This window comes from Marinobacter gudaonensis (assembly GCF_900115175.1).
GTDB lineage: Bacteria > Pseudomonadota > Gammaproteobacteria > Pseudomonadales > Oleiphilaceae > Marinobacter > Marinobacter gudaonensis.
In genome coordinates this window covers 73,553-131,223 of sequence record NZ_FOYV01000003.1, presented here as the reverse complement: position 1 = coordinate 131,223, position 57,671 = coordinate 73,553, and the positions used below count along the sequence as shown (strand labels likewise).

46 protein-coding genes, 2 tRNA genes and 1 pseudogene (1 of these 49 cut by a window edge) are annotated in these 57,671 nt (G+C 59.2%); 12 read left to right on the top strand and 37 right to left on the bottom strand.

Translation table 11 applies throughout. The annotated features are described in order from the left end of the window. Positions 1 to 654: the start of a BCCT family transporter gene (locus tag BM344_RS15405; protein ID WP_091992079.1), read on the bottom strand. It extends 936 nt beyond the left edge of the window; 654 of the gene's 1,590 nt are visible here — the first part of the coding sequence; its start codon is at positions 652 to 654; the stop codon falls past the left edge of the window. Between the two features lie 264 nt (positions 655 to 918). Between BM344_RS15405 and BM344_RS15400 the strand changes: the two genes are divergently transcribed. Both BM344_RS15400 and BM344_RS15395 read left to right on the top strand, forming a co-directional pair. Then, positions 919 to 2,562, top strand: a complete 1,644-nt coding sequence (locus BM344_RS15400) for an FMN-binding glutamate synthase family protein (protein WP_091992177.1) — start codon at positions 919 to 921, stop codon at positions 2,560 to 2,562. Positions 2,563 to 2,684: 122 nt separating this feature from the next. Next, positions 2,685 to 2,761 (top strand) — tRNA-Pro (locus BM344_RS15395). Between the two features lie 132 nt (positions 2,762 to 2,893). On the opposite strand, the gene BM344_RS15390 is transcribed toward BM344_RS15395, so the two are convergent. The 21 genes from BM344_RS15390 to BM344_RS15290 all read right to left on the bottom strand — a co-directional run bounded on the left by BM344_RS15390 (position 2,894) and on the right by BM344_RS15290 (position 30,052). Next, positions 2,894 to 3,259 (bottom strand): MerR family transcriptional regulator, encoded by a 366-nt coding sequence (locus BM344_RS15390; protein WP_091992078.1) that lies wholly within the window; start codon positions 3,257 to 3,259, stop codon positions 2,894 to 2,896. Further along, positions 3,240 to 3,542: an integration host factor subunit alpha gene (gene ihfA / locus BM344_RS15385; protein ID WP_007151838.1), complete on the bottom strand. Its 303-nt coding sequence runs from the start codon at positions 3,540 to 3,542 to the stop codon at positions 3,240 to 3,242. The genes BM344_RS15390 and ihfA overlap by 20 nt, the downstream gene beginning before the upstream one ends. 3 nt (positions 3,543 to 3,545) lie before the next feature. After that, positions 3,546 to 5,918: a phenylalanine--tRNA ligase subunit beta gene (gene pheT, locus BM344_RS15380; protein WP_091992077.1), complete on the bottom strand. Its 2,373-nt coding sequence runs from the start codon at positions 5,916 to 5,918 to the stop codon at positions 3,546 to 3,548. 59 nt (positions 5,919 to 5,977) lie between these two features. After that, complete coding sequence (gene pheS / locus BM344_RS15375) at positions 5,978 to 6,976, bottom strand: phenylalanine--tRNA ligase subunit alpha (RefSeq protein WP_091992076.1); 999 nt, start codon at positions 6,974 to 6,976, stop codon at positions 5,978 to 5,980. 151 nt (positions 6,977 to 7,127) lie between these two features. Then, positions 7,128 to 7,481, bottom strand: a complete 354-nt coding sequence (rplT, locus tag BM344_RS15370) for a 50S ribosomal protein L20 (protein ID WP_008170485.1) — start codon at positions 7,479 to 7,481, stop codon at positions 7,128 to 7,130. A gap of 50 nt (positions 7,482 to 7,531) precedes the next feature. After that, the gene (gene rpmI, locus BM344_RS15365) at positions 7,532 to 7,723 is read right to left on the bottom strand and encodes a 50S ribosomal protein L35 (RefSeq protein WP_007151842.1); all 192 of its coding nucleotides are present in this window, start codon (positions 7,721 to 7,723) and stop codon (positions 7,532 to 7,534) included. A gap of 94 nt (positions 7,724 to 7,817) precedes the next feature. Next, positions 7,818 to 8,363, bottom strand: coding sequence for a translation initiation factor IF-3 (gene infC, locus BM344_RS15360; protein ID WP_091992075.1), 546 nt, complete (start codon positions 8,361 to 8,363; stop codon positions 7,818 to 7,820). Continuing rightward, on the bottom strand, positions 8,360 to 10,285 hold the full coding sequence (gene thrS / locus BM344_RS15355; protein WP_091992074.1) for a threonine--tRNA ligase: 1,926 nt from the start codon (positions 10,283 to 10,285) through the stop codon (positions 8,360 to 8,362). The genes infC and thrS overlap by 4 nt, the downstream gene beginning before the upstream one ends. A 163-nt stretch (positions 10,286 to 10,448) precedes the next feature. Beyond that, positions 10,449 to 13,049 (bottom strand): TRAP transporter permease, encoded by a 2,601-nt coding sequence (locus BM344_RS15350; protein ID WP_091992073.1) that lies wholly within the window; start codon positions 13,047 to 13,049, stop codon positions 10,449 to 10,451. 82 nt (positions 13,050 to 13,131) lie between these two features. Then, positions 13,132 to 14,115, bottom strand: a complete 984-nt coding sequence (locus tag BM344_RS15345) for a TAXI family TRAP transporter solute-binding subunit (protein ID WP_091992072.1) — start codon at positions 14,113 to 14,115, stop codon at positions 13,132 to 13,134. A gap of 196 nt (positions 14,116 to 14,311) precedes the next feature. Further along, entirely contained in the window at positions 14,312 to 16,696 is a 2,385-nt protein-coding gene (locus tag BM344_RS15340) for an efflux RND transporter permease subunit (RefSeq protein WP_091992071.1), read from the bottom strand. Between the two features lie 46 nt (positions 16,697 to 16,742). Continuing rightward, entirely contained in the window at positions 16,743 to 17,837 is a 1,095-nt protein-coding gene (locus BM344_RS15335) for a WD40/YVTN/BNR-like repeat-containing protein (RefSeq protein WP_228143659.1), read from the bottom strand. 199 nt (positions 17,838 to 18,036) lie between these two features. After that, positions 18,037 to 19,425, bottom strand: coding sequence for a DUF1329 domain-containing protein (locus BM344_RS15330; protein WP_091992069.1), 1,389 nt, complete (start codon positions 19,423 to 19,425; stop codon positions 18,037 to 18,039). Positions 19,426 to 19,559: 134 nt separating this feature from the next. Then, positions 19,560 to 22,202 carry an aminopeptidase N gene (gene pepN / locus BM344_RS15325; RefSeq protein WP_091992068.1) on the bottom strand — a complete coding sequence of 881 codons (2,643 nt, stop codon included), beginning with the start codon at positions 22,200 to 22,202 and terminating at the stop codon, positions 19,560 to 19,562. Positions 22,203 to 22,280: 78 nt separating this feature from the next. Then, complete coding sequence (locus BM344_RS15320; RefSeq protein ID WP_091992067.1) at positions 22,281 to 23,120, bottom strand: DUF2797 domain-containing protein; 840 nt, start codon at positions 23,118 to 23,120, stop codon at positions 22,281 to 22,283. After that, complete coding sequence (locus BM344_RS15315; RefSeq protein WP_091992066.1) at positions 23,117 to 23,407, bottom strand: YeaC family protein; 291 nt, start codon at positions 23,405 to 23,407, stop codon at positions 23,117 to 23,119. Before BM344_RS15315 ends, BM344_RS15320 begins: the two co-directional genes overlap by 4 nt. Positions 23,408 to 23,574: 167 nt before the next feature. Then, complete coding sequence (locus tag BM344_RS15310; RefSeq protein ID WP_091992065.1) at positions 23,575 to 24,435, bottom strand: rhomboid family intramembrane serine protease; 861 nt, start codon at positions 24,433 to 24,435, stop codon at positions 23,575 to 23,577. A gap of 39 nt (positions 24,436 to 24,474) precedes the next feature. After that, positions 24,475 to 25,488, bottom strand: coding sequence for a metallophosphoesterase (locus BM344_RS15305; protein ID WP_091992064.1), 1,014 nt, complete (start codon positions 25,486 to 25,488; stop codon positions 24,475 to 24,477). Positions 25,489 to 25,490: 2 nt separating this feature from the next. Beyond that, positions 25,491 to 26,375, bottom strand: coding sequence for an NAD(+) kinase (locus tag BM344_RS15300; RefSeq protein ID WP_091992063.1), 885 nt, complete (start codon positions 26,373 to 26,375; stop codon positions 25,491 to 25,493). Between the two features lie 129 nt (positions 26,376 to 26,504). Continuing rightward, a complete protein-coding gene (locus tag BM344_RS15295; RefSeq protein WP_091992062.1) occupies positions 26,505 to 27,752 on the bottom strand; it encodes a DNA repair protein in 1,248 nt (415 codons plus the stop codon). Positions 27,753 to 27,982: 230 nt separating this feature from the next. Next, entirely contained in the window at positions 27,983 to 30,052 is a 2,070-nt protein-coding gene (locus BM344_RS15290) for an NADPH-dependent 2,4-dienoyl-CoA reductase (RefSeq protein WP_091992061.1), read from the bottom strand. 160 nt (positions 30,053 to 30,212) lie between these two features. Between BM344_RS15290 and BM344_RS15285 the strand changes: the two are divergent. After that, positions 30,213 to 31,247, top strand: a pseudogene (locus tag BM344_RS15285) (AraC family transcriptional regulator); the annotation flags it as partial. A gap of 11 nt (positions 31,248 to 31,258) precedes the next feature. Here the strand turns inward: BM344_RS15285 and BM344_RS15280 are convergent. Both BM344_RS15280 and BM344_RS15275 read right to left on the bottom strand, forming a co-directional pair. Continuing rightward, positions 31,259 to 31,335: transfer RNA gene (locus tag BM344_RS15280), tRNA-Asp, on the bottom strand. A 136-nt stretch (positions 31,336 to 31,471) separates the two neighbouring features. Next, the gene (locus tag BM344_RS15275; RefSeq protein WP_091992060.1) at positions 31,472 to 32,503 is read right to left on the bottom strand and encodes an AraC family transcriptional regulator; all 1,032 of its coding nucleotides are present in this window, start codon (positions 32,501 to 32,503) and stop codon (positions 31,472 to 31,474) included. A 266-nt stretch (positions 32,504 to 32,769) separates the two neighbouring features. On the opposite strand from BM344_RS15275, the gene BM344_RS15270 reads away from it, so the two are divergent. Further along, positions 32,770 to 33,645 (top strand): MaoC family dehydratase, encoded by an 876-nt coding sequence (locus BM344_RS15270; protein ID WP_091992059.1) that lies wholly within the window; start codon positions 32,770 to 32,772, stop codon positions 33,643 to 33,645. Here BM344_RS15270 and BM344_RS15265 read toward each other — a convergent pair. The 3 genes from BM344_RS15265 to BM344_RS15255 are packed head-to-tail and all read right to left on the bottom strand — an operon-like array spanning position 33,642 to position 38,340. Beyond that, positions 33,642 to 35,219 carry an ATP-binding response regulator gene (locus tag BM344_RS15265; protein WP_091992058.1) on the bottom strand — a complete coding sequence of 526 codons (1,578 nt, stop codon included), beginning with the start codon at positions 35,217 to 35,219 and terminating at the stop codon, positions 33,642 to 33,644. The genes BM344_RS15270 and BM344_RS15265 overlap by 4 nt on opposite strands. A 45-nt stretch (positions 35,220 to 35,264) precedes the next feature. Further along, on the bottom strand, positions 35,265 to 35,891 hold the full coding sequence (gene fixJ / locus BM344_RS15260; RefSeq protein WP_091992057.1) for a response regulator FixJ: 627 nt from the start codon (positions 35,889 to 35,891) through the stop codon (positions 35,265 to 35,267). 40 nt (positions 35,892 to 35,931) lie between these two features. After that, on the bottom strand, positions 35,932 to 38,340 hold the full coding sequence (locus BM344_RS15255) for an ATP-binding protein (protein WP_091992056.1): 2,409 nt from the start codon (positions 38,338 to 38,340) through the stop codon (positions 35,932 to 35,934). A 219-nt stretch (positions 38,341 to 38,559) separates the two neighbouring features. On the opposite strand from BM344_RS15255, the gene BM344_RS15250 reads away from it, so the two are divergent. After that, positions 38,560 to 38,937, top strand: coding sequence for a PilZ domain-containing protein (locus BM344_RS15250; protein WP_091992055.1), 378 nt, complete (start codon positions 38,560 to 38,562; stop codon positions 38,935 to 38,937). 18 nt (positions 38,938 to 38,955) lie between these two features. Here the strand turns inward: BM344_RS15250 and BM344_RS15245 are convergent, their stop codons facing one another. The 3 genes from BM344_RS15245 to pncC form a co-directional block, all read right to left on the bottom strand. Further along, positions 38,956 to 39,426: a flavodoxin family protein gene (locus BM344_RS15245; protein WP_091992054.1), complete on the bottom strand. Its 471-nt coding sequence runs from the start codon at positions 39,424 to 39,426 to the stop codon at positions 38,956 to 38,958. Positions 39,427 to 39,891: 465 nt separating this feature from the next. Further along, complete coding sequence (gene recA, locus BM344_RS15235) at positions 39,892 to 40,938, bottom strand: recombinase RecA (RefSeq protein ID WP_091992052.1); 1,047 nt, start codon at positions 40,936 to 40,938, stop codon at positions 39,892 to 39,894. A 165-nt stretch (positions 40,939 to 41,103) separates the two neighbouring features. After that, the gene (gene pncC / locus BM344_RS15230; RefSeq protein WP_091992051.1) at positions 41,104 to 41,604 is read right to left on the bottom strand and encodes a nicotinamide-nucleotide amidase; all 501 of its coding nucleotides are present in this window, start codon (positions 41,602 to 41,604) and stop codon (positions 41,104 to 41,106) included. A gap of 82 nt (positions 41,605 to 41,686) precedes the next feature. Here pncC and mutS point away from each other — a divergent pair, with 82 nt between their 5' ends. Both mutS and fdxA read left to right on the top strand, forming a co-directional pair. Beyond that, positions 41,687 to 44,308, top strand: coding sequence for a DNA mismatch repair protein MutS (gene mutS, locus BM344_RS15225; RefSeq protein ID WP_091992050.1), 2,622 nt, complete (start codon positions 41,687 to 41,689; stop codon positions 44,306 to 44,308). Between the two features lie 152 nt (positions 44,309 to 44,460). Beyond that, positions 44,461 to 44,784 (top strand): ferredoxin FdxA, encoded by a 324-nt coding sequence (gene fdxA / locus BM344_RS15220; RefSeq protein ID WP_008170541.1) that lies wholly within the window; start codon positions 44,461 to 44,463, stop codon positions 44,782 to 44,784. A gap of 89 nt (positions 44,785 to 44,873) precedes the next feature. Here fdxA and BM344_RS15215 read toward each other — a convergent pair whose 3' ends face one another. The 5 genes from BM344_RS15215 to BM344_RS15195 form a co-directional block, all read right to left on the bottom strand. Beyond that, positions 44,874 to 45,521 carry a LysE family translocator gene (locus BM344_RS15215; protein WP_091992049.1) on the bottom strand — a complete coding sequence of 216 codons (648 nt, stop codon included), beginning with the start codon at positions 45,519 to 45,521 and terminating at the stop codon, positions 44,874 to 44,876. A 41-nt stretch (positions 45,522 to 45,562) separates the two neighbouring features. Continuing rightward, positions 45,563 to 46,597 (bottom strand): hypothetical protein, encoded by a 1,035-nt coding sequence (locus BM344_RS15210; protein WP_091992048.1) that lies wholly within the window; start codon positions 46,595 to 46,597, stop codon positions 45,563 to 45,565. A 148-nt stretch (positions 46,598 to 46,745) separates the two neighbouring features. After that, positions 46,746 to 47,696 (bottom strand): DegV family protein, encoded by a 951-nt coding sequence (locus BM344_RS15205; protein ID WP_091992047.1) that lies wholly within the window; start codon positions 47,694 to 47,696, stop codon positions 46,746 to 46,748. Between the two features lie 110 nt (positions 47,697 to 47,806). After that, positions 47,807 to 48,640: a metal-dependent hydrolase gene (locus BM344_RS15200; protein ID WP_091992046.1), complete on the bottom strand. Its 834-nt coding sequence runs from the start codon at positions 48,638 to 48,640 to the stop codon at positions 47,807 to 47,809. A 253-nt stretch (positions 48,641 to 48,893) separates the two neighbouring features. Beyond that, complete coding sequence (locus BM344_RS15195) at positions 48,894 to 50,522, bottom strand: acyl-CoA synthetase (RefSeq protein ID WP_091992045.1); 1,629 nt, start codon at positions 50,520 to 50,522, stop codon at positions 48,894 to 48,896. Positions 50,523 to 50,674: 152 nt separating this feature from the next. Between BM344_RS15195 and BM344_RS15190 the strand changes: the two genes are divergently transcribed. After that, complete coding sequence (locus BM344_RS15190; protein WP_091992044.1) at positions 50,675 to 52,177, top strand: sensor histidine kinase; 1,503 nt, start codon at positions 50,675 to 50,677, stop codon at positions 52,175 to 52,177. Next, positions 52,170 to 52,853, top strand: a complete 684-nt coding sequence (locus tag BM344_RS15185; RefSeq protein WP_208603450.1) for a response regulator transcription factor — start codon at positions 52,170 to 52,172, stop codon at positions 52,851 to 52,853. The genes BM344_RS15190 and BM344_RS15185 overlap by 8 nt, the downstream gene beginning before the upstream one ends. On the opposite strand, the gene BM344_RS15180 is transcribed toward BM344_RS15185, so the two are convergent. After that, the gene (locus BM344_RS15180) at positions 52,850 to 54,265 is read right to left on the bottom strand and encodes an aminotransferase-like domain-containing protein (RefSeq protein ID WP_091992043.1); all 1,416 of its coding nucleotides are present in this window, start codon (positions 54,263 to 54,265) and stop codon (positions 52,850 to 52,852) included. The genes BM344_RS15185 and BM344_RS15180 overlap by 4 nt on opposite strands. Before the next feature lie 245 nt (positions 54,266 to 54,510). On the opposite strand from BM344_RS15180, the gene BM344_RS15175 reads away from it, so the two are divergent. The 3 genes from BM344_RS15175 to BM344_RS15165 are packed head-to-tail and all read left to right on the top strand — an operon-like array spanning position 54,511 to position 56,835. After that, positions 54,511 to 54,795 (top strand): hypothetical protein, encoded by a 285-nt coding sequence (locus tag BM344_RS15175; RefSeq protein WP_091992042.1) that lies wholly within the window; start codon positions 54,511 to 54,513, stop codon positions 54,793 to 54,795. Continuing rightward, positions 54,792 to 55,598 (top strand): PhzF family phenazine biosynthesis protein, encoded by an 807-nt coding sequence (locus BM344_RS15170; RefSeq protein WP_091992041.1) that lies wholly within the window; start codon positions 54,792 to 54,794, stop codon positions 55,596 to 55,598. Before BM344_RS15175 ends, BM344_RS15170 begins: the two co-directional genes overlap by 4 nt. A gap of 43 nt (positions 55,599 to 55,641) precedes the next feature. Then, the gene (locus tag BM344_RS15165; protein WP_091992040.1) at positions 55,642 to 56,835 is read left to right on the top strand and encodes a BaiN/RdsA family NAD(P)/FAD-dependent oxidoreductase; all 1,194 of its coding nucleotides are present in this window, start codon (positions 55,642 to 55,644) and stop codon (positions 56,833 to 56,835) included. A gap of 457 nt (positions 56,836 to 57,292) precedes the next feature. Here BM344_RS15165 and BM344_RS17580 read toward each other — a convergent pair. Then, positions 57,293 to 57,671, bottom strand: a 379-nt coding sequence (locus tag BM344_RS17580) for a hypothetical protein (protein ID WP_167363254.1), incomplete at its 5' end; no start/stop codon positions are given.

The window sequence follows — 57,671 nt, the reverse complement described above, 5'->3', positions numbered from 1 at the left end:
CACAACGGCCAGGATGTCGATGACGTGACCCGGCCAGCCCCATACCTTGTCCTTCAGCAGCGGGAAGAAGGCAGAACGAATAGTCAGCGGCATGTTCTTGTTGAACGCAAAGAACGCCAGTGAAAGCGCCACCACCGCGTAGATGGCCCAGGGATGAAGACCCCAGTGGTACATGGTGGCACCCATGGCCAGATTGGCGGCCTGGGCCGTGTTCGCCTCAACGTTGAACGGGGTTTCGTACCACCCGGTATAGTAGGCAACCGGCTCGGCAACCGCCCAGAACATCAGGCCAATGCCCATGCCCGCCGCGAACAGCATCGCGAACCACGACATGGTGGAAAACTCGGGTTTGGCGTCCATCCCGCCCAAACGGATCTTACCGACGGGCATGAAGATGAGAGCCAGACACACCACTACGAAGATGTTGGCACTGATCAGGAAAAACCAGTCAAAGGTCGCAATGATGTCCCATTTTGCGCCATCGAGCAGCTCTTTCGCCTGCCCGGGGAACATCAGGGTACCAATTACGAACGCTATAACCAGTATGGCCGTTATCGGGAATACCGGCGCGTGGAGATCCAGCCCGAACGGTGTGATGTTGTCCTGGCCGGCCACGTAGTCCGTCTGATATTCGTCTTTCACTACTTCGCCCACGTTATGGCGCCTCCTGAGTTGATAAGCCGTTTTTTCAGAATCGGAATTCAATTATTACAAGCGGGTTAGTTTAATGCTTTGAGTTCAAAACATCAAAATGGCACTATTTTCGCTCTCCTTCACTCTTGAGATATATCAAGCATAGCCCAAGCCACGGGCCAGGCCAGCAAATCCGGCAACAATCTGACGTCGGTCCTCGCGCGTACCGGGCTACACTTCAAATAAACCCGGCGCTGCCGGATGGACGCCGCAACAGAGGAACCCATGGAAAGAACAAAGACATTTCCCCTCCGCTACACGGTTTACGTGCTGAGTGTTGTCGGTTTTCTGGCCTCACTGGCACTGTCTGTGTTTTACGGTGCAGGCTACCTCTTCCCTGTCGTTTTCGGCCTTTTCGCAGCCCTGGGAACCTATGACCTGCTTCAGCGGAGGCATACGGTTAGCCGGATGTACCCGATCACGGCGCATTTCCGGTACATGCTGGAGTCCATCGGGCCGGAAATCCGACAATACTTCATCCAGTCAGACACCGAGGAGCGCCCGTTCTCGCGCGAGCAGCGAAGCATTGTCTATCAGCGCGCCAAGAACGTGCTGGATAAACGACCTTTCGGTTCTCTTCTACACATGTATGAGGAAGGGTTTGAATGGATGAACCATTCACTGGCACCAACCCGCCTGACCGACAGCGATTTCCGGGTGGTGATCGGCAGGCGCTGCGAGAAGCCATACAGCGCGAGCGTCTTCAACATATCCGCCATGAGTTTCGGATCGCTTTCAGCAAACGCGATCCTCAGCCTGAATGCCGGCGCCAAAATGGGCGGTTTCTATCACGACACCGGAGAGGGCTCGATCTCCCGCTACCACCGACAGCCCGGTGGCGACCTGGTCTGGGAGATCGGCTCTGGCTATTTCGGGTGCCGCGACAAAAACGGCGCCTTTAATGAGGACATGTTCCGAAAGAACGCGACCCTGGACCAGGTCAAAATGATAGAACTCAAACTATCCCAGGGCGCCAAACCCGGCCACGGCGGCATCCTGCCTGGCGCCAAGGTTACCCGGGAAATCGCCGAAGCCAGAGGCGTGTCTGTGGGAGAAGACTGTGTCTCCCCGGCGAGCCACTCGGCTTTTTCCACACCACTGGAAATGCTCGAATTCATTGATCGCCTCAGAGAGCTTTCCGGTGGCAAGCCGGTGGGCTTCAAGCTGGCCATCGGGCATCCCTGGGAATGGTTCGGGATCGTCAAGGCGATGCTTGAGAGCGGACGGCGACCCGACTTCATTGTAGTGGACGGCGGCGAGGGCGGCACTGGCGCCGCGCCCCTGGAGTTCATTAACCGCCTAGGCATGCCCATGACCGAAGCCTTGCTTCTGGTTCACAACACACTTGTGGGCACCAACCTTCGGGAAGACATCGCGGTGGGCGCCGCCGGCAAAATCACCTCCGCGTTCAACATTGCCAGAACCCTGGCCCTGGGTGCCGACTGGTGCAACGCGGCCCGCGGGTACATGTTTGCCCTGGGCTGCATCCAGTCGCTCAGCTGCCACACCGGCAAATGCCCGAGCGGCGTCGCCACACAGGACCCCAGGCGCAGTAGCAAGCTGGACGTACAGGACAAAAGTGTACGGGTCTACAACTATCACAAGAACACCCTGGACGCGCTTCAGAACTTGCTGGAAGCCTCGGGGCTGCGCCATCCCTCAGAGCTCGGCCCGGAACACATCGTGCGACGCGAATCACGAGCCGAAGTGCACTCGTACATGGAGATCTTTCCGTTCCTGGAGCCTGGCGCACTGTTGGACGGCGAAACGGGCTTGACGATTTTCGACAAGTACTGGGAGACCGCGCGGGCGGATACATTCGAACCGCCGGAATTTATCCGCCAGTTGCGGGATACCAAGCTTCGCTGACAAGCTAGAAAAAAGGGGTAAATTCACTCCCGGATGTTTATTTTTGGTTTGCGCTCGTGTAGACTTCGCTCCCGCTAAGCCACTGAGATTACTCTCAAGTTTCCCGGTGGCAAGCGGCGAATCGGGGCGTAGCGCAGCCTGGTAGCGCATCTGCATGGGGTGCAGAGGGTCGCAGGTTCAAATCCTGCCGTCCCGACCAGATTCGAGAAAAAGCCCGGACCGAAAGGTCCGGGCTTTTTTATTGCGTGCTCGCCAATAAAAAACCGGAGCAGTCATGGGACTATTCCGGTTTCGCGGAACCTTCAAAGAATGCTTGAACCTTCTGGCTGCCCTATTTCACGGGGGCGTTCAGAGCCTCAAGCACCTCTTCCAGCTCGGTAATCATCTGACGGATGAGCTGTTTGTACTGGGAGGTATCGTCTTTGACCTCGTGACTGCTCAGCTTCTGCTTGGCGCCACCGATGGTGTAACCCTGATCGTACAGCAGGCTGCGGATCTGGCGGATGGTGATCACATCGGCCCGCTGGTAGTAGCGGCGGTTACCGCGGCGTTTGACCGGCGACAGCTGGGGGAACTCCTGCTCCCAGTACCGCAGCACGTGCGCTTTCACGGCACAGAGCTCGGCCACCTCACCGATCGTGAAATACCGTTTTCCCGGAATCGCGGGAAGTTCGTTGTTATGACTGGGTTCCAGCATACGCTTCAACTTTTTGCTTTAGTTTTTGTCCCGGGCGAAACGTAACAACACGCCGTGCACTGATCGGAATCTCTTCACCGGTCTTCGGGTTCCGTCCCGGCCGCTGTTTTTTGTCACGCAGGTCGAAATTGCCAAAACCGGACAATTTAACCTGCTCGTTGTGACTGAGTGCGCCTCTGATTTCGTCGAAAAAAGCTTCCACCATTTCCTTGGCTTCGCGTTTGTTCAGGCCCAATTCCTCGTACAACCGCTCCGCCATTTCCGCTTTCGTCAAAGCCGCCATCTCTCAACTCCTCAGTGTTGCCCCCAGCTCTTCTTTCAATGCGTCAATCACACCGTTGAAGAGCGAATGCACTTCGTCTTCGTTCAGCGTGCGCTCAGGATGCTGCCAGAACAGGCTCAGGGCCAGGCTACGGTTGCCCTCACCCAGGCTTTCACCTTCATAGACATCGAACGCCCGCAAGGCGGTCAGCCGCTCGCCGGCGTGCTTTCTGGCCACACGCTCAACGTCGGCAAACGCCACATCGCTCCCGATAATGATAGCCAAATCCCGCCGAACTTCCGGGAATTTTGAAATTTCTTTGAAATTAGGCACATAACCAGTGACGATCGAATTCAAGAATAGCTCAAACATCAGGATCGTGCCATTAAGTTCAAGATTTTTCTGCACTTGCGGATGCAGCGTCCCGAGCCAGCCCACATGCTCGCCGTCGCGCAGCAGTTCCGCGGTCTGGCCCGGGTGGAGTGCCGGATGCTGACTACCGATGAACTGTATTTCCACACCCAGCAGCCGGAACAGGCTTTCCAATTCTCCTTTTACATCAAAGAAATCCGCCGTTCTGCGACCGTTTGCCCAGTTTTCGGGATACTGGCTGCCAACCACAACACCCGCCAGCATCGGCTGCTGGTCAATACGCTCGCCTTCCTGCAGGAAGCGCAGACCGGTTTCGAACAGCCGGATTCTCGGTTGCTGCCGGTTCTGGTTATGGGCCACGGTTTTCAGCAGGCCGCTCCAGAGACTGGTACGCATCACGGACAGATCCGACGATATGGGATTGGCCAGAGCGATGCCTTCCCGGTCGGGATCCACCAGTTGCTGAACTTTCGGGTCCACAAAACTGTAGGTCACCGCCTCCTGATAGCCCTGATCCACAAAGAAATTGCGAATCGCCGAAACCGGCCGAACGGCTTCGGCTACCGGACGCAGCCCCAGAGAGCCCGTGGGTTCAGTCACAGGCAGGTTGTTGTAGCCAAAGATCCGGCCAACCTCTTCGATCAGATCTTCTTCGATAGAGATATCCGGCCGGAAGCTGGGCACGCTGACGCGCCAGCCGTCCTTGAGGAGCTTCTCCACATGCAGGCCAAGCCGGGTGAGGATTTCCTCAACCGTGGTGCGGTCAATCGCCATGCCCAGCACGTCGTTCAGTCGACCCGCCCTCAGGTCCACCAGACGGTCCCCGGGCAAATCCTCGTCGCTGGCCACCTCAACGATCTCACCCGGCTCGCCGCCGACAATGTCCATCAGCAGCTGGGTGGCGCGCTCCATGGCCTCTCGCGCAAGCTTGTAATCCACGCCTCGCTCAAAACGGTGTGAGGCGTCGGTGTGAAGGCCATAATGGCGAGCCTTCCCTGCCAGGGTAATCGGATCAAAGTAAGCCGCTTCCAGAACCAGATCGCGGGTTTTCGGGCTCACACCCGAGTGCTCGCCACCCATGACACCGGCAATGGCAATCGGCTTTTTATGGTCCGCAATGACCAGGGTTTCTGCATTCAGTTCGACTTCTTGGCCGTCCAGCAACACCAGCTTTTCGCCAGCCCGCGCCATGCGAACGACTATGCCACCCTGAATCTCGTCGCGATCAAAGGCGTGCATGGGCTGACCAAGCTCGAGCATCACGTAGTTGGTAACATCCACGGCGGCATCAATCGCACGAATACCGGAGCGGCGTAGCTTTTCCTGCATCCACAGGGGCGATTCCGCCTGCAAGTTCACGTTACGGAGAATGCGTCCGAGGTAGCGCGGGCAACCGGCAGGGGCTTCAATGCGGATATCCGGGACTTCCGAGTGAACGGCCTCCACCGGCTCGATTTCGGGGCTTTCAACCAGGAGACCGTTGAGCACACCCACTTCGCGGGCCAGGCCCTTGATGGAGAGACAATCGGCGCGGTTGGGCGTCAGATCGACATCGATGGTCACGTCGTTCAGCTTCAAATAATCCGCCACGTCCTTTCCGACGGGGGCGTCTGTCGGTAGCTCCATCAGGCCATCGTGATTCTCCGACAGCCCCAGTTCCGCCTCGGAGCACAGCATGCCTTCTGAAGGTTGGCCACGCAGCTTGGCTTTCTTGATCTTGAAATCGCCGGGCAACTGAGCACCAACCACCGCAAACGGCACTTTCAGGCCCTCGCGCACGTTGGGCGCACCGCACACGACCTGAACCTCGGAGCTGCCGTCGCTCACCTGGCAAACCCGCAGCTTGTCGGCGTCCGGATGGGGCTTTACCGAGATCACCTCACCCACGATCACGCCACTGAACTGGCCGGCAACCGGTTCGAACCCATCTACCTCCAGACCCGCCATGGTAATCTGGTCCATCAATTCCTGGGTTCCGATTTCCGGATTAACCCATTCACGCAGCCACTGTTCACTGAATTTCATGGTTCTTGCCTTGTCCTGATGCGGTTTTGCCTGATTGGTTGGATGCCTGACCCTGCGCGTTACCGGAATTGGCGCAAAAAGCGCAGATCGTTCTCAAAGAACATCCGCAGGTCGTTCACGCCGTAGCGGAGCATGGCCAGACGCTCAACGCCCAGACCAAAGGCAAAGCCACGGTATTGCTCGGCATCAATTCCGCAATATTCGAATACCTTGGGATGCACCATGCCGCACCCCATCACCTCCAGCCACTTGATGGAGCCGTCAGCCTCACGACCCCATTCAATGTCCACTTCCGCGGAGGGTTCGGTGAACGGGAAGTAGGATGGCCGGAAGCGCACCTGCAGGTCACGTTCGAAGAACACCCGCAGGAACTCCTCCACCGTGCTTTTCAGATCCGCGAAGCTCACATTCTCCTCAACCAGCAGCCCTTCCACCTGGTGGAACATGGGGGTGTGGGTCATGTCGGAATCACAACGGTACACCCGACCTGGACAGATCATCCGGAAGGGCGGCTTGCCGGCCTCCATGGTGCGAATCTGCACAGGAGAGGTATGGGTACGCAACAGCGTGCCTGGGTTGAAATAGAAGGTGTCGTGCATGGCACGGGCCGGATGATGCCCGGGAATATTCAACGCCTCGAAGTTATGATAATCGTCTTCGATCTCCGGCCCCTGCTCTACGGTATAGCCGGCCCGGGCGAAGAATTGCTCGATTCGCTGCAGTGTACGAGTCACCGGATGCAGTCCACCAAGATCCTGGCCACGCCCCGGCAGGGTTACGTCAATGGATTCGCTGGCGAGCTTTTTCTCGATGGCAACCCGCTCAAGATCGTGGCGCCGGGCATTGATCGCCTCTTCCACCCTGGCTTTGGCTTCGTTGATTTTCTGGCCCGCTGCCGGACGCTCCTCGGCGGAGAGCTTACCCAGGGTCTTTGCCTGCTGGGTTATCGAACCCTTCTTGCCGAGGTATTCCACTCGAATTTGATCAAGTGCCTGCAGGCTGTCTGCTTTTTCGACCGCCGCCAGACCGTCCTGAACCAGTTGCTCCAGGTTTTCCATTGACCCTGCTCCAAACCAGAAATGGGAGTGCTAAATCTGCAGTTTCACAAACAAAAATAGGGGAAGAGCGTGCCCTTCCCCTATCAGAAGGCGCCATCATGATCTCACGAGGCGCCCATATCGATCAGCAATCGATGAAAGAGCTAAGCGATCACAGGGACGCTTTGGCCTTCTCAACAACAGCGGCAAACGCCTGCTGCTCGTTCATGGCCAGATCGGCCAGAACCTTACGATCGATTTCAACGTTTGCCTTCTTCAGGCCAGCAATCAGACGGCTGTAAGACAGACCGTTCGCGCGGGCGCCAGCGTTGATACGGGCAATCCACAGGGCGCGGAATGCACGCTTGCGGTTACGACGGTCACGGTAAGCGTACTGACCGGCCTTGATAACCGCCTGCTTGGCTACGCGGAATACACGACTGCGCGCACCGTAGTAGCCTTTGGCCTGATTAAGAATCTTTTTGTGACGACGGCGTGCGACCACACCACGTTTTACACGAGCCATACTTTAATCCTTCTACCTTTACTTTCTAAGGAATGATTGGCGCGGCTGGATCAGCACGCGGTCATACGCTTGATAGATGCCACATCAGACTTGGCGATGAGCTTGGTGCCGCGCAGCTGACGCTTACGCTTCGGGCTCTTCTTGGTCAGGATGTGACTGGTGAAGGACTGCTTGTGCTTGAAGCCGGTGGCGGTTTTCTTGAACCGCTTGGTGGCTCCGCTTTTGGTTTTCATCTTAGGCATTTTTTAAAACTCCGCATTCTATTTTAAATAAACAATTGTGTGTTCCTGAACGACAAATCCCCCGCATGCGCGGGGGACAAGCACCCGATCAGGCTCACTTCTTCTTGCGGGGCGCCACAACCATGGTCATCTGCCGGCCTTCCATTTTCGGCCGCATCTCTACCTGGGCAAGCTCTTCCACGTCTGATTCAATGCGCTGCATGAGTTGCATACCAATTTCCTGGTGTGCCATCTCACGGCCACGGAAGCGGATCGTGATTTTGCCGCGGTCCCCGTTCTCAAGGAAACGTATCAGGTTGCGTAGTTTGACCTGATAATCCCCTTCTTCAGTTCCGGGACGGAACTTAAGCTCTTTAACCTGCGTCTGCTTCTGTTTTTTCTTGGCAGCCGCCTTGGCCTTCTTCTCTTCGAAGATCTTCTTGCCGTAATCCATTATCTTGCAGACGATCGGATCGGAATCCGTAACCTGCACCAGATCGAGAGAGGCCTCTTCGGCCTGTTTCAGTGCATCCTCAATCGGCACAATACCAACCTGATTGCCTTCGGCGTCGATCAGGCGGACTTCAGTTGCGTCAATGTTCTCATTGATAGGCGCTTTAGGAGTACGCCCACCCCGATTCGTTCGCTGTTTAATAATCAGATCTCCGTTTTGGTTCTGCCTTTGCGCTGAATGTCCTCTGCGAGCAACTGTTCAAACGCTTCAAGCGATAAGGTACCCAGATCTTCGCCCTTTCGGGTGCGTACGGCAACCGCGTTGTTTTCAATTTCCTTGTCGCCGACGACGACAAGATAGGGAACCTTGTTAAGAGTATGCTCGCGGATTTTAAAGCCGATCTTCTCGTTTCTCAAGTCAGCATTAACCCGATAGCCCAAAGAATCCCACTTTTTCGCCAGATTCTGGCAATAATCGCGCTGATTATCGGTAATATTGAGGACCGCCACCTGAGTGGGCGCCAGCCAAGTCGGGAACGCCCCCTCGTATTCCTCGATCAGAATACCGATGAAACGCTCGAACGAGCCCAGCACCGCACGGTGCAGCATCACCGGTGTGCGACGCTCGGAATTGTCGGCCACATACTGCGCCCCCAGCCGTCCCGGCATGGAGAAATCGACCTGAATAGTGCCACACTGCCATACCCGACCGATACAGTCTTTCAGGGAGAACTCGATCTTCGGGCCGTAGAAAGCACCCTCACCAGGCAACAATTCCCAGTCAACCCCTTCGCGGTTAAGCGCTTCTTCCAGGGCCGCTTCCGCCTTGTCCCAGACTTCGTCAGAGCCAACCCGCTTTTCCGGCCGTGTCGAGAGCTTGTAGAGGATCTCGGTAAAACCGAAGTCCGTGTAGATCTCGTGCAGCATTTCAATAAACGCGGACACCTCTTCCTGGATGGCATTTTCTTCACAGAAAATGTGGGCGTCATCCTGGGTAAAACCGCGCACCCGCATCAATCCGTGCAGAGCGCCGGAAGCCTCGTTGCGGTGACAGGAGCCGAACTCCGCCAGCCTCAACGGCAGATCCTTGTAGCTCTTGAGCCCCTGGTTGAACACCTGCACATGGCATGGGCAGTTCATCGGCTTGATGGCGTAGTCGTGCTTCTCCGACTCGGTGGTGAACATGTCATCCTTGAACTTGTCCCAGTGGCCCGACTTTTCCCAGAGGGTGCGGGACACCACCTGCGGTGTCTTGATCTCTTTGTAGCCATGCTCCTGCTGCTTGCGCCGCATGTACTGCTCGACTTCCTGGTACAGCGACCAGCCATCGGGATGCCAGAACACCATGCCCGGCGCCTCTTCCTGCATGTGGAACAGGTCGAGCTTCTTGCCGATCTTGCGGTGGTCCCGCTTTTCGGCCTCTTCCAGCCGGTGCAGATAGGCTTTCAGGTCTTTCTTGTTACCCCAGGCGGTGCCATAAACCCGTTGCAGCTGTTCGTTGCTGGTGTCGCCACGCCAGTAAGCGCCGGCCACCTTGGTGAGTTTGAATGCCTTGAGCTTGCCGGTGCTGGGCACATGCGGGCCTCGACACAGGTCAATGAAATCGCCCTGGCGATAGAACGAGAGATCCTCATCGCCGGGAATGTCCTGGATAATCCGGACCTTGTACTCTTCGCCCATCTCTTCAAAGAGCTTGATGGCCTCTTCGCGAGACATAACGGAACGGTGAACCGGAATATCCTGTTTGGCGAGTTCTTCCATGCGCTTCTCGATGCGCGCCAGATCTTCATTGGTGAAGGGGCGATCGTACTTGAAGTCGTAATAGAAGCCATTGTCGATCACCGGACCAATGGTGACCTGGGCACCCGGAAACAGTTCCTGGACAGCCATGGCCATCAGGTGGGCGGTTGAATGGCGAATAACATCCACGCCCTCTTCATCGCGCTCGGTGACAATGGCCAGATCGGCGTCTTTCTCGATGCGGTAGCTGGTGTCTACCAGCTTGCCGTCCACCTTGCCCGCCAGGGCGGCTTTGGCCAGGCCGGCGCCAATGTCAGCGGCAACATCGTGAACGGTAACAGGTTCGGCAAAACTGCGGTGACTGCCGTCAGGCAGGGTTACGACGGGCATGAAATACTCCTGTTGGTTACTCAGCGGTGATCTATACCAGAGACCACTTGGTGACGGCACTGCGCGACACAAACCGCGGGCCATTTCGTCGCGAAGTCTAACAGAAAAAAACCCGGCAGGTTAATGCCGGGTTTCACGGTTTTCTTCCAGGTGTTGCGTGGCGTCAGGCCGTCTGGCCCATGGTCTCCTCCCTTGCCCGCCGTCGCAGCTGGCCATAGGCAAGTAGCCCCAACAGGAGCAATGCCGGGATGAACATCAGCTCTTTCGGGGGCCGGGGCAACTCCACCTGCACTGCGTCGATTGTCCAGCCAAACTGGATACCGACTCTCTCCGCAGGGCTGCCAAACGCGACAAAATCCACCACCATCTTGTCGCCATCGGGACTCAGTTCCAGGCCAGCCTCCATGAGTCGCTGCTCCGGTGTCTCGCCCGCGGGTATGGGCAGCCGGACATAGGTGCTCACCTCGTCGCCGTCGATGTTCATACCAGACGCCTTCAGTATGATCGGCTGGTCCGCCGGAATATCTTCAACATACTCCATGACCTGCACACCCGGACGATCTTCGGTGGGGGGATAGATCATGTCCCACCAGTATCCGGGACGGAACATGGTGAAAGTGATCAGCAACAGCAGGAGGGTTTCCCACTTGTAGTTCTTGGTGAACCAGAAGCCCTGGGTTGCCGCCGAGAACACCAGCATGGCCGTGACCGCGCTGAATATCGTAACCAGCAGATCAAACCAGCCGGTAAGGCCGATCAGCAGCAACTGGGTGTTGAAAATGAACATGAACGGCAGGATCGCTGTTCGAATATCGTAGGTGAAACCCTGCACACCCGTTCGTATCGGGTCGGCACCCGAAATGGCCGCTGCCGCGTAGGCGGCAAGACCCACCGGCGGCGTATCATCAGCGAGGATACCGAAGTAGAACACGAACAGGTGCACCGCGATCAGCGGCACAATAAGCCCGTTCTGGGCCCCAAGAGTTACGATCACCGGCGCCATCAGGGTCGAGACCACGATATAGTTGGCTGTGGTCGGCAGGCCCATGCCGAGAATCAGGCTGATAACCGCGGTAAAGATCAGCATCAGCAGCAGATTGCCGCCAGACAGGAACTCCACGAAGGCCGTCATCACCAGGCCAATACCCGTAAGCGTGACGGTACCCACAACAATCCCCGCGGTCGCGGTCGCAACACCAATACCGACCATATTGCGGGCGCCGGTGGCCAGTGAATGGGCAAGATCGAAGAAACCATCCAGGGTCAGGCGGCCGAAGTCACCATGCTTGCGGAAGAAGGCCTTCAGAGGCCTCTGTGTGATCACAATGAAAATCATGAACAGGGTCGCCCAGAACGCTGAGAGCTGAGGTGAGAAGCGCTCGACCGTCAGGCACCACACCAGAACCACGACCGGAAGCAGGAAATACAGGCCAGTTTTCACGGTTGGTCCGACCGGGGGCAGCTCGCCCATGTCCTTGTTCGGATCGTCTTCTTCCAACTCGGGAAAACGAGTCGCGTAGCCCACCAGCGCCACATAGACAAGCACAAGCAGTGGCGCAAGCACCCAGATAGCCGCCTCGCCCAGAAGCGTCTTCATCCAGCCGATGCCGTAATACACGGCCAGGGTAACCACAATCAGCCCGATCAGAATGACCACCCAGTTGAGCATGCGCTGGGCAAGGGTCGGCTTGTTGAGGCGTTCGATACCCTGCATATTGAGCTTGCAGGCCTCAAGGTGAACGATGTAGATCAATGCCACATAGGAAATCAGGGCAGGCAGAATGGCGTGCTTGATGACCTCAAGGTATGAGATCCCTACGTACTCCACCATCAGGAATGCAGCGGCGCCCATGATCGGGGGCGTCAGTTGCCCGTTGGTGGAAGCGGCAACCTCGACCGCACCAGCCTTGGTTGCAGGGAAACCCACCCGCTTCATCAACGGAATGGTGAAGGTACCGGTTGTTACTACGTTGGCAATCGAGGAACCGGAAATCACCCCGCTCAGACCGCTGGACACCACCGCCGCCTTGGCGGGACCGCCGCGCATATGACCAAGCATGGCGTAGGCTACTTTGATGAAATAGTTACCGGCGCCAGCCCGCTCCAGCAGGGCGCCGAAAAGCACAAACAGGAAGACGAAGCTGGTGGACACCCCAAGGGCGACACCGAACACCCCTTCCGTACCGAGCCATTGATGAGACGCCAGCTTACTGAGGCTGACCCCCTTGTGCGCAATCACATCCGGCATGTAGGGGCCGGCAATGGAATAGGTAATAAAGACCGCAGCCACAATGGTCAGTGGCAGGCCAAGCGAGCGTCGGGTCGCTTCCAGCAACAGCACCAAACCAATCAGGGCAACCCAGAGATCCTGAGTGATCGGCGCGCCAGGGCGAGTAGACAGCTCTTCATAGAAAACATACAGGTAGGAGGCACAAAAAGCCGCCACCAGGGCGAGGACCCAATCGTAAAAAGGCACTTTATTGACGTGCCGACCACGGATCATCGGAAAGGACGCGAAGGCCAGAAAAACAGCGAAGGCCAGGTGAATCGAACGGGCTTCCGTCGAATTGAAAATGCCGAAATCCAGAATAAACGGGAGCGGTGACGCAATCCAAAGTTGAAACAGCGACCACACCAGGGGAACCACGAACAGGATAACGGCCGCATAGCCGCTGGCCGCCCTGCCTCCGGTTTCAGTCTGCAGGATTTCCTCTACATTGCCGCCGCCAGCGCTACCTCCGTTCGACGGATCGCTCGTTGCCATAAGTAATTCCTGTAGCGTGAAAGGTTAATCTCTGGAAGGAAACCCGGCGGGCAAACGCCCGCCGGTCCGGATTAACGACCGATCAGTCGATCAGGCCAGCTTCCTTGTAGTACTTGGCAGCGCCCGGATGCAGCGGCGCACTCAGGGCATCAGAAACCATCTCTTCCTTGTTCAGGTTAGCGAACGCAGGATGCAGTCGCTTGAAGCTGTCAAAGTTCTCGAATACCGCTTTGACGACAGCATAGACTACATCTTCCGGTACATCGGTGGAGGAGACGAAGGTAGCGGCCACACCGAACGTGGTCACGTCTTCATCGGTGCCACGGTACATGCCACCCGGGATCACCGCCTTGCGGTAGTACGGGTTCTCTTCGATCAGGGTTTCCGTAGCCTCGTTATCCACGCTCACGATCACGCTGTCGCATGATGTGGTGGCTTCCTTGATCGCACCGGAGGGGTGGCCGACGGTGTAGAAGAAGGCATCGATGTTGCCATCACAGAGAGCCTGGGACTGTTCCGCGGCCTTGATCTCGGCCGCCAGGGCGAACTTGTCCATGCCCCAACCCATTTCTTCCATAAGGACTTCTGCTGTTGCACGCTGACCGGAGCCGGGGTTACCCACCGATACCCGCTTGCCCTCCAGGTCCTTGAAGGTCTTGATACCGGACCCTTTGCTGGCGACCACGGTGAACGGCTCAGGATGCAGGGAAAATACCGCACGCAGTTCCTTGTTGGCGCCGTCGTCCTTGAACTGGCTGGTGCCGTTATAGGCATGGTACTGCCAGTCAGACTGGGCAACCGCCAGGTCCAGCTCGCCCTGGCGAATGGCGTTCAGGTTGTAGACAGAGCCGCCGGTGCTTTCCACCGAGCAGCGGATACCATGCTCCTTACGATCCATGTTCACCAGACGACAGATTGCCCCACCGGCCGGATAGTAAACGCCGGTAACCCCGCCCGTGCCGATGGTCACGAAGCGCTGTTCCTGGGCTGAAACGGACGTGGAGGCAGCACCGAGACTGACGGCTGCAGCGACAGCGAGTGCGGAGGCTTTAAGTTTCAGTGTCATGTGAGTTCTTCCTTTTCTGTGTGTTATTGGCAATCGCCCGCACGTTCCTACGGACAGACTTCATCGTCGTCTGAAAACATAGACCACTTCACACCATAAATAAAGGTTGGATTAGCTGGCTAACCGGTTGACGGGACAACAAAAAAGCCCGCAATGCGGGCTTTTTTGCTCCTCGTCTCCCGTGGAGACTGACGATCTATTTGGCCGCTCGGGCCTTTGCAACCATGCGATCCGGTCGCAGCAGGAAGCGGGCCAGGGCCGGCAACAGCCAGATAGCACCGACCATGTTCCAGATGAACATGAAGAACAGCAACAGTCCCATGTCTGCCTGGAATTTGATGGGCGAGAAGATCCAGGTCACCACACCAAGACCCAGTGTTACGCCGGTGAACATAACCGCCTTACCGGTAGAACGCAGGGTCTCGTAGTAGGCCTCCTGCAGGGTCTTGCCCTCCAGCAGGTACTTCTCGAGCTTGCTGTAGATATAGATGCCGTAGTCGACACCAATACCGACACCCAGCGCAATCACCGGCAGCGTGGCCACCTTGATGCCGATACCGGAGACCGCCATGATCGCCTCACACAGTATCGAGGTGAGTCCCAGCGGAATCACGATGCACAGCACCGCACGGACAGAACGGAAAGTGACCAGGCACAACAAACTCACCACGCCGTAGACCAGGATCAGCATCTTGTCCTTGGCCGAGGAAATCACCTCGTTGGTGGCCGCTTCAACGCCGGCGTTACCCGCTGCCAGCAGGAACCGGTGTTCTTCGTTGCTGTTTTCTTCGGCAAACGCCTCGACACGCTCAACCACGGTCTGCAAGGTTTCTGCCTTGTGATCTTCCAGGAACACCAGCACCGGGGTCAGGCTGCAGTCGGTGTTGATCAGCCCGGCCGGGGCCTCGCGGATGGAGGCATTGATGATGGTCTGGTTACGGGAGATCTCATACCACTTCCAGTTACCCTCGTTCAGAGCCTTGGTCACAATCTTGGAGACATCGGCCAGAGAAGCGGACGACTGGACACCCGGCGTGTTCTGCAGCTCCCACTGCAGCTTGTCCATGGCCCTCAGCACATTGTACTGGGTGCACTGCTCTTCCGGTGTCTTGACCATCACCACCAGAACATCAGCGCTCGTCGAGTAGTTGTTGATGATGAAGGCGTTGTCCTTGTTGTAACGGGAATCCTTCCGCAACTCCGGAGCACCCTGGTCAAGATCACCAATCTTGAGGTCTTGCTTGTAATAGAGCCCCAGACCCAGACCGATTACCGCGATGAGCAGGGAAATCGGAGCCACGCCGGGGTGCGAGAAGTAAGACATGACGCGCCACTTTCGATCCTGCTTCTCGCCATGGTTCTGCACATGACGCACGCCGCCCTTGGAAATGCCGAGGTAGGACATGATCAGAACGTGCAGCACCAGGTTGGTAATGATGACGAACGCAACACCGATACCCGCGGCAATCGCCAGATCGCGAATGACGTCGATCTCGATGAAGAACAGGGTCAGGAAGCCGAAGGCATCGGATATCAATGCCAGCATGCCCGGGATGTACAGAGCCCTGAAGGCAAGCCGTGCGGCCGTCACCGAATCAAAGCCTTTGGCCGCCTCAACCGCCATGGCGTTGACGATCTGTACACCGTGACTGATACCAATAGCAAACACCAGGAACGGCACCAGTACGGAATAGGGGTCGAGCCCGTAGCCAAGCAGACGCAGGGCGCCCAGCTGCCAGAACACCGCGATGATCGACGTGAAGACCGGTACCAGCGTGCCGGTGATGGAACGCGAGTACCAGAACAGCAGAAGCGTGGTCAGCACAATGGTGATTCCGGCGAACCAGGCAATGGAGCCGATGCCCTCAATCAGATCGCCCACTTTCTTGGCGAAGCCAACGATGTGGATCTGGATGTTGGGGTTCTGCTCTTCGTACTTGTCGCGAATCTTTTCTTCAAGCTGACGGGAGAATTCCGCGTAGTCCAGTGCCTCCCCGGTTTCGGGGTTCTTCTCGTAAAGCGGGGCATAGACGATGGTGGACTGGAAGTTGTCCGAGACCAGACGCCCCACTTCGTTGGAGCGCAGCACGTTCTGGCGCAGCTGCTCCAGACTGTCGCGGGAGCCGTCATAGCCATCGGGGATAACCGTACCGCCCTGGAACCCCTGCTCGGTCACCTCTACCCAGCGGACGTTGGAGGTCCACAGCGATTTCAGACCGGAACGGTCCACGCCGTTCAGGTAGAACACCTCATCGGTGATCTGCTTCAGGGTTTCCATGTACTCCTGAGTGAAAATATCGCCTTCTTCCACAGCAACGGCGATACGCACGAAGTTACCGAGGTTCTCCAGATCTTCCCGGTGCTCCAGCATGTTCACGATGTACGGATGCTCAAGCGGAATCATGCGCTCGAAGCTGGCATCGGGCTGGATCTTGGCGGCGTTATAGCCGAGGAAGACGGTCAGCAACGCGAGAATCGCCAGGATGGCTGCCCGGTTATTGAACAGCAGTCGCTCGAGGAAAGGTTCCGCCTTGGGAGTGGTCAGGTAGTGCTCACCCCTGTCATGATTCGGGTTGGACATTCAAAAGCCCCTCTATTGTTCGTTCGGTTATTGCCACATCAGGGCGTTATTGAAGGTTCTTTCCGCGGGCGTCCGTGATCTTGGCGCCACCTTCACCGACAATCAGCAGATCGGTTCCGGAAATGGGCACCACACTCATCACACCCTCGCGATCACTACGGAAAGATTCCCGAAAGGTTTCCGCGCCATTGGTACTCAGCAGAACTGCACCACCGTTACCAACCAGCGTAATCCGTCCGTCATCCGCAACCACGCCGTCGTTGAGGGTGGCACCGGCCGAGTTCGGAACCATGCGCCAGGACTTGCCCAGGTCGGTGGAGAACAGCATGTTCCCCCGCAGGCCGAATGCCAGGATTTCGTTCACCTGGCCAGTTCCGATAACACCGAACAGGGAGCCGTCATAGGGGGACTCGCGGCGCTCGAAGGTCTCGCCGCCGTCTACCGATACGTGGATCTGACCGGCCTCACCCACCAGAACGATGGCGCCACCGGTGATCCGGGTGATGCCGTTGAGGTGGAAGTTCTGGCGATTATCAATTCTCGGGGCCCAGTCACTCCACGTTTCACCGCCATCCACGGTACGCAGGAACATACCATAGGCACCAACCACAAAGCCCCGCTGCTCATTCTCAAACCACACATCCAGCAACGGGTTCACGGGACCAATCTCCAGGTCCGCCTGCAGGTTCTCGAGGGCAAAAAACAGATCATCCAGCGCCCACTCGAGGTCGCTCTTTTGCTCTTCTGGAGCCTCCTCGATCCGCTCTTCCATGGCGGCAATCTGCTCTTCACGGCTCTCGATGGCCAGCTCCAGGGCACGGGTACCGTCCAACTGCAGCTCCCAGGTGGCACCGGCGTCGGTTGTTTTAAGAACAACCCCACTGTGGCCCACCGCCCAGCCATGAGTATCCGAGCCGAAATCGATACCGGTCAGGGTCACTGAAACGGGAACCTCGCCCTGGGACCAGGTTTTGCCCTCATCGTCGGAATAGATGATGTGGCCACGCTCTCCCACAGCCACAATACGCTCGCCTGCGCGGGTCACGTCCGTCAGGAGATTTTCCGGGGCCAGATCGGTCAGCCGGGCCGGGGTTTCGATGATATCTGCAAGCGCAAACGCTGCCGGCGCAGACCATGCCATGGAAAGTCCAAGACAGGCCGCTCCCAGAGTCTTGCACATCAACCTTTTAGCCATTCAGATTGCCTATTGTGTTGTGTTGAACTGTGTCTCTGCCCGGCATTGCCGGGTATAACTGTAAACATACCGACAGCCTCACGGCTGCCGGTATGTCGGGTCGCCACTTCCCTGGGGCGGGGGCACGTCCTCCGTCACCGGGGCCTTATCGGACACTCCGGCGGCGCAGGGACGCCGGCGAGAAGTAGCGCCGGTTCGGAACCTCGTTGGTGAATACCCGGGTGTTCGGCTCTTCGGTATCCAGGCCAAGCACGTGATACCGGCGGGCCTGGAGATCATGATAGACATCCAGAACCGTCCACACGCCCGGGAGTTCGTAATAATTCTTTGGCAGGCCCATGGTCACACGCCAGAGCTCGCCCCGACCGTCGTACTGGTCCAACAGCACGGTATTCCAGCTGTCCTCGTCGATGTAGAACCGACGCTTGCCGTAGATGTGCCGCTCACCTTCCTTGAGTGTTGCTTCCACCACATGCACCCGATGCAGCTCCCAGCGGGTCAGATCCGGGTTGATGTGGGTAATCCCGAGGATCTCCTCATAGGGCAGCCCTTTCTCACCGATGCGGTAGTTGTTATAGGGAATGTAGATTTCCCGCTTACCCTCGTAGGTCCAGTTATAACGGTCCAGGGCACCGTTGAAGATATCAGTGTCGTCTGCGGTACGCAGGTTATCAGCCGCCGCGATGGGCGAATCATAGCCGAGGTTCGGGGCCCGACGCACGCGCCGTTGCCCGGCGTTGTAACCCCAGCCATTACGCGGGTTGATGATCTGGTTCAGGGTTTCGTGAATCAGAATCGCGCCACCGGCCAGACGGGGCGGTGACTGGGTAAAGGACAGGTAATAGAAGATGACGTTATCCAGTGTCTCCTCGCTGCCCTCGGGGTTGTAGAAGTTGAAGAAGGCTTCCTGCTGTGAAGTTACCAGGCCATACTCGCCGTTGGTCTGCACGGCAACTTCGCTGGAACGACGGGTCACGGAAACACCACGCCACCGGGTCAGGTGGTTCCAGATTGCCTGCCAGGCCTTTTCCTCATTGGTGCCGTGCAAAATCGGGAACGGATAGCCCCCGAAAGCACCATCAAGACCTTCGCCCTCACCCACGATTTCGGCGCTGACCGCGTTTTCCTTGGTGTTTTCAGCCACCCAATCGGGTACGGCATGGGTCCGACGGGAGCGGTAAACCGGCACTTCAAAGGTGGTCGGATACGTCTCCAGCAATGCCTTCACGCCGTCCGTGAGGTACTCCTCGTACTGGTCCATATTGGCCGGGGTGATGGTGAACAGAACCTCATCGTCCGGGAACGGATTGATGTGGTGCTGACCGCTGCCCTCATAGCCAGGAGGGGGGTCAGTAAGGCCGCCGGTCCAGGGCGGGATGGTACCGGCCTCATTGCCGGCCTTGGGTGAGCCAAAGGGAGTCAACTCGTTCCCCAGGCGTGCCGCCTCACTGGCAGACACCGCCGCCAATGCCGACGACGATGCCACGGAAAGCGCCAGAAGGCCGCCGAGAATCACGTTTTTGTTGTATGTCATTTTGGAACCTTAAGTGCGTCTGGAAGCCTCTGAAGAGGCTCTTATTATCGTCTTATGGAACTACCGACTTTCACCCAGATTAGCCGATCTGCCACTAAAGTCTATCGACCGAAAGTGCGATTTTGTATCTGGCCTTACCCAGCCAGGCTCTTGTGCACAACCTCATAGACATCCCGTGACAGGCCGTCCTTGTCGCGGATACGCTCGAGCGCCGATTGCATCTGGCTGCTGTAAGCCGGCGCAAACTTCCGCCAGCGGGTCAGCGGCGTTACCAGACGGGCCGCAATCTGGGGATTGCTGTCGTCCAGGCGGCAAACCTGGTCTGCCAGGAACCGATACCCCGAACCGTCGGGATTATGGAAAGCCGCCAGGTTCTGGCCGGCAAAGGACCCGATCACCGACCGGATCTTGTTGGGATTCTTCCAGTCGAACGCCGGATGCGCCAGCAACTGCTCAATGTCGGACAACTGACCTGCGCGGTCGCTGGCAGCCTGCACCGAGAACCACTGCTCGACCACCTGGGGGTCATCGCGGAAGCGGTCGTAGAAGTCATCCAGCGCCTGCCGCCGGTCGGCCTCGTAATCGGAATTGACCAGCGCCCGCAGCGCTCCCATCCGGTCCGTCATATTGTCGGCCTCGTTCAACTGGCGAACCGCCAGCGCCCGACCTTCGTCATCGTTAATCATCAACAGCCAGCCCAGGGCCGTGTTGCGCAGGCTCCTGCGGGCGATCGCCGCTGGTGTCACCTCGTAGGGGCCAGTCTCTTGCTGGCGCTGGTAACAGGCAACCAAGTCATCCCGAAGCGCCTCGGCCAGATGCTCCAGTACACGCTCCCTGGCACGATGGATGGCAGGCACATCGGCACTTTCTGCCAGTTCGATCAGGTAGGCCTCCGACGGCAACTGCAGCATTTTCGCCACCAGGGCCTGATCCAGGTCGGTGTCGGTAATCAGCTTGCGGTAGGCCTCGACCAGCCTCGGATCTATGGCCGCGTCATCCGGTGAGCCAATCAGCCGCTGAATGACATCCACCGCCAGACGCTGGCCGGCATCCCAGCGATTGAAGCCGTCCGGGTCGTGATTCATCAGGAACAACAGCTGCTCCCGGGTCCAGGGATAACGCACCCTCACCGGCGCCGAGAAATGCCGCAGCAGAGAGGGCACGGGCTCTGAAGGGATGTCGTGGAACTCGAAGGTATGCACGCCTTCGGTCAGCTCAAGGACTCGTTCGGTTGGCGCCTCCGCCTCATCGCTGGCCAGGCGCAGTGGCAGCGGCTGCCCATCGGAGCCCAGTAACCCGAGGGCAAAGGGAATATGCTGGGGCTTCTTGTTGGTCTGCCCCGGGGTATCGGGAATGGTCTGCTCGATGGTCAGCCGATAGACGCCCTGGCCTTCGTCGAATTCATCAGACACTGTCAGCATCGGCGTTCCCGCCTGTTCATACCAGAGACGGAACTGACTCAGGTCACGGCCCGAGGCATCCTCCATGGCCCGCACGAAGTCATCGGTGGTTACGGCTTGGCCATCATGGCGCTGGAAGTACAGGTCGCTGCCCTTGCGGAACAGCTCCGGCCCCAGCAGGGTGTGGATCATGCGCACCACTTCGGCGCCCTTCTCGTAGATGGTCAGCGTGTAGAAGTTGGAGATTTCCATGTAGGAGGCCGGCCGCACCGGATGGGCCATGGGGCCACCGTCCTCGGCAAACTGGGCGGTTCGCAACAGGGTGACATCCTCGATTCGCTTGACCGTGGGCGACCCCATGTCTGCGGAAAACTGGGAATCCCGGAATACGGTAAACCCTTCCTTCAGACTGAGCTGGAACCAGTCCCGGCAGGTCACCCGGTTGCCGGACCAGTTGTGGAAGTACTCGTGGGCAACAATGGCTTCAATACGCTGGAACGCCATATCGGTGGCGGTTTCCTGGCTGGCCAGCACGCACGACGAGTTGAAGATGTTGAGCCCCTTGTTCTCCATGGCGCCCATATTGAAATCGTCCACGGCCACAATCATGAAGATATCCAGGTCGTATTCCCGACCGTAGACCTCCTCATCCCAGCGCATGGAGCGCTTGAGGGAGTCCATGGCGTGGTCACATTTCTCGGCGTTCCTGGGCTCCACATACATGCGCAGATCAATGTCACGGCCGCTGCAGGTGGTGAACGTGTCGCGTTTCTCCACCAGGTCACCGGCCACCAGCGCGAAGAGGTAACAGGGCTTGGGGAAAGGATCCTCCCAGGTCATAAAGTGGCGACCATCGTCCAGCTCGCCCCTGTCCACGTCGTTGCCGTTAGACAGTAACACCGGGTAGGCCTTTTGATCGGCTTCAATTCGGGTACGGAAGCGGGCCATCACATCGGGGCGATCCGGAAAGAAGGTAATGCATCGGAATCCCTCGGCCTCACACTGAGTGCAGAACATGCCGGAGGATTTGTACAGTCCTTCCAGCCGGGTGTTGTTCTGGGGCTCGATCCAGGTCACCACGCTCAGGGAGAAGCGCTCGGGTACCGACCGGATGACCAGCTGCTCGCCGCGATTCTCATAATCGGATTCAGACAGGGCGGTACCGTCCAGGGCTACCGATTCGAGGACGAGACTGTCGCCGTCCAGTTCCAGCGGAGGGGCGGACTCCTGCGAATCCGGATTACGACGGATGGCCAGCGTGCTATGTACTCGGGCTCCGTCCTCGAACAGCTCGAATCGCAGATCAACGGTGTCCACCAGATACGCGGGTACCTTGTAGTCGCTCAGGTAGATGGTTTGTGGCTGGCTGGTACGCATGGATGGTCTCCTGAATTCGTAGCCCGCTGGCGCGCTCAGGCCCGGCAGGCGAAAAAAGATCACTCGGGCCCGTGGCGGTCAGCCTTCCAGGACCCGGAAACGGATTTCATAACCGGTGAACTTCCGGATGTTGATCACACCGGTATCCAGAATAAGGTATTGCCCCTTGATACCCTCGAGCGTGCCTTCGACCTCTGGCGTTTTATCGAGGTTATGGGTTTTGATCTTCGCTGGCCAGGTCTGAACCGGGTAACTGAGACCCAGGCCCTGCTCATCCACCGCCCGAATAGCGTCCTCACCGTGCTCTGCCCGAAGTGCGTCAAGGTCGTCGGCAATCAGGCCCAGCATCCGCTCACGCTCCTCCTGCAGGTCCAGCTTCGGCACTTCACCCTTGAGCATCCGCTGCCAGTTGGTGCGGTCGGCAACATGGGCCTTGCACGCCACTTCCACCAGACCGGCCAGGTACCGGGTGGCCACCCGAACCATGGGAATGGCATCGACAGCCCCCTGGTCTATCCAGCGCGTCGGCACCTGTGAAGCCCGGGTAATACCCACCTTCAGTCCGGACGAATTGGCCAGGTAGACCACGTGCTCGATCATGCAGTGAGTCTCTCCCCACTCCGGCTCACGACAGGTTCCCAGATGATAATGGCACTTCTCCGGGCTCATGATGCAGCTGTCACAGGCGGCCAGCTTGCGGAAACACGGGAAGCAGAACCCCTGATTGAAACTCTTGTTGGTTTTGCGATCACAGTGGATGCACCGGATCACGCCGTTGAAATCCAGGCGCAACGGCCTGCCGATGAGATCGTTCAGTGGAATGCGGGTGTCACCCACGGCAATGGTGTACGACACCGGATGCCCGGCCTCTACCGGCATCTTGCGCAGTCGGCCTGTTACGTCAATCACTTCGCTCAAGACTTGACCTCGACAAACTGGTCCGGGTCCACCTTGCCCTGCCCCTGCGATCTCTGCACGGAAGGGTCGCAGGCCGTGCCAGCCTTGCTGCCCCGATCCAGGTAGCCGGTGCGTTCTTCTTCCGGAATGTTGTGCAGGTTCTCATAGTAAATCACGGCTTCAAGGCTGATTTCCCGCTGCTCGGGCGTCAACTTGCGGCCATCGGGCCATTTGCCCAGCTCAATCGACTGACGCAGGCTCCGGTACACGTTCGGGTCCAGCCGCTCGATCAGTTCTTCATAGGTCATGCCGCCCTCCTGAAAAAACATTCATAAAAAACCCGCGGGTATCGTTTGACATTCTCAAACGACAATGATTATCATTACCTCACCAAATGACAACGGTCGTTTCATTTGGTCTCTCTCATCAGGAGCTGAATGCTCTTTTTATGCCCCGCTTTTGCGGGGCTTTTTTATTACCGCCTCCGCTGTCTTACGGGCAGAACCACCGCCAGGGCCAGCCCTGCAACAAATCCACCCAGGTGCGCCTCGTTGGCCATCCGTCCCAGGCCTATCAGTTCAGGCAGTGAGGTGAAACCAATCACCATCCAGGCCACCGCAAACGTCACCAGGGCCGGCGGAAACTGAAATCTCGGCGCCGCACGCTGGCTCAACCAGCAATAGCCCAGAATACCGTAGACCACGCCGGACAGCCCGCCGAACAACGGCCCCGAAACAAAGTACTGCAGACCGTTGGAGAGCAGGCTGGTCACCACAAACAGCGTGATGAACCGGGCTCGACCATCAAACCACTCGATCTGGCTGCCCAGAAACCACAGCATCACCGAATTGAAAATGATGTGAGTCCAGCTGAAATGCAGGAAATCGGGCGTCAGTAAACGCCAGATCTGGCCGCTGGCCAGGGTCGCCGTCAACGCGTCCACGCGACCGCCCAGGGAGCTCCAGTCGAAATCCCGGGGATCGATGATCATCAGCGCTGCGGCAAGCTGGTTCTGACCCATGGCCGTCAGCCAGACCATGAGCACCGCCAACCCGATGATACCCAGCACCAGAGGCGCGTGGCGGGGGGACGGCTGCCAACGACCGCCCACGAACGCCGGCGATCGGTTCTGGCGATCCACGGCATCGCGGATTTCCGGTTCGGCCATGAACCGGTCGAGGGCAGCCAATACCGGCTCGGCGTGCGCCGGATCTTCCAGCCAGAGCACCTGGAAGCCGCCTTCTTCGGAAATCCGATGGGCCACACCCTGGCCATTCAGCCAGCGACTGAAACTGGCCAGATTTACCCTGGTATCCAACTGCTTGACTCGATACACCCTTTGCTCCGCCTCAGGATCTGTTTCCGCCGGCGCGTCCTAGCGCGCCACGCTGTCTTCACTGGAGGGATAATCTGCCTGCTCCGGCCGCTCCACATCTACCCAGACAAACTTGTCGCGGGAAAGTGCCCGCTCACCGTCCATCCGGTAGGCCACCAGCCGACCGTATTTCACCGCACTGTAGTCGATGCAGGCCACATTGGCCTTCAGCGGTGCCGGCTCACCTTCCATCCAGTAGTGACCCACGAAGACCGGTGGCGCGTCCAGCGGATAACTGATCAACTGCCGTTGCTCGGCCGCCGTCAACTCACGACGCGCCACCTCTGGCGGCAATGGATCCGGCTGAAACACTACATCGGCGTAGGTTCTGGGATCGTCCGCCCAGAATTTGGTGCGGAAAAACTGGCGCACATAGCCATCGCGACCGGTGATGGACATGCCCTCTGGCAACCGCAGATCGGTGCCTCGCAACAGGGTATCCATGACCTGCCCGGCAAAGGATTCAATGGCGGCCGAGGCGTGCAGGAAATCCTCGTCGATACAGGCACCGCCCTGGATCCGTTTGAACTTGTCGATCAGGTCGCCATCCCAGCAGGCATGTACCACCCGAAAGTTCTCTTCCTCGATGAACAGCGGAATGGAGTAGAACCAGTCGAGGAACTCGTTCCACTCATAGGGATGGGCTTCAAACTGTTCCAGAGTCTCACGGATCAGACGATCGTGACGGGGATTGTGTTCCCGCAGCCACTTCTTGCCACTGCCGGCCCGGGCCCGGGTGCAATAACCCAGGGCATTGTACTCGTGATTGCCCATCACGATACGGGCCGAGCCATGCTCTACCATATCGCGCACCAGGTGCAACGCCTCACGGATCCGGGGGCCGCGGTCGATGATATCGCCGATAAAGATCGCCTGACGCCGGGGGTGTTGGTACACGCCGTTGATCTTGCGATAACCCATCTGGTCCAGCAACCTGACCAGGGTGTTCGCGCAACCGTGAATGTCGCCAATAATGTCGTAACCGCGGCTAGCGGTCTGTTTCGATACAGCCATGATCAACTCGCTGATATTTCACTGGCCCAGCCAAGCTTGTCACGGCAGGTGGCGTAAAAGTTGTGGTCGGTGGGGTGAATAAGCCGGATCTTGAACGGCTTCTTGGTGATGCGAATGATGTCGCCCGGTGCACAGGCAATGTTCATCTGCCCGTCGAAGCTGATCTGCGGATAGGTTTCGTTGGTTTCCCCGATCACCAGTTTGATCTCACTCTTGCCATCGACAACGATTGGCCGGCTACTGAGAGTGTGGGGAAACATCGGCACCAGAACAATGGCGTCGAGCTTGGGGTGCATGATCGGCCCGCCAGCAGACAGCGAGTAGGCCGTGGAGCCAGTCGGCGTTGACACGATCAGGCCGTCCGAGCGCTGGCTGTAGACAAAATGGCCATCAATGAACAGATCAAAGCCGATCATCCGGGTCGATTTGCCCGGATGCAGCACCACATCGTTCAACGCGGTACCGAACCCCAGGGGCTGACCGTTGCGTTCAACATTACCGTCGAGCAGAAACCGGGTTTCCTCGATGTACTCGCCTTCCAGCACCTTCCCCAGGCGCTCCTCGAGATCGGCCGGAGAGATATCGGTCAGGAAGCCAAGACGCCCCCGGTTGACACCCAGCAGGGGGATCTTCGATTTGGCCAGTTCACGGGCCGCACCGAGCAGGCTGCCATCGCCACCCACCACAATCACCAGGTCGCAGATCTCGCCCAGCAGCTTCTTGCTGGCCACCTGCAGGCCGTGACCGGGCAGCATACTGGCCGTGTCTTCTTCGAGAATAACGTGGTAGTTGTGGGTGATCAGGTATTGCTTGAGCTGGCGCAGGGATTCAACCACCTTGACGCTGCCCATCCGGCCAATCACACCAATGTTCCTGAACTGATCCATGAAGCTTCCTGTGGTGTCGGGATGCCGCCGGACGCCGAGCGGTCGGCCGGGTCCGGTTCAATCTGGGCTACAGTTTAACGAAAGTCGGCGGGATACTGAAAAAAGTTGGCAATAGCGGGCTGTCGTTGCTCAACCCGGGTTCCGGTGCTGCTCGCACCTGTCGTCCACCCCCGGGCGAAATTCCGACGGCTGGCTGACCCGAAGGATGGGCTCCTCGCAGCGCTTTCCATCCTCGGTCTCGTGGGCGCACACCGGGTTCTCGTAGTGCTCAAGCCACTCCCGGTACGCAGGCTCATTCATGCCACACCGGTCGGCGGCGTAGGCCGTTGGATTCTCGAAGTAGGTCTCGATGTCTTCGAACGGCAGGGTCAGGTGCCCCACGCCGGGATGGTAGGCCACCAGAAACACCGATTGCCGCTTCAGGTGGTCCATGATCGAATTTTCCACGGGCTCCCGGTTCCTCAGCTCGTGGTTTTCCTGCTCCAGGGCAACGATTTTGTCGTCCCGCAACTCGAGCTCCCGCTGCCGGCGCTCCAGTTGATCCTTCAACAGCACCAGTTCGGCGTCAGCATTCGACTCCTCGCGCTGCTTGTCGGCGCCACTGTCGGCAATCTGCTCCTGCATGGTGAGGTATTGTTCATTACGCTCCGCCAGTCGCTTCTTCAACTGCTCGTTACTTAACCGCTGGCGTTCGTATTTCTGCTCCAGATCCGCAATTTCGCCCCTCAGGGTCTGCATCTCGAGACGATGCTCGCGCTGCAGATCAGACAGGGAATCTCGGTGCACGCTTTGGAGCGTCTTGATTCTCAGGCGTTGCTCGCGGATCAGCTGCGCCAGCCTCGAGCGATCGGCGGCCGCCGAGTCGTCTGTACCCGGTGCTTGCGTCTGGGCATTGAGTACGGGAATCTCCTCTTCCCGCGCCGGTTCTTTCTTGCGGAATTTGAGGCTGTTGGCTTCCACGGCCTTGCGGATGGTCTGGAAGTGGTTATTCCCCGGAGTCATGTCGGGGTCCCAGAGATCCTCCTTGAATCGGGGGTCCGGGCACTGACTGCGGCAGACCAGGCGAATGGCGCCGCCACCCATATCGGGGCCCTTGGCACCGTTCTTGGCCAGTTCCTCAATGGGGACGTTCCAGTGCGTGTCGGCCCGGCCTTCCTCATCGAACCAGATGCGGAAGAACACCAGGGACTGGACCAGCAGCTCGCCATTGAGTTCAACCAGAACGGCCCGGACATCGGTCTCGGCCAGATCCGACAGCCCTACATAACCATCCAGGAAAGCGCCGAACTCGCTGGCGCGCATCTGCCGCGAAACCTGGCTACCGTCCATGAAGAAAACCGCCGCATAACCATCAGTTGCCTGGTCGGCAGACACCATTGCACTTTCTCCGCACTAGACTCCAAAATCGAACGTATCCGTACCCACACGACAGGATCGGACAGGTTGTTCCATTCCTGAGGGTAAAAACCCCTTGCACAAGACGTGGTCGCCAGAGAGCAACCACGAATCGCGGAAGGGGCAAGCTGACAGACCCAGCGCTATTAGTCTAGCCAGACTATCGTTCGTGCACAGGGAAAAACTGCAACGATTTGTGATCTTGTGCCCGATCAGAGTTCGGCGGCGAGCCTGCTCCCCTGATTGATGGCGCGCTTGGCATCGAGTTCGGCAGCAACATCGGAACCGCCAATCAGATGGACCGGCAGGCCGGCCGATTCCAGATCCGCCTGCAGTTCACGCAGCGGCTCCTGGCCCGCACATACGATGATGGTGTCCACCGCCAGTACCCGGTCCTCGCCCTGCTCGGCACCCTTGGGAGTGATGGTGACGTGCAGACCCTCGTCGTCAATCTTACGGTAGGTAACACCGGGCACCATCTGCACCTGACGGTTCTTGAGGGAGGTACGGTGGATCCAGCCGGTGGTCTTGCCCAGGTTCTTGCCCACCTTGGAGGCTTTACGCTGCAGCAGGTAAACCTCCCGCGCCGGCTCCGGCACTTCCGGGGTCACACCCTGGATACCACCGCGGTGCTCCACGCTCAGATCCACGCCCCACTCGCGCATGAAGTGGCCGGTATCCAGCGCCGCAGACTCACCTTTATGAACAATGAATTCGGAGACATCGAAACCTATGCCGCCGGCACCGATCACCGCCACTTTCCGGCCAACCGGCTTGCGCTCGAGCAGTGCATCCAGATAGCCAATCACCTTGGGATGGTCGATGCCCTCGATATCGGGGGTGCGGGGCTTCACCCCGGTGGCCAGGATCACCTCGTCAAAACCGCCGGCCTTGAGGTCATCGGCGCTGACACGGGTATTCAGACGAACATCCACGCCGTGCTTGTCCAGCATGACCCGGAAATAGCGGAGCGTCTCGTAAAACTCCTCCTTGCCCGGAATCAGCTTCGCCACGTTGAACTGGCCGCCGATTTCGCTGCCCGCATCAAACAGCGTGACCTTGTGGCCACGCTCCGCCGCGACGGTGGCAAATGCCAGACCGGCGGGACCGGCTCCAACCACAGCAATGGCTTTCGGATTGGCCGTTTTCACGTAGGTCAGCTCGGTTTCGTGACAGGCCCTCGGGTTCACCAGGCACGAAGTCAGCTTGCCACTGAAGGTATGGTCCAGGCACGCCTGGTTACAGCCAATACAGGTGTTGATCTCATCGGCACGGTCTTCGGCGGCTTTCAGAACCAGGTCAGCATCGGCCAGGAAGGGACGCGCCATGGACACCATGTCGGCGTCGCCGTCGGCCAGGATTTTCTCGGCCACATCCGGCATATTGATCCGGTTGGTAGTGACCAGCGGGATGCTCACCTCACCCTTCAACCGAGCGGTCACCTTGGTGAAAGCACCCCGGGGTACGGAGGTGGCAATGGTCGGAACCCGGGCCTCGTGCCAGCCAATACCCGTGTTGATGATCGTGGCGCCGGCCTTCTCGATCTCCTTCGCCAGATGGACCACCTCGTCCCAGGTGCTGCCGTCTTCGATCAGATCCAGCATCGACAAGCGGTAGATGAGGATGAAGTTTTCCCCCACCCGCTCGCGGACGCGGCGAACGATTTCGAGGGGCAGGCGGATGCGGTTCTCATAGCTGCCACCCCAGCGGTCAGTTCGATGGTTAGTGTGGGAAACGATGAACTGGTTGATGAAATAGCCCTCCGAGCCCATGATCTCCACACCGTCATAGCCAGCCCGCTGAGCCAGGGCGGCGCAATCGACGTAGTCCTGGATCTGCTTCTCAATGCCCGCTTCATCCAGCTCTTTGGGCTTGAACGGGTTGATGGGCGCCTGGATGGCTGACGGCGCCACCAGTTCCGGCGAGTAAGCGTAGCGACCGGCATGAAGAATCTGCATACAGATCTTGCCGTCGGCCTCGTGCACCGCCTCGGTGATGATCCGGTGCCGGTCCGATTCCTCCTCAGTGGTCATCTTGGCAGCATGCTGGAAGACCCCGCCTTCAACATTCGGCGCAATGCCACCCGTCACAATCAGCCCCGCACCACCGCGGGCACGCTCTGCGTAGAACGCCGCCAGGCGCTGGAATCCATTCTTCGCTTCCTCAAGCCCTGTGTGCATGGACCCCATCAGGGTGCGATTACGCAGCCTGGTGAAGCCCAGATCGAGGGGCTCAAGCAGATTCGGGTACCTGGCAACGCCGGGGGTAGTGCTGGTGGTCATGTCCTGTCTCCTCATCGGGTTCGTCAGCGAGGGCTACGGCTCTTGCGGCCTGCTCACCCCACTTGTGATCGAACCTAAAACTACCGTCACCCCTTGCCCTCGACAATATCCAGGAATAACATTCTATTATCTTTGGATAACATGTCAGACAAAGGCTTCAATGAGCGGAACCCGATCTGCCCAGCCGGTGCCCCGCAATTCACTCGGCGACATCAGCGTTCTCTACGTCTCGGTACTGATGCGCGCGGCAGCTGCGGAGGGCGCAGATACCGCCGAACTGGTATCCCGTTTCCAGCTTGACAGGGAGACCCTGAACTCACCGGATGCCAGGATCAGCATCCCCCGTTTCATGCGGCTCGGCCATGCGGCCATTGGCGTTACCGGCAACCCCGCCCTCGGACTGCGCATGGGCGCGCTGTCGCGACCGGTAGACGCGGGCCTCGCCGGTCTTGCCGGTGAAACCGCCGGCACCGTGGGCGCTGCTATCAGCACACTGATACGCTATGCCCTTCTAACCAGCCGGAACAGCCGGGGCACGCCCTCGGTGCGCCCGGACGCCAGGCAGGCCTGCTTTTATTCCATCCGGCCCTACAACAGCTTCAACTATTTTGTGGTGGATTCGGTACTTGCCGCCTGGACCCAGTTCCTGCGCACGATCAGCGGTCGCTACGACGTCCTGGAACGAGTCAGCATTGAATACCCCTCCATCGGGCAGGACGAACTGTTCGAAGGCTGGTTTCGCTGCCCGGTGCACTTCGGCGCTGGGACCAACAGCATCACGGTGCGTCGCGAGACCTGGGAAACGCAGAGCCTGCAGGCGCAACCGGCCATGCATGAACGCCTGGTACGCCAGTGTGAGGACGAACGTCAGCAAATCGAGAAAGGCTGGACCACCAAAGACCGGGTAAAGAACCTGCTCACGCCCCTGTTTCAGGGTGAAACACCGGACCTGCAGACCATTGCGACGAAGCTTGGCGTGGCGCCCTGGACCCTGCAACGGCTGCTGGCCTCGGAAGGCACTGGCTTCAGGGAGCTGGTTGACGAAACACGAAAACAACTGGCGCGGGATTACATCCGGGAGACAGATACATCGCTGGCGGAAATTGCCTGGCTGCTTGGTTTCGCGAACCCGCCGGCGTTTCACAAGGCGTATCGGCGCTGGTTCGACCTGAGCCCGGGAGAGCATCGAAAAAGGGAGAGTAAAAATGGCGGAGCGGACGGGACTCGAACCCGCGACCCCCGGCGTGACAGGCCGGTATTCTAACCAACTGAACTACCGCTCCGTGCGGCGCTTCACAGGAACCTTGAACAGGCGGTGCAATCAGGGTGTGACTGCTCTGTGACAACGAGGGCGCATTATAAAGAGGCGCCCTGCCATGTCAACGTTTTTTCTGAAAAAAGTTGGCGGATGGCCAGCCGTTACATGGCATCGACCATCGCATCCTTACCCTGTGCGGTTTTGCGATATTCGATCGGGGTCATGCCGGACCAGCGCTTGAACGCCCGGTAGAAGGTGCTGGGCTCTGAGAAGCCGGTCAGGTAGACGATCTCGTCAATAGACTCGTCGGTCGTGGCCAGCAGCTGACGGGCGAGACGGTAACGGAAATCGGCCAGAACCTGGTTGAAACTGGTTTCTGCTTCGGTAAGGCGGGTGCGCAGGGTCCGGGCCTTGATACCCAGCCGCTCTGCCACCGCATCGAGGGTGACTTCGCCACTATCGAGCAGTTCGGCGACAATTCGCTCAACCTGCCCGACGATGTCCTTTTTCTCCAGGCGCGCCACCTGCTCACTGGCGAAACGCTCATGCAGGTCCAGCAGTTCGGGCTCGGCATGGGGCGACGCGTGCGACAGCAACTTGGCCGGGAAATAGAGCCGGTTTTCCTCTGCGCCGAAGGTTACGTCACAGCCCAGGACTTCCCGCACATGCTCCTGACCCTCTGCACGCTCGTGCTCGAACTCTATGCGCGAGGGGTAGAAACTGCCGTCGGTAATGGACTTGAAAAAGGTAATCAGCCCCTGAACGAAGCATTCATTAAAGTGCTTGAGACGGCGGACGTCATCGGAGGCGGCGTCCAGCACCATGCAGGCATCGTCGCCCTCGATAAAGAAATCGGTATTGGCGGCGTCGCTGAGCAACCGCTGGTAGTTCTGTGCACGGCGCAGCCCTTCGCCGAAAGTCGGGCTGCTCAGGAACAGGTATTCGAGCACCTGCCCCTTGTAGGCGGGCAGCAACTGTCCCAGATGAAGGCCGACATCGGGATCTCCGGACACCTCCTCAACGGCCTGCCAGAAATACATTTGGGCGCTGTGAGGTGTTCGCAGCTGCTCGGTGTAGACGTAGTTCTCATCCACCCCCAGGCGACTGAAGATGGCGTCCGTATCAACTCCCTGCTTCTTCATCGCCTCATAGATCAGGCGCAACATCACGCCCGCGTCACGAAGTTCCTGCATAAGATCCCGCTTTTCTTATTCGTTAACTGATACCTTGACCGGCTGGACAAACACCGGGAGACCCCAGGTCAATGCCCTTTCCGACGGTTTCTGCCAGACTAATCGAGTATATAGAATACACACTCCCGGGCGTTCGCCTGTTATCAGAGCATATCAGGCCACGACCGGAGAGTTGTACCAAATTGTAAAAATAAGCGGTACCTGCGCGACAGAACCTCCCGTCCTGGTTCCGCCTGGCCCGCCAAAGGACGCACAAGGAGTCACCTATGCCCGAGCCTCTTGTCTACCACGGCACGCCGCCGGCTTTGCTGCCTCTCTACGGCAAGGCTCTGCTCCCCAAAAAGAAGCATTCGGGAGATTCCATCGTCATTCCTGAGCTCTCCGCCCGTTTGGTTGGCGTGGCTACCGCCACCGACAAACTCCGCAAGTACCAACAGGTCTGCGGCTTTGCCAGCCATCACCACGTGCCTGTGACCTGGCCCCATATTCTTGCCTTTCCCCTGCATCTGAAGCTGCTGACGGATGACCGATTCCCGCTGCCCCTGCTGGGGCTGGTGCACCTGCGCAACACCATCACCCAGCACCGGCCGATCGGACACGGGGAAACGCTCGACCTGAGCGTTGCGCTGGGGAACACCGCAAAGACTTCACGGGGAATTGAATTCGACCTGATCACGCAGGCTCACTCGGCCGGCCAGCTGATCTGGGAAGAAGCAAGCACCACCCTCTTCCGGCAGGCCAGTGGCAACGGCCAATCCGTTGGCAGCAAGCCGCCAAGAGAGCTGGAGCGCTTCCCGGATACCCTGAACCTGAAAGCGCCGGAGTCCATCGGACGCCAGTATGCGCGGGTTTCGGGCGACAGCAATCCTATCCACATGCACGCCGTGAGCGCACGGGCCTTCGGCTTTCCGCGGGCTATCGCGCACGGCATGTGGACCAAGGCCCACGCCCTGGCGCTACTGGAGCAGCAGTCCGGCTGGAAACCGGGGGCCCTGAGTGTGAGCTGTCAGTTCAAGAAGCCGCTGTTTTTGCCGGGCACGGCCCAGTTGAACTGGCGAAGCGGCAACAGCGGCTGGGACTATCAGGTGTTGAATGGCAAGGGCGATGCGCCGCATCTTACCGGGCGCATCGACTGGCTCTAGGAGGCCGAATCCTCCGGTGCGCAGGGCGAACCCTCCGCCCCGGCTACCGGCAGGGTGAAATAGAAGCAGGCGCCGCCGTCTTCGGGGCGCTCAAACCCGATATCACCACCCTGAGCCTGAATGAGGGAGCGACAGGTTGAAAGCCCGATGCCCATGCCCTCGTCCTTGGTGGTGAAAAACGGCAAAAACAGCTTTTCCTCAGCGTCGGGAGACAGTCCCATCCCGTGATCCCGAACCTGGATACGCACACAGGTACCCTCCTGAACCCGGGCACTGACCTCCACGGGCGCGTCTGAGTCAATACTGCTGGTCGCTTCCAGGGCGTTGCGGATCAGGTTGAGGGCCACCTGCTGAACCTGGATGGGATCCGCAAGCACCTCCGGCATATCTTCGGGCACCTCAAGAGAGATAGCGCCCTTGTTGTTGCGCATATCCACCTCGGCAAACTGGCGGGTATCCTCCAGCAATGCCGAAACCGACAGCACTTCCTTGCCGGTGGCCGGTTTCTTCATGAACCGGCGGATCCGGCGAATGATCTCGCTGGCCCGGTGGGACTGGGCCTCGATCTTGTCCAGGGTCTCCCGAAGCAGATCCATATCGGGGCTTTCCTTGGCCATCATCCGCTTCGCCACCCGGGCGTAGTTGGTTATGGCCGTGAGCGGCTGATTCACCTCGTGGGCGACGCCGGCGGCCATCTCTCCCATGGTGGTCAGGCGCGAGGTGTGGGCTAGCTGGTCCCGTTGCTCCTGCACCAGTTGCCTGGCCTCTTCTAGGGCCTGCTCGCTGTCCAGCTCCGCGGTAATGTCCCGGAAGACCACAACGGCGCCATGGAGTTCATCGGCATCCAGCTTTGGCGTGGAGCGATATTCGGCGGGAAACCCGGTGCCGTCGGCACGCAGCATCCGGATGTCCCTCTGGCTCTCCGCCACACCCTGCTGGCAGGTAGCCCGAACAGGCAGACTGTCCGGGCAGGCGGCAGAGGTGGCAAAGTGAGTTTCAAAAAAATTGCGGCCGATCAGCTCGTCAACCGGGCAACCAACAATGGCGGCCGCGGCCGGATTGGCGAACTCGATGATGCCATTCTCATCCAGGCCGTATATGCCTTCGCTGATGGAATTGAGAATGCGGGTCTGGTCGCTCTGCAGCTCACGATTGCGCGCCTGCAGTTGCCGCTCGAGACGAATGACGCTGGCGTGGGTTTTCACCCGGGCAATCACTTCCTGAGACTGGAACGGCTTTGAAATATAGTCGGCGCCGCCCAGGGAAAAACCCTTGACCTTCGCCTGCAGGTCGTCGAGGGCAGACAGGAAAACCACGGCGCAGTCAGCGGTCTGGGGATCGGTCTTGAGCCGCTGGCAGACTTCGTAACCGTCCATTTCCGGCATCATGATGTCGAGGAGAATCACCTCTGGCTGGTGACGGTGTGCAAGGTCGAGGGCTTTATCACCCTCGTTGGCAATGAGCAGTCGGTAGCCTTTGTCTTTCAGGGTCTCATAGAGGACTTTGAGGTTCTGCGGATTATCGTCCACGAGCAGAACCGTCACCTCCGAGTTCTCGCTGACAGCTTCAGTCATAGTTGTCGGACCGGTTAGAAAAGTAACCGTATGATGGCGCCGGGATCACCGTGCGTCGATAAGGTCCTTTACGGACAGGACCATACGGACGAGATGTGCGAGGGAATGGGTTCCCATTTTGTGCATGACGCGGGAGCGGTGAATTTCTACCGTCCGCTGACTGATCTCGAGCTCAATGGCAATCACCTTGTTGGCCTGGCCGGCAATCATCCGGTCCATAATCTCGTGTTCACGGGGGGTCAGGCTCTTGATGCGACGGATGATCTCCTGTTTCTCATCCAGCGACTTACGCTGGTCCAGGTCCTGTTTCAGGGCCGCCTCGATCTTCTCCAGCAGCGCCTCCTCGCGGTAGGGCTTCTGGATGAAGTCCACTGCGCCTTCCTTCATGGCATCAACCGCCATGGGCACATCGCCGTGCCCGGTCACAAAGATGATCGGCAGAATCGAGTGCTTTTCGTTGAGCTTTTTCTGCAGCTCCATGCCGTCCATACCCGGCATACGGATATCCAGCACAATGCAGCCGGCCATCTTGTCGGAATAGTCCTTCAGGAAAGCAGTGGCACTCTCATAGGTCTTGACCGGCTTGCCATCGGATTTCAGCAGCAGCTCCAGGGAATCGCGGACTGCTTCGTCGTCCTCTACCACGAATACGGTTTGCTGGATGTCAGTCATGGATGTGTTCTCTCCTGTCCGTTTTCTTGTTCGTCGCCGGTCAGTGAATTGACGGGTCTTTATGGTCATCACGGGCGTGTTCCTGACGCTCGTGTTCCCGCATTTTTTCAAGTCGTTGCTGGATAATGCCAAAAACGCTCTGCTTGGGGTACCTGCCTTTGTCATCGGCCTTGCCCGCAGGCTTGCCAAGCAACAGGGTGACAGCCTCTTCAACCCGGGACACTGCATAGACCGCAAAGCGACCCTCCCGTACCGCCTGAACAACCTCGCTGTCGAGCATCAGGTTCTGCACGTTGGTGGTCGGGACAATCACGCCCTGCGTGCCGGACAACCCACCCTTGAGCTGACAGGTGGTGAAAAAGCCCTCTACCTTCTCGTTCACGCCACCGATGGGCTGAACCTCACCAAACTGGTTCACCGAGCCGGTAATCGCCAGATCCTGTCGCACAGGCACGCCCGAGAGGGCGGAAATCAGCGCGCACAGCTCTGCCAGTGAGGCGCTGTCACCATCTACCTCGCCATAGTTCTGCTCGAAGGTCAGGCTGGCCGAGAGGTGCATGGGGTCGGTCACCGCAAAATGCGACGACAACCAGGAGCTGAGGATCATGATCCCCTTGGAATGCAGGTTGCCGCCCAGCTTCACATCCCGCTCGATATCCATCACCGCGCCATCTCCATAATAGCAGGTGGCCGTCACCCGGTTGGAAAGGCCGAATTCAAAGCCACCGGTGGACAATACGGAGAGCGCGTTGACCTGCCCGATGCACTTGCCAGTGGTAGATACGAGCGTCGAGCCGTCACGGATGGAGTTATAGAACTGGTCGCGAATTCGGCTGCTACGGTACCGGGCACTCTCCAGAGCCCGCTCAACGTGGGTGTCCTGGATCAACTTGGCGCCGGCCTGTCTCGCCCAGAAATCCGATTCCCGAAGCAGATTGGCGATGTCTGCCGCATGCAACGAGAGCCTGTCCTGATGCTCAGCCATACGGGCACTGTGCTCGATGACACGAGCCACTGCCTTGTTGGAGCAGTGCAGCAGTTTTTTCTCACTCACCAGGCTGGCAATAAACTTCGCGTACAGCAGCTGGCTGTCGTCGGACCGGTACATTTCATTTTCAAAATCGGCCGTTACCCGAAACAGCTCGGCGAACTCGGAATCGTATTCCTGCAGCAGCATCCAGGTTTCGCGATCGCCAAAAAGAACAATCTTGACATCCAGCGGCACCGATTCCGGTTCAATGGAAATGGTTCCGGACAGGGTCATTTCCCGCTCCAGGGAGTTGATCTGTATGGATCGGGAGCGCAGCGCCCGCTTCAGACCGTCCCAGACAAAGGGTTGCTCCAGCACCTTGATCGCATCCATCAGCAGATAACCGCCATTGGCCCTATGCAGGCTGCCGGGTCGAATCAGGGAGAAATCAGTGAACACCGTGCCCTTGTAGGTCACGTTTTCCACATAGCCAAACAGGTTGTGGTAGGTGGGGTTGTCTTCCACCACCACCGGCACCTCGTTGGTTTTCTGGTGCACCAGCACGTTAACCAGATAGCGCCTTGGCATCTTCTTGTCGAGGGAGGCGTAGGCAATCGCCGCCTGCTCCTCGTTGTCATCCAGGAAGATATCCAGGTTCTCTACCATATCCGCCCGGACTGCCTCGAAGTAAGCCACCACGTCCGGCAGATCCCGGTACTTCTCGATCAACTCGTCAATCTGGTGGCCCGAGATGCTCTCCAGGGTTTCCTGGTTCAATGCCTGCTGCTTCTCCGCGTACTCCTGCTCCCAGTCCGCCAGTTTCCGGAGGGCCTGCCGGAGCTTTTTCTCGAGCTTGTTGATAGAGTCCTCGAACTTGTCCCGTTGCTCCTCGGACAGCGCCTGGAAGGACTCGGCGGTATGCGGTTCATCACCGTTCATGGCCACCAGTCGGTAACCGCCGGGTGTGGTCACGGTCAGGCTCACTTTCTTGCGCCTGGCCTGCGCCGCCACTTTCTCCAGCTCATCTTCCTGCTTCTTGCCGTACTCGTTCTTGAGCTGCTCCGAGCGCTCGAGGAAGCTGTCGCTATCGAAAGTCTGGGGAACCACCTTCACCAGGCGACTCATCAGCTTTTCCATGTCCTGTTTGAGCTCGGTCCCCTTGCCCGCGGGCAACTGCAGAAGCCTGGGAATGCGCGGCTCCTCAAAATTGGCCACGTAGCACCAGTCATGGCTTTGCTGATCAGTATCCACGTGATGCTCCAGGTACCGGAGCATCATGGTGCGCTTGCCAAGGCCGTTCCGGCCCACTGCATACACGTTATATCCACCATGGGGCATCGCCAGGGCAAAACGCACCGCTTCCTGGGCGCGATTCTGGCCAACGATTTCGGCCAAGGGTTCCAGTTGTCGGGTGGTTTTGAACGGCAGGTCCTTGAGGACACAGGCTTTGTAGAGCTGATGCAGAGGCAGTGACTTCAAGATTGGTTCCTGTAGCGGTTAACACATTGGCCGGTCATTGTAGTTTCTGGAGCCGGCCCTGTCGCGTTCGCCGAAAAGATTTCGCGGAGTCTTGGCTGTCACAGGAAATATGTTAGGTGGTTCACACTTCTGCGGCCGTTCATTTTTCAACCAGGAGTGCCTTGACTACACTTCGTCTCCCGACAACAAAAATACGATGCACGCAACGGATGCCCGCGTATGACCAGTGATTCCGCCGACCGCAGAATCAAGGACCGCTACCCCGCCGCCTGCCTGAAGGTTCGCCTTCGTGAACGTGGTTTTTTCGGCCGGGGCAAGCACGCCACACCGGTAACCTGCCTGGATCTGAATCGTTATGGAATGGCCGTCCTCTGCCCCCGCCCGGTGGAGCGGGGCGCCAGGTTGTTCCTGGACTTCGACGGCAAATACATCAGCGAGTCGCGGGTCGGTGCCCGGGTCGTGGACTGCCAGCCCTACCAGACCGGCTACCGGGTCAGCGTCCAGTTCAGCTATTGCCAGGATCCGAAAGGGTATTCCCGTACCGTCGACAACGCCCTGTCACGGATTGAAGGATTCTATAACCGCTTCGCGAGCTGAGGCGCACTAAACAGCGACTCAGATCAGCCCGGCGTCCAGGCTGGCCGCCACGTACAATCCCAACTCCCGGCACTGCTCTTCAAATTCATCACGGTAGTCACCGCGACAGATCAGTGGCTCCTGAATTCGCTTCCAGCGCAGCCCGGTGGTGATGCTCTCGATGGCCCTGCGGGTACCGGTGCCGTCATGACCAGCGCGTATGTAACAGGCAAACGGCAAGCCCTCGGTCTTTTCCAGGCAGGGATAATAGCTCCGATCGAAAAAGTCCTTGAGCGCTCCGCTCATGTAGCCAAGGTTCTCGGTGGTACCCAGAATAATGGCATCGCACGCCATCACATCCTCCGGCCCAGCCTCCAGTGGTGCCAGAACCCGCACCTCAACGTTTTCAATGTCTTCGTGGCGAGCGCCGTCCACCACCGCCTGCCTGAGTTTCAGGGTGTTCGGGGAAGGTACATGGGCAACCACCAGCAGCTTTTTTTGCGCTTCCATAACAAGTCTCCGGTTTCGGAATTGCCGTTAACCGGCCACCACCGGGCCAAAGAGCACAGATGATCAAATTTCGAGCAGTACAGACCTGCAATCCTGGCTATCTGTACCGGAATGAAACCAAGGATCTGACTCGATACCCGGGCAAGCCATGAGCCTAGTATGGACAAACAGCAACAGGGAGGACGAACTCATGCGCCAAATCCACTTCAGATCATTCCGGAAATTTGTCCGTCGACTGCAACATCGACACTGGATCAGGAATCAGCTTGCACAAGCCGGAGGTGCAGACTATCTCAGGCGATTGGAAGAAGACATCGGCGCCGAGCCAGGGCATTTCCGAAAGGCGCTTGAAGCGCCTCTGTTCTCGGTGAACAGAGGCAACAGCGACAGCCGACGCGGGGCCAGCGATGGGCAGTCTGGGTGGAATCTCACCCTGCCAGCGCACCGCCTGCCCACCGGGAGATGTTAGAGCAGCTCGCCGTTGGCTTCCGCCGGCGCCTCTTCCGCCTCTTTTTTGGCGGTCGGCTTGGGCATCAGCTTGTCACGAACCTTGGCTTCGATCTCGTTGGCGATGTCGAGGTTCTCTTCAAGGAACTTGCAGGCGTTTGCCTTGCCCTGGCCGATCTTGTCACCGTTGTAGGCGTACCAGGCGCCGGACTTGTCCACAAAACCTTCCTTGACGCCCATATCGAGCACCTCGGCCATGTGGTAGATGCCCTTGCCGTACATGATCTGGAATTCCGCCTGCTTGAACGGCGGTGATACCTTGTTCTTGACCACCTTGACCCGGGTCTCGTTGCCGACCACTTCGTCGCCTTCCTTCACCGAGCCAATGCGGCGGATATCGAGGCGCACGGAGGAATAGAACTTCAGGGCGTTACCGCCGGTGGTGGTTTCCGGGCTGCCGAACATCACGCCGATCTTCATCCGGATCTGGTTGATGAAGATCATCAGGCAGTTGGCGTGCTTGACGTTACCAGTCAGTTTCCGCAGGGCCTGGGACATCAGCCGCGCCTGCAGGCCTACGTGGCTGTCGCCCATTTCGCCCTCGATTTCCGCTTTCGGGGTCAGGGCCGCCACCGAGTCCACGATGATGACATCGACGGCGTTTGAGCGTACCAGCATGTCGGCAATTTCCAGTGCCTGCTCACCGGTATCCGGCTGGGACACCAGCAGCTCATCCACGTTCACGCCCAGTTTCTCGGCGTAGACCGGGTCAAGCGCGTGCTCGGCATCCACGAAGGCACAGGTTTTGCCCGCCTTCTGGGCCTCGGCGATGACCTGCAGGGTCAATGTGGTTTTACCGGAGCTTTCCGGGCCGTAGATCTCACAGATCCGGCCGTAGGGAAGCCCGCCAATACCCAGGGCCACATCCAGGCCAAGAGAACCGGTGGACACCGCAGGAATGGCTTCACGGGGCTGATCGCCCATTTTCATGACCGCGCCCTTGCCAAACTGGCGCTCGATCTGCCCAAGTGCTGCGCTCAATGCTTTCTTGCGGTTGTCTTCCATCAGTGCAAACCCTCTTTCGCCTGGGCTGTCAGCTCACTTCAGAGCCTGACAGCGGAATCGTGAACCGGGACGCCGTACAGCAAAAACCTGGGCAATCCCTGTATATTTGAACAGTATTAAAACATAACCGGAAAAGGAGACCAACCCCTGCAACGGTGAAAACGCTCAGACTTCATCCAGAAAGCCAGTAACCCCCTGAAGCGCAAAGAGAACCGCCTGTCGGCGCACCTGATCCCGGTCGCCCTCGAAATGCCTGACCACCGCCACCGTGCTGGCGGGACTGCTGCCCCAGGCAAACCAGACCGTGCCCACCGGCTTTTCCGCACTGCCGCCGCCCGGGCCAGCCACACCACTGATGGCCACCGCCACGCTGGCGCCGGTGGCGGCCAGGGCGCCGGCCACCATCTCGCGCACCACGGGCTCGCTGACCGCGCCGTGCTCATCCAGGGATTTGCCGGTGACGCCCAGCAGTGCCTGCTTGGCGTCATTGCTGTAAGTCACCAGACCACCGAGCACGTAGGCCGAGGACCCGGCCCGATCGGTCAGCACCTTGGCCACCCAGCCACCGGTGCAGCTCTCGGCGGTGGCCACCGTGCGGCCGGTCTCAAGCAGCCGGTCGCCCAGGCGGTTGCCCGCGCCTTCCAATTCCTGATCGCTGGCCCGCATAATGACCTCCTTCGTTTCATCGCGGCGGTTATTTTCTTACAATTCACGGCTTCATCCAAAGCCAGGCGAACCGGACCCGTTCATGTCAGCAGCTCAGACCGATCTTTCCAAGCACACGCCAATGATGCAGCAGTACCTGAAGATCAAGGGTCAGCACCCCAACGAACTGGTGTTCTACCGCATGGGCGACTTCTATGAGCTGTTCTACGAAGACGCCAAGAAAGCGGCCGAACTCATGGACATAACGCTCACCGCCCGGGGGCAGTCCGGCGGCAACCCCATTCCCATGGCAGGCATCCCCTACCATTCGTCTGAGGGTTACATTGCCCGGCTGGTTCGGGCAGGTCAATCCATCGCCATCTGCGAGCAGATCGGCGACCCGGCCACCAGCAAGGGGCCGGTCGAGCGCCAGGTGGTGCGTATCGTCACCCCCGGTACCCTGAGCGACGACGCTTACCTGGAAGACCGCCGCGACAACCTGCTGGTGGCCATCTTCAACAACCGGGAACAGTTCGGTTTTGCCTCCCTGGACATCTCCAGCGGCCGTTTTGCGGTATCTGAACTGGAAAACCTGGAGGCCCTGCAGGGTGAGCTTCAGCGGCTGCGGCCGGCGGAAATCCTGATCAGCGAGGATTTCCCCTTCGAGGAGATCCTGGAGGGCTTCACCGGCATCCGGCGCCAGGGCCCCTGGCTGTTCGAATCCGACACCGCGCGACGGGTGATTACCCAGCAGCTCCAGGTGCGCGACCTCACCGGTTTCGGCTGTGAAGACCTGCATCTGGCCGTCTGTGCCGCCGGCTGCCTGCTGCAATACGCCCGGGAAACCCAGCGCACCGCCCTGCCCCACATTCGCAAGCTGACCCGCGAGCGCCGCGACGAGGCCGTAATTCTTGACGCCGCCAGCCGCCGCAACCTCGAGATCGACACCAATCTGATGGGCGGCCACCAGTACACCCTGGCCTGGGTGATGGACCGAACCGCCACCGCCATGGGTGGCCGGGAACTGAGGCGCTGGCTGAACCGGCCGTTACGGGATGTGGAGATTGTGCGCCAGCGCCAGCAGGCGGTTTCCGCCCTGCTGGACGGGTTCCACTACGAGCCGGTGCACGATTTGCTGAAAGCCGTGGGCGACATTGAACGGGTATTGGCGCGGGTGGCACTGCGCTCTGCCCGGCCGCGCGACCTGGCCCGCCTGCGCGACGCCTTCCAGACCCTGCCCGAGCTGCAGGAAGCCTTGAAGCCGGTCAACTCCCACCACGTGGTCAAACTGGCCACCACCATCGGAGAATACCCGGAACTGGCCGACCTGCTGGAACGGGCGATCATCGATAATCCGCCGGTGGTGATTCGCGAGGGTGGCGTGATCCGCGAGGGCTTCGATGAGGAGCTGGACGAGCTGCGCAACATCAGTGAGAACGCCGGCCAGTATTTGCTGGATGTGGAGACCCGTGAGCGCGAGCGCACCGGCATCAGCACCCTGAAAGTGGGCTATAACCGGGTGCACGGCTACTACATTGAAATTACCCGGGCCCAGTCGGCCCAGGCGCCGGCCGACTACATCCGCCGCCAGACCCTGAAAAACGCCGAGCGCTTTATCACCCCGGAGCTGAAGGAGTTCGAGGACAAGGCCCTGAGCGCCAAAAGCCGGGCCCTGGCCCGGGAAAAGGGTCTGTACGACGAGGTACTGGAAACCGTGGCCGAACAGCTGGCGCCGCTGCAGGACGCCGCCCAAGCGCTGGCCGAGCTCGATGTGCTCAGCAACTTTGCCGAGCGGGCCACCTCACTGAGGTTCTCCGCGCCGGAGTTCAGTGACTCGCCCGGGTTTGATATCGAAGAAGGCCGCCATCCGGTGGTGGAACAGCTGCTGGACGAACCCTTCGTGCCCAACGACCTGCTGATGGACACCCAGCGGCGCATGCTGGTGATCACCGGCCCCAACATGGGCGGTAAGTCCACCTACATGCGACAGGCGGCGCTGATTGCCCTGCTCGCCTACACCGGCAGCTTCGTGCCCGCCAACCGGGCGGTGATCGGACCGGTGGACCGTATCTTCACCCGCATGGGGTCCTCCGACGACATCGCCGGCGGTCGCTCGACCTTCATGGTGGAAATGACCGAAACCGCCAACATCCTGCACAACGCCACCGAGCACAGCCTGGTGTTGATGGACGAGGTGGGCCGGGGAACCAGCACCTTTGACGGCCTGTCACTGGCCTGGGCCACCGCCGAACATCTGGCACGGGAAATCCGCTGTTACACCCTGTTTGCCACCCACTATTTCGAGCTGACCCAGCTGGCCGAGGAGCTTCAGCACGCGGTGAACGTGCATCTGACGGCCACCGAGCACGACGACAGCATCGTGTTCCTGCACAATGTGCACGATGGCCCCGCCAGCCAGAGCTACGGCCTGCAGGTGGCGAAACTGGCCGGGGTGCCCCAGGACGTCATCCGCAATGCCAAGGCCCAGCTGTCTCATCTCGAAGGCAGCGCCAGCCCGGCAACGCCGGCCAGTCAGGATAAAGCCCGGTCTGCGCCAGCCCCTGCTGCTCCGAAAGCCAGCGATCCCGTCTACCAGGGGGATATGTTCGCGAGTCTCGAACCGAGCGCGGTGGAAGAGGCCCTGAAAGCGCTGGATGTGGATGATCTCACGCCCCGGGAAGCCATGAACCGGCTGTACGAATTGAAAGAGTTACTGGGAAAATAGCAGCGAGTTGATCTGGGTAATAAGGTTATAGCAGGGCAACGCTTGCGGCTGTGAGGGTCCCTCCCTACAATATCGCGCACTAAAATATAACGGTGGGGCTCCGAACGGCGCTCCTGATGAGATTGACCGACCACTGGACCAGGGATCTGACTATGGCGTTTATCGTTACTGATAACTGCATCAAGTGCAAATACACAGACTGCGTGGAAGTCTGCCCGGTAGACTGTTTCTACGAAGGACCGAACTTTCTGGTGATTGATCCGGACGAGTGTATCGACTGCGCCCTGTGCGAGCCCGAGTGCCCGGCCGAAGCCATTTTCTCCGAAGACGAGCTGCCCGCCGATCAGGTCCAGTTTGTGGAGCTCAATGCCGATCTGGCCGCCAAGTGGCCGAACATCACCGAGAAGAAAGACCCGCTGCCGGATGCCGAGGAGTGGGACGGCAAGCCGAACAAGCTCCAGTACCTGGAGAAATAATCTCCGGCTCCGGAACTGAAAAAAGGGAAGCTTCGGCTTCCCTTTTTCTTTGCGCGTGGGCAACGCGAGGCGCCACGCGAAGACTCTGCTCAGGTACTGGCCAGTTTGGCGCCCATGGCAACGAAGAATCCACCGGTCAGGCCGTTAAGCAGCTTTTTCAGTCGGGCGTTAACGCCCAGGCTCCGGAAGGTGACCACCACCCACGCCAGGCCACACTGCCACACCATCGCCAACAGGAAGTGCACCCCGGCCAGCAGCAGCGATTGCAGGAAGGCATTGCCGGCAGGATCAATAAACTGCGGCAGCAGTGCCATATAGAATAATGCGGTTTTGGGATTCAGAACGTTGGAGAGCACGCCCTCCCGAAACGAAACCGCCAGGCCCACGTGCCTTCGAGCGACCGATGCAGGTACTTCAGCGGTCGCACTGTCAGGAGCCGCCCGGCTCCGGCGAAACGCCTGGCGCAGGGAACCAATACCCAGCCAGATCAGATAGAGCGCACCGGCCCACTTCAGGGCGGTAAAGGCCCAGGCCGTTTCAACCAGCAACAGCGAGATGCCGAGGGCAGAGAGCGTGGCGTGAATGAACAGGCCGCTGCAGATGCCAGCACTGGTGGCGCAGCCATCCCGCAAACCACCCCGACCGGTATTGCGCATCACCAGGAGCGTATCCACCCCCGGCGTAATGGTAAGCAGGGTAATGGCGACCAGATAGGCCCAGAACAGATCGGAGATCATGGCACTGCCTCATCAACGCAGGTCAGGAGGCCGCCACGTGATCAGGCCTCCTGCTGGAGAATCTTCTTTGCCGCAGCGGACTTGTAGAACGGGGCCAGCCGTCGGCGGATCAGGGCCTCAACATAGCCCTCTTCCCGCAACACGTCTATAACCGGAATTGCGTAGGCGTCGATTTCCGCCATGATCACCTCCTGGCTCACACCAACGTCGCCCAGCAGGTCAACCACGGGCCGGTCACCGTACTTCTCGAACAGATGCGCGACCACCGCCCGGGCACAGCCCTCGAAGTAAGGGGTTTTGCGGAACTGCAGCCAGAACTCGTAGCCCAGCACCACAAACTCCTGCAGCTCCACATCGCCCAGCCCCTCCTGAAGCTCGGCAATGGTGCGATCCTCCACGGACACCCAGGCTGCCATCACAGTGTCCCGAAGCTCGTCATCCGACAACGCCTTGTGCAGGAATTGCTCACTCCGGCTGATCAGGCCCGGCAGGCTGTCAGACAGCCAGGCCTTGAGGCGACGCTCGAAGGTTTCGTCCAGCCCCGGCACGGCCCTGTTGGCCATGCGTTTGCCGAATTTCATCATCGAGCCCACGCCCGGCACCGATTTGGTGATCAGGTTGTCCTCATACAGGTAATTCACCAGCCCGTGATACACCACATTGGCGACCAGTTCCTGATACACGGGATGAGACATGATCTCGCTGATCACCCGCTCCCGCTGCTGGCGCAACTCCAGAGCCTCTTCCAGGAAGCCGGTGGCCTGCTCGCGGGAAATGATTTCGCCAAGGGTGGTCTGGGACTGCACATCCGCATTGAGCACTTCTGTCGCCATTTCCGCAGCCAGCTCGGGAATACCGGCGTCCAGTTCCATGTTCATCACGATCCGGTGAATCACACCCATCACCTGATCTCCGGACGTGACGCGGTTCAGGGTCAGTGTGCCGGCCTGTTGCCAGAGTTCATCCAGCTCCTGCTTGAGGAACTTGCGTAATTTGGCACCCTTGAGCGAGGCAAGCTCGTGCTTAACGTGCTGCTCCAGCAACTGGTCGGCGAGATCCATTGTGCCTTTAGTCATGGTGTCTGGTGTCCTGTGGTTAAAGTGAAAACCGATGGCCGGAGGCTAACACGAACAATGGCCCGGCGGGTTTGCCAAAACTACAGGCGCAGGGATGCACGGGGGCCAGTCAGCCCCCGATCCGGCCAGAGAGCATGTTTTGAAGAGGCTACTGGAAATCGCTGAAGCTGTGGGGCTCGGCGGCCAGGGCCAGGCACAGGCTGCCGGGGCCCACATAGATGCTGCTGGTAATGCCCATCTGGGAAAGCAGCAGCTCAACACCGTTGCGCTCACAGGCATCGCGCAGGCGGTTCAGGCCCGGAAGATCTTCAATCTCGGTCCAGGTCAGCCCGCAGGAAAGACTCACGTAGGGTGTCAGCAGACCAGCTTCCACCCGGGCGGCCGCGTAGTTCATCACCTTCTCCACCGCCACATCGAAACTCCGGGTCTTGGCAACCGGCTGGCCCTCTGCGCCCTGGCCGAAGATGACCGGGGTAATATTCAGGGCCTTGCCAAGAAACGCGACCAGCGCCGACACACTCTTGTCGCCGCGGCGGCGGGCCCGCTCCCGGATGTAGTGCAGATCCCGTGGAATCACACAGGTGTAGATCTTGTCGGTGAAGGTTTCCACCTCATGCCGCAAGGCGTTCTTGGCCAGTTTCTGGTCAATCAGGCGTAGGGTATGTGCCGCCAGAAGCCCCTGACCGGCAAAAATCTGTTTGCTGTCGATAACCCGCATGAAAAACCGGCCATCCCGACCGGCCGCGGCCCGGGCCCGTTCATAGTTCGACAGAACGCTGTTCATGGCCTCGGTGGCGTTCTGGAAAATCAGGCTGCGAGTCTTGGTAACCGTTTCGCAGATGGCAAGATCGAACTGGGTCACGATCTTCTCCATGAACAGGTCATGGATCTGCTCTGCGCTGAACGCGCGGGTTTCCGCCTCGTGGCCTTTCTGTAACAGGCCACTCTGATAGAACTCCTGGGTACGGACCGGGTCGTGCTCGTCAATGTAGGTCTGGCCGTCTATAACGGCGGTAACGGGAAGGATGAACAGGTCGTGTTTTCTGCTGAATTCATACGGTAAATCACACGCGGAATCGACGATCAAACCAACTCGCATGGCGGGCCTCCAGCTCCGGACCGCTTCCTGGCCGGAAGCGCCCTTTTTTGTCATTATTTTTGGTGTCGACCAGTCTTACACAACCTGACCAGAATTTCAGCAACGAGACGCTAACGTGCCGGAGGCGCCAGTTCAAGCTCCTTGAGCGTACGCTCAAGCAAGTCCCGGTTGTCCTGCTGCCAGGGGTGAAATCCCTTGCGGAAGTACGCCAGGAACTCGGGCAGGCAAGTACGTAACACGCCCGGCTTTCCCCACAGAAAGTTGATGCCGCCCAGCCAGGTGCGCAGGCTCCAGAGCTTGCCATCGGTCTTCAGCAGGCTGCAGGTATTCAGAAAGGTGTACTTGAAGAAATTCCAGGTGACAAACAGGAACACGATCCGGCGCAGCCGCTCGTTGCCCACACATTCCCGGTAGACATCGAACGCCACCGATTTATGCTCGGTTTCCTCAATGGCGTGCCAGCGCCAGAGCCTGGCCATCGTCGGCGATGCCCCTTCCATCCATTCCGGGTGGCGCAGAATGGCGTTGGCCAGAACCGCCGTGTAGTGTTCCGCACCGCAGGTGCCCGCCAGTTGCCTGCTCGGCGGCAGCTTGCCCACCCACTCCATGTGCTTGCGAAAACGCCGGTCGAGGGCGTCGATGTCATAACCACGGGCTTTCAGGGCGTCGTTGTATTCCCTGTGCTCACGGCTGTGCAGGGCTTCCTGTCCGATAAAGCCCCGGATTTCCGCTTTCAGCTTGGGGTCTTCAATCCGGTCACGGTACAGCCTCACGGCATTGATGAACTGCTGTTCGCCGTCGGGAAACTGCAGCGACAGCGCGTTGAAAAAAGCGGTACGGAATGCGTCGTTGCCGTGCCAGAGCGTTTTCAGATCTTCGCTGACATCGAACCGCAGATGCCTGGGCTCAACGGAGACGCCCTCGGGCGTGGAGCTGATGGTCATAACTGCCTCCCGTTTTTCTTGTGTTGTTATCCTGAACGAAGAGCGGGCAAAAATTCACCAGAGAGGTCAGTGTAAACCCGGCGAGCAGCGCGAAGGAAGGCGTAACGGGCAAATATCAGACAAATTGTCACGAAATGACATTTTGTCAAAATGAAACAGCCAGGCGCCGAACAGCAAAACCCGACCTGCAAAAAAAGGGAGGCTCAAGGCCTCCCAAGGACACACAGAGGTTGGCGTCGCCGAAGCGGAGGGCTCAGTCCAGCTCTTTGGCCTGGTCCCGCAGAACAAACTTCTGGATTTTGCCTGTAGAGGTCTTGGGCAGCTCCGAGAACACCACGGTCTTGGGCACTTTAAAGCGCGCCAGATGCTCCCGGCAGAAGGTGATGATGTCTTCCTCGGTCACCTGGCCGGCTTCCGGCTTGAGGGTGACAAAGGCGCAGGGTGTCTCACCCCACTTTTCGTCGGGCCGGGCAACCACCGCCGCCTCAAGGACGGCCGGGTGACGGTACAGGGTATCTTCCACCTCGATGGTGGAGATGTTTTCGCCACCGGAAATGATGATGTCCTTCAACCGGTCCTTGATTTCCATGTAGCCGTCTTCGTGCCATACCGCCAGGTCGCCGGTATGGAACCAGCCACCCCGGAAGGCTTCCTCGGTGGCCTTGGGGTTCTTCAGATACCCCTTCATCACGGTATTGCCGCGCAGGAAGATTTCCCCGATGGTCTTGCCGTCCTTCGGTACCGGTTCCATGGTGTTCGGATCACCCACCATGGTGCCGCCCAGGGTGTGGTAACGAACGCCCTGGCGGGCCTTTTTGCGGGCCCGGTCGTGCAGGGGCAGTGCATCCCATTCCGACTTCCAGGCACACACGGTTACCGGGCCGTAAACTTCGGTCAGGCCATAAACGTGCGTCACCTGAATGCCCATTTCCTCGATGGCACCGATCACCTGAGCGGGCGGCGCCGCACCGGCGGTCATGGATTTGACCTCGTGATCGATCCCCGCCTTGGCGGATTCCGGCACGTTCAGCAGCGCATTCAGGACAATCGGTGCGCCGCACATGTGGGTCACCTGGTGATCGCGGATCAACTGGAGAATCTTCTCCGGGTCCACCCGGCGCAGGCACACGTGGGTTCCCGCCATGGCGGTGATGGTCCAGGGGAAACACCAGCCATTGCAGTGGAACATCGGCAGGGTCCACAGGTACACCGGATGCATGTCCATGGACCACACCGCCTGGTTCCCCAAGGCGTTCAGATAGGCGCCCCGGTGGTGGTACACCACGCCTTTGGGATTACCGGTGGTGCCCGAGGTGTAGTTCAGGGAAATGGCATCCCATTCGTTCTCCGGGAACTGCCACTGGAAGGCAGGATCCCCTTCCCGCAGGAAAGCCTCGTAATCCAGATCGCTCACCTGAACACCTTCGCCGTATTCAGGATCGTCCACGTCGATCACCAGGGGTTTGGTGTCGAGACGACTGACCGCATCGCGGATCACCTCGCCGAATTCCCGATCGGCGATCACAACTTTCGCTTCGCCATGTTCCAGCATGAAGGCAATGGCCTCGGCATCCAGGCGGACGTTCAGAGTGTTGAGCACGGCGCCGATCATGGGCACGCCAAAGTGGGACTCCACCATGGCCGGAATGTTGGGCAGCATGACTGCCACCGTGTCACCGCGACCAATACCACGCCCCTGCAGGGCGGACGCCAGACGACGACAGCGCTCGTAGGTCTGGGCCCAGGTATACCGGATAGCGCCGTGAATCACCGCCGGGTACTCGGGGTAGACAGTGGCGGTACGTTCAATGAAATCAATAGGGGACTGAACGGCGTAGTTGGCATCAACGGGCGCGAGGCCCTGATCAAAAATCGAGGTCATGGTGTGGTCCTCTCGGCGGCTGTTGTTCTTATGGCGTATTCAGGAATATCACAGAACTGGCTATACTTTCAGCTGGCCAAAATAGTATTTGATAGAATAAATACTAGAAATTACACCAACGTATTATAGTGCACATACCACATGTCGCAGCCATGAACGATGCTTCCTCTTCCAGTGTATTTAGTTTGCACGAGGCCGACCCGCAACCCGCGCTGCTCCTTGATGCCAGCGGCGCCGTACTGGAAGGAAATCGAGCCAGCAACGCTCTTTGCCAGGAGAAGGCGCTGGCGTCACCATCCCGGCTTCTGCCAGTCAATGTCCGGGCACTGGCCGCTGCATCGCTGGGGCAGCGACGGGCCATTGAGCATGTGGAAGCCCGGATCGGTTCCACCATTCTGGTGTGGACGTTCATCCCGGATACCGGCTCGGATCGTGTACTTGCTCGGGCCCGGGACGCCACCGATGACGTACTCACCCGGGAAGACGCCACCCGCGCCAGCCGCCTGTATCGGCTGATTACCGAGAACACCACCGATCTCATTTCCCGCCACGCCCCGGACGGGCGCTTTATTGATGCCACACCGGCGTCCTGGCGGCTTCTGGGCTTCTGGCCGGAAGAGCTGCGCGGCAAGGCGCTGGAAGAGGTGTTCCAGGGAAGCAACGTGGCCCAGCAACTGGCAGAGACCCGCAACCGCTTGCGGGATGACGGCTACGCCACCATGACTCTGGAGATCACCCATCGGGACGGCTCCCGCCGCTGGTTCGAGATTGCCAGCCGGGCCATCCGGGAAACCTACACCGGCGCCGTGGTCGAGGTTGTCAGCGTGTCCCGGGACATCACGGCCCGGGTGGAATCCGAGGAAAACAACCGCCGGCTGGCAGACGAACTGGCCCACACAGCCCGCCTCGCGACCCTGGGGGAACTCGCCTCAAGCATCGCCCATGAAATGAACCAGCCGCTGGCCACGATCGTGAACTTCGCCAGCGCCAGCCAGCGCTACCTGAAAAGCGCGCAGACCAATGCGCAATGCCTCGAGCGAGTCGACGACGGTCTTCAGAAAATTGTTCACCACGCCAATCGCGCGTCGGAAGTGATCAAGCGCCTGCGAGCGTTTCTGCGCAAGGGCCAGAAGCGCACGGCGCCCGTTTCCCTGAACGACGTGGTCAGTAACGTTGCCCGGCTGTGCCAGTGGGAAGCGGAGAAGAGCCATGTGAAAATCCGGGAAAAGCTGGCACGGTGCGCCCCGGTGATCACCGCCGATCCGGTGCTGCTGGAGCAAGTACTGATCAACCTGATCCGCAACGGGATTGAGGCGAACGCCGAGCGCCTGGGTCCGGCCTCACCAGAGACCCCGTCGCAGATAGTGATAAGTACCTGTGTTAACGAGCAGAACGAAACCCTGATTGAAGTCACCGACGAGGGGCCAGGCCTGGCGGAGGCGGAGATCCGGCAGATGTTCCAGCCGTTTTTTACCAGCAAACCTCAGGGGCTCGGTCTCGGGCTGTCCATGAGCCGGTCGATTATCGAAGGCTTTGGCGGCTTTCTGGACGCACGCCCGGCGGCCACCGGAGGCCTCTCCCTGATCTGCCGCTTCCCGGCCGGCGCCCCGCAAAACTCCAGAACAAGAACCGAGGAGATCGAACCTGATGAGTAAACACGTCGCACCGGCAGCTACGGCTATCCCGGACGCCTCCACGGTCTTCGTAGTGGACGACGACGCCGGCATGCTGGAATCCACCCAGTGGCTTCTGGAATCGGTGGGCCTGAACGTGAAAGCCTACAGCGACGGCCGGCAGTTCCTCGACGCCCTGGGCGACTCCCAGGCCGGGTGCCTGGTGCTCGATATCCGGATGCCCGGGCTAGGCGGGCTGAACGTGCAGGAAGAGCTCCAGAAACGGGGGGTGACGCTGCCGATCATTTTTGTCTCGGGCCACGCAGACGTTCCCATTGTGGTCCGGGCCTTCAAATCCGGCGCCTTTGACTTCATTGAGAAGCCTTTCAACGAGCAACTTCTGCTCGATAGCGTGCAGCAGGCCCTGCAGGACCATCGCCAGAGCAGCGACCGTCTTGAGGGTGATGAGGCAACCGAAGCCCTGCTGGCCACACTTACCCGGCGGGAACGGGATGTGTTCCTGCCCATGGCCCAGGGTTACACCAGCCGGGAGATTGCCGAGCAGCTGGATGTCAGCGTGAAGACCATCGATCTCTACCGGGCGCGGGTCATGAAACGCCTGGGCGTCGACCGCCTGCCGGATGTGACCGGCCTGGCCATTGCCGCCGGACTGCTGGCGCCACTGAACCTTCGTGGCGAGCAGCCAGACCACCACTAATCCCGGGCAGCCTGGTCTTCGTGAGCCATGGCTCCCAGCCGAGCCACGGCCTGCTCGATGCGTTCGCTCCAGGGGTTGGCGCTGTTCAGTCTCAGGCAGTTTTCGTATTTGTTGGCGGTGGAGAACATCAGGCCGGGCGCCACATTGATGCTCTCCGCCCTCGCCTTCTGGTAAACCCGGGTTCCCGACACGCCATCCGGCAGTTGCACCCAGAGCACAAACCCACCCTGGGGCCGGCTGACTGCCGTCCCCTCCGGAAACGATCTGGCGACCGCGGTGCGTAACCGCTCGGTGCTCTCCCGGTAGTGCTGCCGGGCCGAACGCAGGTAACGATCGTAACCGCCCTGCTCCAGGAAATGCGCCACCGCCATCTGCGGAATCGACGAGGTGGCCAGGTTAACGAAATACTTGTGCTGCCGCGCGCTGGCCATGAACCGCCCGGGCACCATCCAGCCCAGGCGCAGGCCCGGTGAAATGGTTTTCGAGAAGGAGCTGCAGTAAATCACGCTGTCGGTACGGTCAAACGCCTTGGCCGGTCGGGGCCGGTCACCGGAATGGTAAAGGTCGCCGTAGATGTCATCCTCGATCAGCGGCACGTTGGCCGCCGCCAGCATGGACACCAGCTGCTTCTTGCGCTCGTCGGACATGCGCGCGCCCATGGGATTGCTGTGGTTGGTCACCACCACGCAGGCTTTGAGCGGCCACTGCTCCAACGCAAGTTGCAGGCCTTCAAGGCTCAGCCCCTCTGAGGGATGCGTGGGAATCTCGATCACTTTCAGGCCCACCACTTCCAGTGCCTGCAGGATACCGGGAAACGACGGCGACTCCACCGCCACAATATCACCAGGCTGTGTCACCGCCCGCAGCGCCAGAATAATGGCCTCCTGGGCACCGTTGGTGGCCAGCACATCATCCGGCGTTATCGGTACACCCAGCGTTGCCATGCGCTGGGCAATCTGTCGACGGAACGATTCCTTGCCCGGAAAGGCGTAATCCAGGGTTTCCAGCCCCCGTCGCGCGGCCCAGAGTGTGCTTTGCTGGATTTGTCGCAGCGGCAGGTAATCCGGGTGAGGAATGGCCGTGGCCAGGGGCACCATGCGCTTCTGCTCGTCGGCACAGAGATCCAGCGTCATTTCCCGCGCGCTGACCGGGACCGGCCGGCTGCGGTGTCGACGCATCACCGGCTCGGGGGCATCCACCGCCGGCAACCGCACGAAATAGCCACTGCGTTCCCGCGCCTGCAGAAAGCCCCGGGCTTCAAGCGTCTGGTGTGCCTGGAGGATGGTCGAGATGCTCACCCCGAACTGCCGGCTGAGCATTCGCACGCCCGGCAGTCGATCACCATCGCGGTAGACACCGTCGCGGATCAGTTCCTGAAGCTGATCCGCCACCTGGTTATAGAGAATGCCCATGTTACGTCCCTCGTCTGCCTGACCTTCGTTTCCTTCACCCGTAGAGCATTACACCCGTTGAGCGTTACACCCTATTGCACCAGACCTGGCACGGGTCCGTGCAGTACAGATGCCTCCGAAAATCACCGTAACAGACACCACTGACACCTCTCTGTACCGGTTCAATTCCAGAATATCTGAATCTGTTATGGCTGTCAGCGAGAGCGGACAATAGCAACATCGAGAACCGAAGAAGGAGTTTCACCATGGGTATCGCCAACACACACCTCGCACCACCGCCGGCAACGCGCAAGGATCTCCTGGGCCTTGAGGCCTGTGCCGCGCCCCTGCTGAAAGGCATGGATGTCACTCGTCAATGGCTGGCTGATCTCGGCTTTTCCATGAGTGAACCGGCCCCGGATCACTGGGTACTGACCCATTCAGCCCCCCTGCCGGAGCTGCATTTCTACAACGCCACAGAGCTGGAGATGTTTGCCCGGCACCGGGCCCACCACTACGCTAGACGATCATTCAGGGAGAACAGAGTATGAAACACCCGATCTACCAGGTTGATGCTTTCACAAACACCATTTTCGGGGGCAACCCGGCTGCCGTTATGCCGCTGGAGCAGTGGCTGCCCGACAACGTGATGCAGTCGCTGGCGCTTGAGAACAACCTGTCGGAAACCGCGTACTTCGTTCGCCTCGACAACAACGAAGACGCCGACTTCCACATTCGCTGGTTCACGCCGGGCACGGAAGTACCGCTGTGCGGCCACGCCACCCTGGCGAGCGCGTGGGTGATCTTCAACAAGCTTGGCTGGAAAGGAGAACAGATTCGATTCCGCTCCAAAAGCGGCCCGCTGGCCGTGAGGCAAACCGACGATGGCTGGCTGGTGCTGGATTTCCCGAACCTGGCCTTTGAACCACAGCCAACGCCGGCGCTGATTCGTGACGCGCTCGAGGGAGCGCCGGATACCGCCTTCTTCGTGCCCAACGACACCAATTACATGGTGGTTCTGGAGAACGAAGCCGCGGTTCGGGCGGCACAACCGGACTTGCTCAAACTGAAACAGCTGGGCAACCAGGGACTGATCGTGACAGCGCCGGGCCAGGACTGCGACTTCGTCAGCCGCTATTTCGCCCCCGGCGCCGGCATTGAGGAAGACCCGGTCACCGGATCCATTCACAGCGTGCTGGTGCCCTACTGGGCCGAACAGCTCGGCAAGACCCGCCTGGATGCCCGGCAGGTGTCCGCCCGGGGCGGCTTGCTTCGCTGCGAACTGAAAGGCGACCGGGTCGACATCGCCGGCCAGGCCGCTTTCTACATGGAAGGCTCCGTCCACCTGCCCTGAGGCTGGTATACTGCCCGCCGTTTTCTTCGGATTGGCGGGCATTATGGCGGCAGGTTCAGCATCCCACTTCAACGTAATCATCATCGGTGCTGGCGCCGCCGGTCTGATGTGCGCAGCCACCGCCGGCTATCGTGGCCGGAGCGTGCTGGTACTGGACCACGCCAACAAACCCGGCAAGAAAATCCTCATGTCCGGTGGCGGTCGCTGCAACTTCACCAACCTGAACAGCACGCCCGCCAACTTCCTGTCGGACAACCCCCATTACTGCATTTCCGCGCTCAAGCGCTACACGCCCCAGGACTTCCTGGAACTGGTGGACCGCCACGGCATCGAGCATGAGGAAAAAGCCCCGGGACAGCTTTTCTGCAAGGACAGCGCGAAGGACATCCTCAACATGCTGCTGACCGAGTGCGAATGGGCGGGTGCGGAGGTGCGCCTGAAGACCGCCGTTGAGAGAGTCACCGAAACCGACGGCGGCTACCGCCTGCGCACCGGCTCCGGGGATCTGACCTGCGATTCACTGGTGATTGCTACCGGCGGCCTGTCAATTCCCACCATGGGGGCTACCGGCTTCGGCTATCGCATCGCCGAGCAGTTCGGCCTGAAAGTGCTGCCCACCCGCGCGGGTCTGGTGCCGTTCACCCTGCATCCGGAGCTCAAGGAGCAGCTGGCTCCGCTTTCCGGCGTCAGTTGTCCTGTCGACGTGCACTGCCACGGCCAGCATTTCCGCGAACCCATGCTGGTAACCCATCGCGGGCTCAGCGGCCCGGCCATGCTGCAGATTTCCAGCTTCTGGCAGCCGGGCGACAGCCTGGCCATCAACCTGCTGCCCGCCTGCCAGATCCGGAACGATCTGCTCGAACTTCGCAAACAGCGCCCCCAGTCCACCATCGGCCAGTACCTGGGGCAGCATCTGCCAAAACGCTTCGCCCAGGCCTTCAACGAATTGCAGGGCTGGAGCGGCCCACTACAGGCGTACAAGAACAGTGATATTGACCAGGTGGCAGAGGTTCTGGGCCAGTGGTCCATCAAACCGGCCGGCACCGAAGGCTACCGAACGGCGGAAGTGACCCTTGGGGGCGTGGACACCCGCCAGCTCTCTTCGAAAACCATGGCGGTGCTGGAGCGGCCTAACCTGTATTTCATTGGTGAGGTGGTTGATGTCACCGGGCACCTCGGTGGGCACAACTTTCAGTGGGCCTGGGCGTCCGGCGTGGCAGCGGGAAACAGTGCCTGACCATTGGCCTCGAACAATTCAGATTGGAACAATAGCAATTATCGTTAGACCAACAACTTCAGTGCATTGTGGGTTCAGGACATTGTCGAGTATCGAGAGCCTGAAAGGCGCCAGTGCGCTCGAGACGGGGGTTATCCAAGCGGGCTTTTAAACAAAAGCGAACAGTGAGATAAGAGGGTCTTCAATGACTTTTGGGAAGCTGGCGTGCACAAGTCCTGTGAAGGGAGGTTCTGAAGGAGGAAGAGTCAATGTAGGGTTAGAAAAACCCGGTACCGTGCGAAATGTTTAGAGGCAAGAGCAAATTGTGTGTCTTGAGAAAAACGATTGATAATCCGATTTGATCCTGCCAGCACCGAAACCGTCTTATATTGGTGAGCGAGAACAGTGACTATAATTTCGGGTCGCACTCAAGGTCATTGTTCAGCGACGGTTTCGGCCATTTTAGCGGCGCCCGGCGCTAGAGCTCCGGGCGCGGTTTATTCGAAGCGGTTCGACACGATGTTATCGCGTGTGCCATCACTTTGCTGCCACACCGCAAACGCTGTTCCGGTGCCATCGACCGCAATTTGCGGGAAAAAGCGGCTCCGGCGTTGTCACTTTCGATCAACTCGGCGGTGCCCCAGGTACTACCATCGAATCGGTTCGACACGATGTTAAACCTTGTGCCATCACTTTGCTGCCACACCGCAAACGCTTTTCCGGTGCCATCGACCGCAATTTGTGGGAAAGCAATAATTCCGCCGTTGTCACTCTCGATCAACTCGGCGGTGCCCCAGGCGCTACCATCGAATCGGTTCGACACGGCGTTTTGGGTTGTGCCATCACTTTGCTGCCAA

What these genes read in the sequence shown, in the direction of transcription:
- BM344_RS15250 (WP_091992055.1), top strand. Translation starts at nt 38,560, where the DNA reads ATGACCAGTGATTCCGCCGACCGCAGAATCAAGGACCGCTACCCCGCC.
- BM344_RS15265 (WP_091992058.1), bottom strand. Translation starts at nt 35,219, where the DNA reads ATGACTGAAGCTGTCAGCGAGAACTCGGAGGTGACGGTTCTGCTCGTG.
- pepN (WP_091992068.1), bottom strand. Translation starts at nt 22,202, where the DNA reads ATGCGTACCAGCCAGCCACAAACCATCTACCTGAGCGACTACAAGGTA.
- BM344_RS15340 (WP_091992071.1), bottom strand. Translation starts at nt 16,696, where the DNA reads ATGTCCAACCCGAATCATGACAGGGGTGAGCACTACCTGACCACTCCC.
- pheS (WP_091992076.1), bottom strand. Translation starts at nt 6,976, where the DNA reads ATGGAAAACCTGGAGCAACTGGTTCAGGACGGTCTGGCGGCGGTCGAA.
- BM344_RS15180 (WP_091992043.1), bottom strand. Translation starts at nt 54,265, where the DNA reads ATGGGCATTCTCTATAACCAGGTGGCGGATCAGCTTCAGGAACTGATC.
- thrS (WP_091992074.1), bottom strand. Translation starts at nt 10,285, where the DNA reads ATGCCCGTCGTAACCCTGCCTGACGGCAGTCACCGCAGTTTTGCCGAA.
- BM344_RS15335 (WP_228143659.1), bottom strand. Translation starts at nt 17,837, where the DNA reads ATGGCATGGTCTGCGCCGGCAGCGTTTGCGCTTGCAGATATCATCGAA.
- BM344_RS15165 (WP_091992040.1), top strand. Translation starts at nt 55,642, where the DNA reads ATGGCGGCAGGTTCAGCATCCCACTTCAACGTAATCATCATCGGTGCT.
- BM344_RS15185 (WP_208603450.1), top strand. Translation starts at nt 52,170, where the DNA reads ATGAGTAAACACGTCGCACCGGCAGCTACGGCTATCCCGGACGCCTCC.
- mutS (WP_091992050.1), top strand. Translation starts at nt 41,687, where the DNA reads ATGTCAGCAGCTCAGACCGATCTTTCCAAGCACACGCCAATGATGCAG.
- fdxA (WP_008170541.1), top strand. Translation starts at nt 44,461, where the DNA reads ATGGCGTTTATCGTTACTGATAACTGCATCAAGTGCAAATACACAGAC.
- rplT (WP_008170485.1), bottom strand. Translation starts at nt 7,481, where the DNA reads ATGGCTCGTGTAAAACGTGGTGTGGTCGCACGCCGTCGTCACAAAAAG.
- ihfA (WP_007151838.1), bottom strand. Translation starts at nt 3,542, where the DNA reads ATGGCGGCTTTGACGAAAGCGGAAATGGCGGAGCGGTTGTACGAGGAA.
- BM344_RS15245 (WP_091992054.1), bottom strand. Translation starts at nt 39,426, where the DNA reads ATGGAAGCGCAAAAAAAGCTGCTGGTGGTTGCCCATGTACCTTCCCCG.
- fixJ (WP_091992057.1), bottom strand. Translation starts at nt 35,891, where the DNA reads ATGACTGACATCCAGCAAACCGTATTCGTGGTAGAGGACGACGAAGCA.
- BM344_RS15290 (WP_091992061.1), bottom strand. Translation starts at nt 30,052, where the DNA reads ATGACCACCAGCACTACCCCCGGCGTTGCCAGGTACCCGAATCTGCTT.
- BM344_RS15300 (WP_091992063.1), bottom strand. Translation starts at nt 26,375, where the DNA reads ATGGATCAGTTCAGGAACATTGGTGTGATTGGCCGGATGGGCAGCGTC.
- pncC (WP_091992051.1), bottom strand. Translation starts at nt 41,604, where the DNA reads ATGCGGGCCAGCGATCAGGAATTGGAAGGCGCGGGCAACCGCCTGGGC.
- BM344_RS15215 (WP_091992049.1), bottom strand. Translation starts at nt 45,521, where the DNA reads ATGATCTCCGATCTGTTCTGGGCCTATCTGGTCGCCATTACCCTGCTT.
- BM344_RS15195 (WP_091992045.1), bottom strand. Translation starts at nt 50,522, where the DNA reads ATGACCTCGATTTTTGATCAGGGCCTCGCGCCCGTTGATGCCAACTAC.
- BM344_RS15190 (WP_091992044.1), top strand. Translation starts at nt 50,675, where the DNA reads ATGAACGATGCTTCCTCTTCCAGTGTATTTAGTTTGCACGAGGCCGAC.
- recA (WP_091992052.1), bottom strand. Translation starts at nt 40,938, where the DNA reads ATGGAAGACAACCGCAAGAAAGCATTGAGCGCAGCACTTGGGCAGATC.
- BM344_RS15350 (WP_091992073.1), bottom strand. Translation starts at nt 13,049, where the DNA reads ATGGCAACGAGCGATCCGTCGAACGGAGGTAGCGCTGGCGGCGGCAAT.
- BM344_RS15345 (WP_091992072.1), bottom strand. Translation starts at nt 14,115, where the DNA reads ATGACACTGAAACTTAAAGCCTCCGCACTCGCTGTCGCTGCAGCCGTC.
- pheT (WP_091992077.1), bottom strand. Translation starts at nt 5,918, where the DNA reads ATGAAATTCAGTGAACAGTGGCTGCGTGAATGGGTTAATCCGGAAATC.
- BM344_RS15330 (WP_091992069.1), bottom strand. Translation starts at nt 19,425, where the DNA reads ATGACATACAACAAAAACGTGATTCTCGGCGGCCTTCTGGCGCTTTCC.
- BM344_RS15170 (WP_091992041.1), top strand. Translation starts at nt 54,792, where the DNA reads ATGAAACACCCGATCTACCAGGTTGATGCTTTCACAAACACCATTTTC.
- BM344_RS15275 (WP_091992060.1), bottom strand. Translation starts at nt 32,503, where the DNA reads ATGCAGGAACTTCGTGACGCGGGCGTGATGTTGCGCCTGATCTATGAG.
- BM344_RS15175 (WP_091992042.1), top strand. Translation starts at nt 54,511, where the DNA reads ATGGGTATCGCCAACACACACCTCGCACCACCGCCGGCAACGCGCAAG.
- BM344_RS15305 (WP_091992064.1), bottom strand. Translation starts at nt 25,488, where the DNA reads ATGGCTGTATCGAAACAGACCGCTAGCCGCGGTTACGACATTATTGGC.
- BM344_RS15270 (WP_091992059.1), top strand. Translation starts at nt 32,770, where the DNA reads ATGCCCGAGCCTCTTGTCTACCACGGCACGCCGCCGGCTTTGCTGCCT.
- BM344_RS15400 (WP_091992177.1), top strand. Translation starts at nt 919, where the DNA reads ATGGAAAGAACAAAGACATTTCCCCTCCGCTACACGGTTTACGTGCTG.
- BM344_RS15390 (WP_091992078.1), bottom strand. Translation starts at nt 3,259, where the DNA reads ATGCTGGAACCCAGTCATAACAACGAACTTCCCGCGATTCCGGGAAAA.
- BM344_RS15295 (WP_091992062.1), bottom strand. Translation starts at nt 27,752, where the DNA reads ATGGTGTCTGCCGACCAGGCAACTGATGGTTATGCGGCGGTTTTCTTC.
- BM344_RS15210 (WP_091992048.1), bottom strand. Translation starts at nt 46,597, where the DNA reads ATGACTAAAGGCACAATGGATCTCGCCGACCAGTTGCTGGAGCAGCAC.
- BM344_RS15315 (WP_091992066.1), bottom strand. Translation starts at nt 23,407, where the DNA reads ATGACCTATGAAGAACTGATCGAGCGGCTGGACCCGAACGTGTACCGG.
- BM344_RS15205 (WP_091992047.1), bottom strand. Translation starts at nt 47,696, where the DNA reads ATGCGAGTTGGTTTGATCGTCGATTCCGCGTGTGATTTACCGTATGAA.
- BM344_RS15200 (WP_091992046.1), bottom strand. Translation starts at nt 48,640, where the DNA reads ATGACCATCAGCTCCACGCCCGAGGGCGTCTCCGTTGAGCCCAGGCAT.
- rpmI (WP_007151842.1), bottom strand. Translation starts at nt 7,723, where the DNA reads ATGCCTAAGATGAAAACCAAAAGCGGAGCCACCAAGCGGTTCAAGAAA.